The 57,671-nt window shown below is 61.0% G+C and carries 47 protein-coding genes and 1 pseudogene (2 of these 48 running past the window's edge); 17 read left to right on the top strand and 31 right to left on the bottom strand.

Annotated elements, in window-relative coordinates:
* The 9 genes from AC1RME_RS05135 to AC1RME_RS05175 all read right to left on the bottom strand — a co-directional run.
* Positions 1–2,538: the 5' portion of a malto-oligosyltrehalose synthase gene (locus AC1RME_RS05135; protein ID WP_096820273.1), read on the bottom strand. The gene continues 237 nt to the left of window position 1, outside the view; 2,538 of the gene's 2,775 nt are visible here — the first part of the coding sequence; its start codon is at positions 2,536–2,538; its stop codon lies beyond the left edge, outside the window.
* On the bottom strand, positions 2,535–4,613 hold the full coding sequence (malQ, locus tag AC1RME_RS05140) for a 4-alpha-glucanotransferase (RefSeq protein WP_096820274.1): 2,079 nt from the start codon (positions 4,611–4,613) through the stop codon (positions 2,535–2,537). The genes AC1RME_RS05135 and malQ overlap by 4 nt, the downstream gene beginning before the upstream one ends.
* Complete coding sequence (gene treZ, locus AC1RME_RS05145; RefSeq protein ID WP_096820275.1) at positions 4,610–6,412, bottom strand: malto-oligosyltrehalose trehalohydrolase; 1,803 nt, start codon at positions 6,410–6,412, stop codon at positions 4,610–4,612. Before treZ ends, malQ begins: the two co-directional genes overlap by 4 nt.
* An 18-nt stretch (positions 6,413–6,430) precedes the next feature.
* A complete protein-coding gene (glgA, locus tag AC1RME_RS05150; protein WP_096820276.1) occupies positions 6,431–8,017 on the bottom strand; it encodes a glycogen synthase GlgA in 1,587 nt (528 codons plus the stop codon).
* A 528-nt stretch (positions 8,018–8,545) separates the two neighbouring features.
* Positions 8,546–9,499, bottom strand: coding sequence for a D-2-hydroxyacid dehydrogenase family protein (locus tag AC1RME_RS05155; protein ID WP_096820277.1), 954 nt, complete (start codon positions 9,497–9,499; stop codon positions 8,546–8,548).
* Between the two features lie 13 nt (positions 9,500–9,512).
* Positions 9,513–10,538, bottom strand: coding sequence for an alpha/beta fold hydrolase (locus AC1RME_RS05160; protein WP_096820278.1), 1,026 nt, complete (start codon positions 10,536–10,538; stop codon positions 9,513–9,515).
* A gap of 85 nt (positions 10,539–10,623) precedes the next feature.
* The gene (locus tag AC1RME_RS05165; protein ID WP_493090646.1) at positions 10,624–11,058 is read right to left on the bottom strand and encodes a YqaA family protein; all 435 of its coding nucleotides are present in this window, start codon (positions 11,056–11,058) and stop codon (positions 10,624–10,626) included.
* A complete protein-coding gene (locus tag AC1RME_RS05170; protein WP_096820280.1) occupies positions 11,058–11,504 on the bottom strand; it encodes a DUF411 domain-containing protein in 447 nt (148 codons plus the stop codon). The genes AC1RME_RS05165 and AC1RME_RS05170 overlap by 1 nt, the downstream gene beginning before the upstream one ends.
* A 166-nt stretch (positions 11,505–11,670) precedes the next feature.
* Positions 11,671–13,662 (bottom strand): methyl-accepting chemotaxis protein, encoded by a 1,992-nt coding sequence (locus AC1RME_RS05175; protein WP_096820281.1) that lies wholly within the window; start codon positions 13,660–13,662, stop codon positions 11,671–11,673.
* 381 nt (positions 13,663–14,043) lie between these two features.
* On the opposite strand from AC1RME_RS05175, the gene AC1RME_RS05180 reads away from it, so the two are divergent.
* On the top strand, positions 14,044–14,577 hold the full coding sequence (locus AC1RME_RS05180; RefSeq protein WP_096820282.1) for a hypothetical protein: 534 nt from the start codon (positions 14,044–14,046) through the stop codon (positions 14,575–14,577).
* 48 nt (positions 14,578–14,625) lie between these two features.
* On the opposite strand, the gene AC1RME_RS05185 is transcribed toward AC1RME_RS05180, so the two are convergent.
* From AC1RME_RS05185 to AC1RME_RS05210, 6 genes and pseudogenes are all read right to left on the bottom strand, one after another.
* The gene (locus AC1RME_RS05185) at positions 14,626–15,552 is read right to left on the bottom strand and encodes a GNAT family N-acetyltransferase (protein ID WP_096820283.1); all 927 of its coding nucleotides are present in this window, start codon (positions 15,550–15,552) and stop codon (positions 14,626–14,628) included.
* On the bottom strand, positions 15,552–16,841 hold the full coding sequence (locus AC1RME_RS05190; RefSeq protein ID WP_493090648.1) for a phenylacetate--CoA ligase family protein: 1,290 nt from the start codon (positions 16,839–16,841) through the stop codon (positions 15,552–15,554). The genes AC1RME_RS05185 and AC1RME_RS05190 overlap by 1 nt, the downstream gene beginning before the upstream one ends.
* A pseudogene (locus tag AC1RME_RS05195) lies at positions 16,825–19,261 on the bottom strand (acyl-CoA reductase). Before AC1RME_RS05195 ends, AC1RME_RS05190 begins: the two are co-directional and overlap by 17 nt.
* A gap of 1 nt (position 19,262) precedes the next feature.
* Positions 19,263–20,393 (bottom strand): LuxE/PaaK family acyltransferase, encoded by a 1,131-nt coding sequence (locus AC1RME_RS05200; protein ID WP_493090650.1) that lies wholly within the window; start codon positions 20,391–20,393, stop codon positions 19,263–19,265.
* Between the two features lie 9 nt (positions 20,394–20,402).
* Positions 20,403–21,656 carry an MdfA family multidrug efflux MFS transporter gene (locus AC1RME_RS05205; protein ID WP_096820287.1) on the bottom strand — a complete coding sequence of 418 codons (1,254 nt, stop codon included), beginning with the start codon at positions 21,654–21,656 and terminating at the stop codon, positions 20,403–20,405.
* Positions 21,657–21,920: 264 nt separating this feature from the next.
* Positions 21,921–22,061, bottom strand: coding sequence for a hypothetical protein (locus AC1RME_RS05210; protein ID WP_170929569.1), 141 nt, complete (start codon positions 22,059–22,061; stop codon positions 21,921–21,923).
* Between the two features lie 157 nt (positions 22,062–22,218).
* Here AC1RME_RS05210 and AC1RME_RS05215 point away from each other — a divergent pair, with 157 nt between their 5' ends.
* The gene (locus AC1RME_RS05215) at positions 22,219–22,407 is read left to right on the top strand and encodes a hypothetical protein (protein ID WP_096820288.1); all 189 of its coding nucleotides are present in this window, start codon (positions 22,219–22,221) and stop codon (positions 22,405–22,407) included.
* Positions 22,408–22,425: 18 nt separating this feature from the next.
* On the opposite strand, the gene AC1RME_RS05220 is transcribed toward AC1RME_RS05215, so the two are convergent.
* Complete coding sequence (locus AC1RME_RS05220; RefSeq protein WP_085731113.1) at positions 22,426–22,803, bottom strand: fe2+ zn2+ uptake regulation protein; 378 nt, start codon at positions 22,801–22,803, stop codon at positions 22,426–22,428.
* A gap of 298 nt (positions 22,804–23,101) precedes the next feature.
* Between AC1RME_RS05220 and pvdQ the strand changes: the two genes are divergently transcribed.
* Positions 23,102–25,444: a bifunctional acylase PvdQ gene (pvdQ, locus tag AC1RME_RS05225; protein WP_096820289.1), complete on the top strand. Its 2,343-nt coding sequence runs from the start codon at positions 23,102–23,104 to the stop codon at positions 25,442–25,444.
* A 57-nt stretch (positions 25,445–25,501) separates the two neighbouring features.
* Here the strand turns inward: pvdQ and AC1RME_RS05230 are convergent, their stop codons facing one another.
* Together AC1RME_RS05230 and AC1RME_RS05235 are read right to left on the bottom strand one after the other, a co-directional pair.
* Positions 25,502–26,503, bottom strand: a complete 1,002-nt coding sequence (locus tag AC1RME_RS05230; RefSeq protein WP_096820290.1) for a FecR family protein — start codon at positions 26,501–26,503, stop codon at positions 25,502–25,504.
* Between the two features lie 300 nt (positions 26,504–26,803).
* On the bottom strand, positions 26,804–31,618 hold the full coding sequence (locus AC1RME_RS05235; protein ID WP_493090653.1) for a dermonecrotic toxin domain-containing protein: 4,815 nt from the start codon (positions 31,616–31,618) through the stop codon (positions 26,804–26,806).
* Between the two features lie 187 nt (positions 31,619–31,805).
* On the opposite strand from AC1RME_RS05235, the gene AC1RME_RS05240 reads away from it, so the two are divergent.
* Positions 31,806–32,837: an Ldh family oxidoreductase gene (locus tag AC1RME_RS05240; protein ID WP_096820292.1), complete on the top strand. Its 1,032-nt coding sequence runs from the start codon at positions 31,806–31,808 to the stop codon at positions 32,835–32,837.
* A gap of 57 nt (positions 32,838–32,894) precedes the next feature.
* Here the strand turns inward: AC1RME_RS05240 and AC1RME_RS05245 are convergent, their stop codons facing one another.
* A complete protein-coding gene (locus AC1RME_RS05245; protein ID WP_096820293.1) occupies positions 32,895–33,212 on the bottom strand; it encodes an ElaB/YgaM/YqjD family protein in 318 nt (105 codons plus the stop codon).
* A gap of 153 nt (positions 33,213–33,365) precedes the next feature.
* Between AC1RME_RS05245 and AC1RME_RS05250 the strand changes: the two genes are divergently transcribed.
* A complete protein-coding gene (locus AC1RME_RS05250) occupies positions 33,366–33,620 on the top strand; it encodes a hypothetical protein (RefSeq protein WP_007957535.1) in 255 nt (84 codons plus the stop codon).
* Here AC1RME_RS05250 and AC1RME_RS05255 read toward each other — a convergent pair whose 3' ends face one another.
* Positions 33,621–34,535, bottom strand: a complete 915-nt coding sequence (locus tag AC1RME_RS05255; protein ID WP_096820294.1) for a LysR family transcriptional regulator — start codon at positions 34,533–34,535, stop codon at positions 33,621–33,623.
* A gap of 84 nt (positions 34,536–34,619) precedes the next feature.
* Between AC1RME_RS05255 and AC1RME_RS05260 the strand changes: the two genes are divergently transcribed.
* Positions 34,620–35,543 (top strand): carbon-nitrogen hydrolase family protein, encoded by a 924-nt coding sequence (locus AC1RME_RS05260; RefSeq protein ID WP_096820295.1) that lies wholly within the window; start codon positions 34,620–34,622, stop codon positions 35,541–35,543.
* On the opposite strand, the gene AC1RME_RS05265 is transcribed toward AC1RME_RS05260, so the two are convergent.
* The 4 genes from AC1RME_RS05265 to AC1RME_RS05280 form a co-directional block, all read right to left on the bottom strand.
* Positions 35,533–36,090 carry a GNAT family N-acetyltransferase gene (locus AC1RME_RS05265; protein WP_096820296.1) on the bottom strand — a complete coding sequence of 186 codons (558 nt, stop codon included), beginning with the start codon at positions 36,088–36,090 and terminating at the stop codon, positions 35,533–35,535. The two genes, AC1RME_RS05260 and AC1RME_RS05265, sit on opposite strands and share 11 nt — an antisense overlap.
* Before the next feature lie 52 nt (positions 36,091–36,142).
* Complete coding sequence (locus tag AC1RME_RS05270; protein WP_096820297.1) at positions 36,143–36,616, bottom strand: LEA/WHy family protein; 474 nt, start codon at positions 36,614–36,616, stop codon at positions 36,143–36,145.
* Positions 36,617–36,686: 70 nt separating this feature from the next.
* Positions 36,687–38,153, bottom strand: a complete 1,467-nt coding sequence (locus tag AC1RME_RS05275) for a nucleobase:cation symporter-2 family protein (protein WP_096820298.1) — start codon at positions 38,151–38,153, stop codon at positions 36,687–36,689.
* 99 nt (positions 38,154–38,252) lie between these two features.
* Complete coding sequence (locus tag AC1RME_RS05280; protein ID WP_096820299.1) at positions 38,253–39,152, bottom strand: LysR family transcriptional regulator; 900 nt, start codon at positions 39,150–39,152, stop codon at positions 38,253–38,255.
* Positions 39,153–39,252: 100 nt separating this feature from the next.
* On the opposite strand from AC1RME_RS05280, the gene AC1RME_RS05285 reads away from it, so the two are divergent.
* The 7 genes from AC1RME_RS05285 (at position 39,253) to AC1RME_RS05315 (ending at position 44,867) form a co-directional block, all read left to right on the top strand.
* Entirely contained in the window at positions 39,253–40,344 is a 1,092-nt protein-coding gene (locus tag AC1RME_RS05285; RefSeq protein ID WP_493090657.1) for a polyamine ABC transporter substrate-binding protein, read from the top strand.
* A gap of 29 nt (positions 40,345–40,373) precedes the next feature.
* Entirely contained in the window at positions 40,374–41,333 is a 960-nt protein-coding gene (gene speB, locus AC1RME_RS05290; RefSeq protein WP_064381781.1) for an agmatinase, read from the top strand.
* Positions 41,334–41,421: 88 nt separating this feature from the next.
* On the top strand, positions 41,422–42,138 hold the full coding sequence (locus tag AC1RME_RS05295; RefSeq protein ID WP_096820301.1) for a helix-turn-helix transcriptional regulator: 717 nt from the start codon (positions 41,422–41,424) through the stop codon (positions 42,136–42,138).
* Between the two features lie 51 nt (positions 42,139–42,189).
* Positions 42,190–42,531 carry a nuclear transport factor 2 family protein gene (locus tag AC1RME_RS05300; RefSeq protein WP_096820302.1) on the top strand — a complete coding sequence of 114 codons (342 nt, stop codon included), beginning with the start codon at positions 42,190–42,192 and terminating at the stop codon, positions 42,529–42,531.
* 22 nt (positions 42,532–42,553) lie between these two features.
* Entirely contained in the window at positions 42,554–43,672 is a 1,119-nt protein-coding gene (gene zapE / locus AC1RME_RS05305) for a cell division protein ZapE (RefSeq protein ID WP_493090659.1), read from the top strand.
* A 17-nt stretch (positions 43,673–43,689) separates the two neighbouring features.
* Positions 43,690–44,271 (top strand): DinB family protein, encoded by a 582-nt coding sequence (locus AC1RME_RS05310; RefSeq protein WP_493070664.1) that lies wholly within the window; start codon positions 43,690–43,692, stop codon positions 44,269–44,271.
* A gap of 98 nt (positions 44,272–44,369) precedes the next feature.
* Entirely contained in the window at positions 44,370–44,867 is a 498-nt protein-coding gene (locus AC1RME_RS05315) for a GNAT family N-acetyltransferase (RefSeq protein ID WP_096820305.1), read from the top strand.
* Between the two features lie 85 nt (positions 44,868–44,952).
* Here the strand turns inward: AC1RME_RS05315 and AC1RME_RS05320 are convergent, their stop codons facing one another.
* From AC1RME_RS05320 to AC1RME_RS05335, 4 genes are all read right to left on the bottom strand, one after another.
* The gene (locus AC1RME_RS05320) at positions 44,953–45,159 is read right to left on the bottom strand and encodes a DUF2790 domain-containing protein (RefSeq protein WP_096820306.1); all 207 of its coding nucleotides are present in this window, start codon (positions 45,157–45,159) and stop codon (positions 44,953–44,955) included.
* Positions 45,160–45,342: 183 nt separating this feature from the next.
* The gene (locus tag AC1RME_RS05325; RefSeq protein ID WP_096820307.1) at positions 45,343–47,589 is read right to left on the bottom strand and encodes a TonB-dependent siderophore receptor; all 2,247 of its coding nucleotides are present in this window, start codon (positions 47,587–47,589) and stop codon (positions 45,343–45,345) included.
* A gap of 147 nt (positions 47,590–47,736) precedes the next feature.
* On the bottom strand, positions 47,737–49,485 hold the full coding sequence (locus AC1RME_RS05330; protein WP_096820308.1) for a phosphoethanolamine transferase CptA: 1,749 nt from the start codon (positions 49,483–49,485) through the stop codon (positions 47,737–47,739).
* A 213-nt stretch (positions 49,486–49,698) separates the two neighbouring features.
* On the bottom strand, positions 49,699–49,881 hold the full coding sequence (locus tag AC1RME_RS05335) for a DUF6026 family protein (RefSeq protein ID WP_096820309.1): 183 nt from the start codon (positions 49,879–49,881) through the stop codon (positions 49,699–49,701).
* Positions 49,882–50,153: 272 nt separating this feature from the next.
* Between AC1RME_RS05335 and gnd the strand changes: the two genes are divergently transcribed.
* Genes gnd through AC1RME_RS05350 form a run of 3 tightly spaced genes read left to right on the top strand, consistent with a single transcriptional unit; the run spans position 50,154 to position 53,460 of the window.
* Entirely contained in the window at positions 50,154–51,134 is a 981-nt protein-coding gene (gene gnd, locus AC1RME_RS05340) for a phosphogluconate dehydrogenase (NAD(+)-dependent, decarboxylating) (protein ID WP_096820310.1), read from the top strand.
* On the top strand, positions 51,131–52,654 hold the full coding sequence (zwf, locus tag AC1RME_RS05345; protein WP_096820311.1) for a glucose-6-phosphate dehydrogenase: 1,524 nt from the start codon (positions 51,131–51,133) through the stop codon (positions 52,652–52,654). The genes gnd and zwf overlap by 4 nt, the downstream gene beginning before the upstream one ends.
* Positions 52,651–53,460, top strand: coding sequence for an HAD family hydrolase (locus AC1RME_RS05350; protein WP_096820312.1), 810 nt, complete (start codon positions 52,651–52,653; stop codon positions 53,458–53,460). The genes zwf and AC1RME_RS05350 overlap by 4 nt, the downstream gene beginning before the upstream one ends.
* Positions 53,461–53,505: 45 nt before the next feature.
* Here the strand turns inward: AC1RME_RS05350 and nhaB are convergent, their stop codons facing one another.
* The 3 genes from nhaB to AC1RME_RS05365 all read right to left on the bottom strand — a co-directional run bounded on the left by nhaB (position 53,506) and on the right by AC1RME_RS05365 (position 56,937).
* Positions 53,506–55,008, bottom strand: a complete 1,503-nt coding sequence (gene nhaB, locus AC1RME_RS05355; RefSeq protein ID WP_096820313.1) for a sodium/proton antiporter NhaB — start codon at positions 55,006–55,008, stop codon at positions 53,506–53,508.
* A 90-nt stretch (positions 55,009–55,098) separates the two neighbouring features.
* The gene (locus tag AC1RME_RS05360; protein WP_096820314.1) at positions 55,099–56,388 is read right to left on the bottom strand and encodes a hypothetical protein; all 1,290 of its coding nucleotides are present in this window, start codon (positions 56,386–56,388) and stop codon (positions 55,099–55,101) included.
* Between the two features lie 282 nt (positions 56,389–56,670).
* Positions 56,671–56,937 carry a hypothetical protein gene (locus tag AC1RME_RS05365; protein WP_096820315.1) on the bottom strand — a complete coding sequence of 89 codons (267 nt, stop codon included), beginning with the start codon at positions 56,935–56,937 and terminating at the stop codon, positions 56,671–56,673.
* A gap of 344 nt (positions 56,938–57,281) precedes the next feature.
* Between AC1RME_RS05365 and AC1RME_RS05370 the strand changes: the two genes are divergently transcribed.
* A protein-coding gene (locus AC1RME_RS05370; protein WP_096820316.1) for a sigma-54 dependent transcriptional regulator crosses the window boundary here: on the top strand, positions 57,282–57,671 show its 5' end (the start). Its footprint extends 936 nt past the window's final position; the window shows 390 of its 1,326 coding nt (coding positions 1–390); the start codon lies at positions 57,282–57,284; its stop codon lies off the right edge, out of view.

Consider the following 57,671-nt stretch of genomic DNA (forward strand, 5'->3'; position numbering starts at 1 on the left):
CCCATGCTCGCGGGCAAACGCGAGCACGTTGTGCGCCTGGCTGCCCAGCACCTCGAGGGCCTGGTACGAGCCTCGGCGAAACAACTCGGTGTGTTCGGCGCGCAGGTTCAGTACCTGAGCGATCAGTGCTTGCTTGATGCGCCCGTTGCGCCAGTTCGACAGCAGTTCCGAAACGGGCGCAGGCTTCAGTGATTGCTCACGCAGGCTGTAGTCCACCGGTCGGCGGTTGTCCGGATCCACCAGACTGAAATCCCAGCACTCGTTGCCCTGGTACAGATCCGGTACGCCCGGTACGGTCATGTGCAGCAAGGTTTGCGCCAGACTGTTGAGGGCGCCGGCCGCGGCGATGCTGTTGACGCTCTTGGCCAGTGCTCCGCGCAACAGTTCACCTTCGGGAGCCAACAACAGCTGTTCGGTGAAGGATTGCGCGGCGTTTTCGTAGGCTTCGTTCGGCGCACTCCAGCTGCTTTGCAGCTTGGCTTCGCGCAGGGCTTTCTGCTGCCATTGCCAGATGCGTTTGGCGTAGTCGGCGAATCCATCCTGATCGTCGTTGTGCAGTTCCAGCGGCCAACTGCCGAGCAGCGCCTGATAGAGGATCAACTCGTCAGCAGCCGACGGCATCTGATCGTCGCTGCGCAGCGGCCGGGCGAGGGCGCGCCACAGCTCGACCTGTTCGGCATACCAGTGGCTGCGCTCGCTGAGCACAGCCAGGCGCGTGCGGGTGTCTTCGCCGCGTTTGTGGTCGTGGGTGGCGGTGGCCAGCAGGTTGTCGGGGAATGTCGCCAGACGTTGCAGGTTTGTTGCGTGAAAATCACTGACCGGGGCGCTGAACTGTTCGGTGTTGTAGCCCACGTCATTGCGCGACAGCAGCACCGCCGAGCGGTACAGCGCGGTGTCTTCCACGGCTTTGGCGGCGGCGGGTGAGGTCAGTTGCTGAAAGCGTACGCAGGCGTGGCGCAGGATCTTGCGCGACCGCCCACGGGGTTTGCGCCGCCACGGCTGGCCGCCGAGCCAGGCGGACACGGACTCAAGCACCGGCCAGTCGCTTTCGCTCAATGTCTGGCGCGCACCTTCCATGGCCTGCTGGAAAAACACCTCGTCCTGCGCCGAACGGCCCATCGCACTGATGTAGGTGCGATACACCGGGAAATGCACGATCAACGCCTGTAACACCCGGCGGATCGAGCCGAGCGTGAGGTCGCGGGTCATCAGGTCGTCCCGCGCCACTTGCAACAGCGCCTGGGCAACGCTTTCGCAATCACTGGCCAGCGAGCCGTTGAGAATCTGCTGACGTGCCAGCCGTGCTTCTTCGATAAACGCGGCGGGGCGCTCGGTGCGGCGTTGCCACAAGTCACCGAGCACATGTTCACCGGCCGGGTCGTGTTGCAGCAGCGACAGCTGATTCATGAACTCGTAACCGGTGCTGCCATCCACCGCCCAGTCGGCGCGAAGGGTTTCACCGTCGCCGAGAATCTTCTCGACGTAGATCGGCAAGTGTCGCCCCGGTGCCAGAAAGTCGAGGCGTCGGCGCAACTTGCGGCAATAACCCCGAGGATCGGCGAGGCCGTCGATGTGGTCGATGCGCAGACCGTCGATCAAGCCTTCTCCGATCAACTGGAAGATCTTGCCGTGGGTAGCTTCGAACACGGCAGGCCGTTCGACACGCAAACCGCCGAGTTCGTTGATGTCGAAGAAGCGTCGCCAGTTGATGTCGTCCGCCGCCGTGCGCCAACTGGCCAGGCGATAGCTTTGCCGCTCCAGTAGTTGATGCAGACGCTGGAAACCGTCGTCGGTCTTTGAGTCGTAGTGCATCAAGTTGCGCTGGATGGTTTGCAGGATGTGCGGGTCGCTGGCCAGTTGCTGGAGTTCTTCCTTGAGCGGGATGGCCAGCGAGCGGGCATCGGTCTGGTAGCTGAGGCTGCTGAAGCGATCGGCCAGCGACTTGAGTGCTTCGTTTGTCGGCTCGTCGGGTTTGAGCAGTTCGCCGTAATCGCCGGGGCAGATCGGGAAGTGATGCTCGTAATGCTCGACGTGGAAGGTGCCGCACTCGGCGTTGAACACCAGCGGCAGCGTGCCGTCCTGCAACGCGACGCCGTAATCGCTGCCAAGAAAGGGCAGCAGCAACTGGCCTTCCATCAACGGATCGGGCGAGTGCCACTGGATATCGAAGAACTCGCCATAGGGGCTGAGCCGGCCCCATTCCAGCAAATCGAGCCACCACGGATTGTCACCGCCACCGACCGCCATGTGGTTGGAGACGATGTCGAGGATCAGCCCCATGCCGTGTTCACGCAGGGCCGCGACCAACCGGCGCAAGGCTGGTTCGCCGCCGAGTTCAGGGTTGACCCGGGTCGGGTCGACCACATCGTAACCGTGCATGGAACCGGCGCGGGCGGCGAGCAGCGGCGAGGCGTAAACATGGCTGATGCCGAGCCGGGCAAAGTACGCCACCAGCGGCACCGCCTGATCGAGGGTGAAACCTTTATGGAATTGCAGGCGCACCGTGGCGCGCAACGACTGGCCTGGCGGTGCACTCATTGGTCACGCTCGGCCGCCTGAAGGCGGGCGCAGGCGAGCAGTTCCAGACGTCGCGCGGCATCAACCCCATCGAGCAACGTTTCGCTGGTGCCCGGCAGGCGCCGTGACCAGTTGGGGTGGGTGTCGATGGTGCCGGGCAGATTGGCCTGTTCGTCCAGGCCCAACGCGTCTTCCAGCGGTAGAAGCACCAGCGGCGCACGGGTGTGGCCGAGGAAACGGACACTGGCGTCGACCACTTGATCGGCCTCGTGGGATTCCTCGCGAAAGTTCTGCGGGTCCTGGCTCAAGGCGCCCCGGAGGCCTTCGCGCTCGCGTTCGCGATAACGGCGCCAGTCGATTTCACCGTTGGCGTCGATCAGCCCGAGTCGCGCATTCCAGTCGATGTCCCGGCCATGCCACCAGCCATTGAGCGTCGGGAGGTCGTGGGTGCTGGTGGTGGCCAGCGCGTTGTCCGGCCAGTCGAGGATCGGTTTGAAATGGGTGTTGTCCTGCTCGAACAACAGCACGCGCATGCCGAGCATGGCGCGGGCGATCAGTTTTTCCCGCAGGCCATCGGGCACGGTGCCGAGGTCTTCGCCCAGCACGATCGCCTGATGGCGGTGGGATTCGAGGGTCAGCAACCGCAGCAAGTCGTCCACCGGGTAATACAGGTAAGCACCGTCCGCCGGTGCCGCGCCGTTCGGGATCACCCACAGCCGTTGCAGGCCCATGACGTGGTCGATGCGCAAGCCGCCGGCGTGGGCAAAATTGGCGCGCAGCATGTCGATGAAGGCACGAAAACCATTGCGTATCAGGCCTTCCGGGGAGAATGCAGAGATGCCCCAGCCCTGGCCGGAGCGATTGAGGATGTCCGGTGGCGCCCCGACGGTCAGCGACGCCAGCAATTCGTCCTGAAAACTCCAGGCCTGACTGCCGGCGCCGTCGGCACCCACCGCCAGGTCAGCGATCAGACCGATGCCCATGCCGGCGCTGCGCGCAGCGTTCTGTGCACGCTCCAGGCAGCGGTGGATCAACCATTGGCAAAACGCGAAGTAGCCGATGCGCTCGGCGTACTCCTCGGCAAACGCACCGAGGGCGGCACCTCGCGGGTCGTGCCAGTGCTCCGGCCATTCACGCCAGTCGAGATTTTCGCCCCGGGCGGCACGCATTTCCTGAATGGCTTCGAAGCGGCAGTGGTTTTCCAGCGCTTCGCCACCCGCGTCGCGGTAGCTGGAAAAATCCGCCTGCAACGGATGTTCGCCACGGGTGAAACCTTCGTACAGCGCTTGCAACAGTTTTTGCTTGGCGTCGGCGGCGCTGGGCCAGTCGATCAGTTTCAGGTTTTCCAGTTGCTGGAACTGATCGTTGAGGCCAGCGGTGTCGATGGCATCACGCAGGGCGCGCTCGCCGAGAATCGTCCCCGGCGCGGCATACAGCGAATTGAGAAACAGACGGCTGGACGGCGAATACGGGCTGTAGCGCCCGGTGTCGGCGCTGAACATCGCATGCAGCGGGCTGATCGCCAAAGCGTCGGCACCGCGTTCGCCGGCGCTGCGGGCCAGTTCTTCCAGCGCCTGGGTGTCGCCGAAACCACCGTCGCCGGGGCGGCGCAGGCTGTAAAGCTGCACGCTCAGGCCCCAGGCGCGAGGGATCGGGCTGTCCACGGCATCGCCCACGCTGTAGCAGCGCTCGGGGGCCACGGCCAGGGTGAATTGTTGACCGGCGATGTGAACTTGCTGATAACCGACCGGGATCTCACCGGGCAACACCGCATCGGCATCCAGCTTGAGCGACAGCCGCGTGCCGTCCTCCAGATGAATCTCACAGGGACTTTCAGGTTCGAAATAGCGCGCCAGGTCCAGATCCGCGCCGACATCGGCAGTCAGCAAGGGCGGCAGTTGGCGGTCCTGTTGCACTTGTTGCAGTTCCAGCAGGCTGGCGTCGATTTCCTGGGCTGAGCCGGCCGGGTGACCGAGCCCGGTAAGGACATTGCGCAGCACGGCCGGCGCGACTCTCTGCGGGCGGCCATTGGCATCGATCCAGTCGACCGCGAGGCCGGCTCGGCTGGCGAGAATTTCCAGTTGCGCATCGCTCATAGGCGCTCTCCATCCAGGGGTGGCAAAGGGGTTGCGGCCGTGAGGCTGACGAGCGCGCAATACGGGGGCAGTCGGCCCGCGTCCTGCAGGTCGGCGGCGGGCGGTTGCTGCAAGAGCCACACCGCGTCGGCCTGTGGTGGGTTGACCACTGGCGTGTTGCTGAGGTTCAGGTCGATTCGCAGCTCGCTGCCATCGCCCAGACGCCAGCGTGCACTCACGGCGCCAAACCCCAGCACCTGTGCACCGAGTGCCTGGGTGCCGGGCAAATGCGGGGTGATGTGTTGGTGGCGCAGCTGCAACAGATGTCGATACAGCGCAAGCGTTGTCTGCTGTTTCGGCGTGCCGCTGCCGATCAGCCTCGGTTGCGAGGCGTGGAACGTCTGCTCGGCGTTGGGATCGGGAATCTGCTCGCGGCGTTGCGGATCGGCGAAGGCGCTGAACGCGGCGAACTCGTTACGCCGGCCTTCGCGCACAAGCTTCGCGAGCTCGCCGTGATGGCTGGTGAAGAACAGGAACGGTTGCTCGGCAGCGTATTCGTCGCCCATGAACACCAGCGGAATCATCGGTGACAGCAGCAACAACACCGTAGCGGCCTGAAGCGCGCGCGGATCGGCCAGTTGATGCAGGCGCTCGCCGAAGGCGCGGTTACCGATCTGGTCATGGTTCTGCAGGAACAGCACGAACGCGGTGGACGGCAGATGTTCGCTCGGCTCGCCACGGGGCGTGCCGTGGCGGGTCAGATGGCCCTGAAACACAAAACCCTGACTCAGGCAGCGGGCCAATTGCTCGGTGGGGTGTTCGGCGTAGTCGGCGTAATAGGCATCGGTTTCGCCGGTCAGCAGCACGTGCAGGGCATTGTGGCCGTCGTCGTTCCACTGGGCATCGTAGGCGTCTTCCAGCAGGCTGGCCTGGTTGTGCTCGTTCTCCACGGTCAGCCAGACATACCGCGCCGGGTCGATCTGCTGCCGTATGCGCTGCGCCAGTTCAGGCAGGAAGTCGGGGCTTTCTATGGCATGCACAGCATCCAGGCGCAGTCCGTCGAAACGGTATTCGAGCAGCCACATCAACGCATTTTCGACGAAGAAGTCCCGTACTTCGCGGCAGCGGAAATCAATGGCCGCGCCCCACGGGGTGTGTTTGTCTTCGCGAAAGAAACCCTTGGCGTAGCGATGCAGGTAATTGCCGTCGGGGCCGAAGTGGTTGTAGACCACGTCGAGAATCACCGCCAGGCCATAACCGTGGGCGCTGTCGATCAGGTGTTTGAGTTGTTCCGGCGTGCCATAGGAAGCTTGCGGCGCGTAGTGCAGCACGCCGTCGTAGCCCCAGTTGCGCTCGCCGGGAAACTGCGCGATCGGCATCAGTTCGATGGCGGTGATGCCCAACCCGGCGAGGCGCGCCAGATGCTGCTCGACTTCGGCAAAACCGCCGAGGGCGCCGACATGCAGCTCGTAAATCACTGCTTCGTTCCAGGGCCGACCCTGCCACGTTGTATTCCGCCAGGCATAGGCGTGCGGATCGACGACCACGCTTTGGCGGTCGAGGTCGCCGTCCTGCGCCCTGGAGGCCGGGTCGGGCACCTCCAGTTCGCCGTCGATGTTGTAGCGGTAGCGACTGCCGGCGGGGCAGCGGCTCTTGATCACGAACCAGCCGTCAGCCTGCGGCAGCATGGGCAGAGACCGACCGTTGCCCAGCTCGACGCTGACGTAAAACGCATCCGGCGCCCACAACGCGAATTGCGTGTGGTCGGCATCCAGCATGATCGCGCCGTGGGGCCAGGTTTCAAGGGACCGTAACGGCATCGTTGAAAACCTCCCTGGTTATTTGTGGTGCGTTTTACCCAAGGCCTTGGCCACCAGTTGTTCGTAGAGTTCGGCGTAGGGTTCGACGGCTTTGCACCAGTTGAACGGGGCAGCCATCGCCCGGCAGCGCATGGCGTGCAGCAGATCCGGGAAGGCAAACACCTTGAACGCGCGGCTCAGGGCTTCGCGGTAGCTGTCAGCCGTGGACTCGTTGAACAGGAACCCGGTGACGCCGTTTTCAATGGTGTCGGCCAGCCCGCCGGTGTTGCGCGCCACCGGCAGCGAGCCGAAACGCTGGGCGTACATCTGGCTCAAGCCGCAAGGTTCGTAACGCGACGGCATCAGCAGGAAATCGCTGCCGGCGAACATCCGCCGGGCGTCGGTTTCATTGAAGCCGATACGCACGCCGATCTGGCCGGGAAAACGCAGGGCCAGTTCGCGCATGGCCTGTTCCTCTTCCGGCTCGCCGCGTCCGATGATGGCGATCTGGCCGCCGTTCTGCACGATGTACTCCGACACCGCTTCGGTCAGGTCCAGGCCTTTTTGATAAACCAGCCGCGACACCACGGCAAACAGGGGGCCTTCGGAGTCTTTCAGACCGAACAGTTCGCGTACATGGGCGGCGTTGACGGCTTTTCCTTCCCAGTCGCCGATGGCAAACGGCGCGAACAGGTGCGGGTCGGTGGCGGCGTCCCAGCTCTCGTCGATACCGTTGGGGATGCCGCTGAGCAAACCTTGCTGGGTCTTGGCGGCGAGAAAGCCGTCGAGGCCGCAGCCGAAATCAGGGGTGGTGATTTCCTGCGCGTAGGTGGCGCTGACCGTGGTGATGTGGCTCGAATAGGCCATGCCGGCCTTGAGGAACGACATCTTGCCGTAGAACTCCATGCCTTCCTGTTGCAGGGCATGGGCGGGAATCCCGAGTTCCGGGCACGAGCCGAGGCTGGTCACGCCTTGATAGGCGAGGTTGTGAATGGTGAACAGGGTCGGCGTGCGTTGCCCACGCCAGTGCATGTAAGCAGGCGCCAGACCGGCCGGCCAGTCATGGGCGTGCACCAGATCCGGGCACCAGTGGATTTGCGCGAGGTTGGCGGCGATATCGGCGGCGGCCAGACCCAGGCGGGCGAAGCGGATGTGGTTGTCCGGCCAGTCACGGCCGTTGTTGGCGCCATAAGGGCCGCCGTCGCGAGCGTAGAGCTCAGGGCAAATCAACACATAAATGACCAGGCCGTCAGGCATGTCCATGCGCCCGATCTTGCACGGTGGCAGCGCGGCGTGGCCGCCCAGTTCGCCGATGATGTGGATCGGATTTTCACTGTTCATCACTTGCGGGTAACCGGGGATCAGCACCCGGACATCATGCAGATGCGCCATCGCGCGGGGCAGGGCGGCAGAAACGTCACCAAGACCGCCGGTCTTCACCAGATCGGCGATTTCCGAGGTCACGAACAACACTTTCTTCTTGTTGGGATTCTGACTGGCTACCGGTGTCAGCGTCTTGGTGCCCGGGACGTTGATCGACCGGCTGCCGGGAACGCTCACGGTGCTCGATTCGCCGACCGGCTGATGAGCACGCTCTCCCTGAATATCCAATGCCGCACTGATCATATGAATCTCCCGTTTTGTTGATCTGATTCTTGTCTTGAACAAGCGATGTCCATGGCCAAATCCTGTGGCCGGGCGCAAACGCGCCACGCATCGGTGAGCAAACGCTACCCAACACGCGCAAGCAGAATGGGTGAAGAGGCCATTGCAAGGAATGAACCAGTCGCCTTGGCCTTGTCTTTCAGATGACCCGTCGCGATCAGCAAAAGTTTCGACAAAATTTCCACATTGTGACCGACCGGTTTCGCCCCGCGAAAACCAGTCTAGGCCAGATCCTAGAGCGGGCCAGGGCAATCGGACGAATTGTTCGACAATCTGTTGCAGGCTCACGGAAACCGTGGCTTTGAGCGGGGGATCGCACCGACGAAGTGCATGTTTGAAGGGGCGGACGGTGCAAAACAGTGACCGGCTGGTCACGTTTTCGGGCGCGAGGAAAGTGCGTGTGCACTGTTGCGGTGCGGACAATTGTGTTGGCGTGCGGTCAGTGGATGCTGATTCGCGGGCAGGGGTTGCCCGCGAATTGGAGGAAGGTCAGTTCAGCAGACGAATCGGTTCTCCCGCTGACCAGGCCTGAATGTCCTCGATCATCTGCGAAAAGAACTGCTGATAGTTCTGTCGGCTGACGTATCCGACATGAGGCGTGGCCAGCACATTGTCCAGCGTGCGAAACGGATGCAGCGCCGGCAACGGTTCTTCATCGAACACATCCAGCGCTGCGCCACCGATGCGCTGTTTCTGCAAGGCCTTGATCAGCGCCGCTTCGTCGACAATAGGCCCGCGCGCCGTGTTGACCAGCAGGGCGGTTGGCTTCATCCAGTCCAGCGCCTGAGCATCGACCAGACCACGACTGCGGTCGCTGAGCACCAGGTGCACCGACAAAACGTCGGCCTGTTCGAACAATTGCTGCTTGCTGACATAGGTGACACCGGCCTGTTCGGCGCGCTCGGCGGTCAGGTTTTCGCTCCAGGCGATCACCCGCATGCCGAACACCTGACCGAACTGCGCCACCCGTTGGCCGATGCTGCCGAGCCCGAGAATGCCCAGGGTCTTGCCGTGCAGATCGCCGCCCAGCCCCTGTTGCCATTGGCCGGCGCGCAGGGCGTTGGCCTCGTTCACCAGGTTGCGGGTGGCGGCCATGATCAGCGCCCAGGTCAGTTCCGGCGCTGCATGCTTATAGCTGTCGGTGCCGCAGACCTTGATCCCGAGTCGGGCAGCGGCCGGTATGTCCAGGGCCGCGTTGCGCATGCCGCCGGTGACCAGCAGCTTGAGGTTCGGCAAACGCTTGAGCAGGTCTTCATCGAAGCGCGTGCGTTCGCGCATCACACAAATCACCTCGAACCGGCCCAGGCGCTCGGCCAGCGTGGCGTTGTCCGCCGGGTAGTCATGGACGAAAGTCACTTCGCCGAGACTGTCGAGCACCGACCAGTCGACTACACCCCGCGCGACGTCCTGCCAGTCATCGATCACTGCAATCTGCACCGCCATCAGCCTTGACTCCTCAACGAACGGGATTGGTTTTGTTCAGCCAGCCGAGCAGTGCCTGATGGAACTGCGCCGGCTCTTCCATCTGCGGGGCGTGGCCCAGTCCGGGGAATTCCACCAGCGTGGACTGCGGAATCAGTTTGGCGACCTGTTTGCCCAGCACCTCGTAATGGCCGATTTTCGCTTTCACCTCGGGCGGCGCAATGTCCTTGCCGATGGCCGTGGTGTCGGAGGTGCCGATCAGCAACAGGGTCGGCATCTTCAGGTCCTTGAACTCGTAGTAGACCGGCTGGGTGAAGATCATGTCGTAGATCAGCGCGGAGTTCCATGCGACCTGAGTCTTGCCCGGCCCATTGCTCAGGCCCGCGAGCATGTCTACCCAACGGTCGAATTCGGGTTTCCAGCGACCGCCGTAATAGGTGCTGCGCTCGTAGTCGCGAATGCCTTGGGCGGTGACTTTCAGTTCGCGCTGATACCACTGGTCAACGCTGCGATACGGTACGCCAAGGGCTTTCCAGTCTTCGAGACCGATCGGGTTGACCAGCGCCAATTGCTCGACCTGATCCGGGTATTGCAGGGCGTAGCGGGTGGCCAGCATGCCGCCGGTGGAGTGGCCGAGCAGGGTGGCTTTCTGAATGCCCAGCGCCTTGAGCAATTGCTGGGTGTTGGCCGCCAGTTGCTGGAAGGTGTACTGGTAGTGATCGGGTTTGCTGGAGGTGCAGAAGCCGATCTGATCTGGCGCAACCACCCGGTAACCGGCCTCGCTCAGGGCCTGGATCGAACTGTCCCAGGTGGCGCCGCAAAAATTCTTGCCGTGCATCAGCACCACGGTGCGCCCGTTGGCCTTGCCGTGGGCGGCGACGTCCATGTAACCCATCTGCAATGATTTGCCCTGGGACTGAAAGGCAAAATGCTTGAGGGTGTAGGGATAGTCGAAACCTTGCAGTTCCGGGCCGTATTGCGGGCCTTCGGCGTGAGCCAGCAGGGGCAGGGCAGCGGTCAGCAACAGGCCGGGCAGCCAGCGGGTCAGCGACACAGACATGGGACAACTCCACAGGAAATCGGCCGATGCTGGAACGGCCGGATTAGGGCGACGTTAAACACAGGCAATGCCCGCGCCTGATCGTTCAACCGAGCCAATCCAGGGTGAGCATCGCCAGCACCGCATAACGGGCGCCTTTGGCCAGGGTGACGATCAACAGGAATCGCCCGAGCGGTTCACGCATGACCCCGGCGATCAGCGTCAGGGGATCACCGATGACCGGCAGCCAACTGAGCAGCAGCGACCAGTGACCATAACGCTGATAGTGAACGCGGGCGCGGTCCATGTGCTTCGGGCTGACCGGAAACCAGCGCCGACCCTGAAACCGCTCCAGTCCTCGCCCCAGCCACCAGTTGACCAGCGAACCGAGGACATTGCCCAGCGTCGCCACCGCCAGCAGCCCCCACAGCCAATAGCGATCGCTGACCAGCAGCCCGACCAGCACCGCTTCCGATTGCAGCGGCAGCAGTGTGGCCGCGCCAAACGCGGCGAAGAACAGCCCGATGTAACCCGCCGTCATCAATGGGCCGGGTAATCCGCCACCACCACATCAGCCCCATCCTTTTTCAGGCCGATGACTTGATAGGCATCGCTCATGCCGTCCATTTCCATGCCCGGCGAGCCCATCGGCATCCCCGGTGCCGCCACGCCAAGCAGATCGTCACGCTTGCTCAGCGCCAGCACTTGTTCGGCGGGGACGTGACCTTCGACGAATTTGCCGTTGATGATTGCGGTGTGGCAGGACGCCAGACGCGGTGGTACGCCGTGTTGTTGCTTGAAGCTGCTCATGTCGGCTTCAACGTGATCCTCGACCTTGAAACCGTTGGCTTCCAGATGGCTGATCCACTTTTTGCAGCAGCCGCAGTTGGCGTCGCGGTGGACTTCGATCGGGATGAGGTCGGCGGCTTGCGCCAGGGAGGAGATGAATAGCGCGCTCAGGGCGGCCAGACGCAGGTGGTTTCGCATGGAGGGCTCTCGGCTCGGGGTAAAAAAACGCATTTTGACCGGGATTTTCCGCCCGGCATCAACGGAGTGTTTCCAAGTAATACAAGGCGGGTTGCCAGCATGATCGTAGATCAAGGCTGACAGCCCGCTGAGCGAGAGATGACAGATCTGTCAGGAAGCCAAAGGATCAGCGCACCTTGAACCGGCCCATGATCGCGCCGACCCGGCTGTTGGCTTCCAGCAACTGTCGGGTGTTGAGCTCGCTGGCCTGACCGCTTTGCACCAGTTCATCGACCATGTGACGGATCTGCACCATGCTGCGGTTGATCTCTTCGGTGACGGCGCTTTGCTGTTCGGCGGCGGTGGCGATCTGCGTGCTGAGGCTGTTGATGTGGCTGACCGAGCCGGCCATCTCGTCAAGGCCGCTGTTGACTCGCGCCGTGGCGTCGGCGGCCGACTGGCAACTGGCCTGGGTGTTTTCCATGGCGCTGACCGACGAACTCACGCCCTGGGTCAGGCGGGTCAACATTTCGTTGATTTCCGAAGTGCTGGCCTGGGTGCGAGCGGCGAGGGCGCGCACTTCGTCGGCCACCACCGCGAAGCCGCGTCCCTGCTCACCGGCGCGGGCGGCTTCGATGGCGGCGTTCAGCGCCAGCAGGTTGGTCTGGCCGGCAATGGCGCCAATCACCCCGAGAATCTCGGTGATGCGCTGCGCGTCCTGTTGCATGCTTTCGACCTTGTGCGTGGCGCTGGCCACTTCGTCGATCAGCGCGACCACGCTGCTCGACGCTTCGCCGACCACCACCCGCGAACGGTCGGCGTTTTCGTTGGCGCGCTGGGTGAAGGCGGCGGTTTCGGCGGCATTCTGCGCGACGCTTTCAGCGGTCGAACTCATCTCGTTGATCGCGGTGACGGTCTGGTCGGTTTCCGAAGCGTGGCGCAGCAGAATCTGACTGGTGTGCGCCGACGTACGTTGCAGGTTGTCGAGGCTCGAAGCCATGGCGCCGGTGGCCTGGGTGACTTCGCCGATCATGTTCTGCAGGTAGGCAATGAAGGTGTTGACCGAGTGACCGATCGCGCCGAGTTCGTCTTCGGCGCGGATGGTGATGCGGCGTGTCAGGTCGGCATCGCCGCTGGACAGCAGATCGATGTTGGCTTTCAGGGCCTTCATGCGCTGGATCAATTGGCGGATCGCATAGACCTGCCACAGCACCAGCAGGATCACCAGCGGGATCTGCAACAGGCTCAGGGTGCTGAGCACGTCATCGCGCTGGGCGGTGATCAATTTGGTCGGCAGGGCGGTGGCGAGGAACCAAGGCGTGCCTTCGATCGGGCGCATGAAGAAAGTGCTGGCTTCACCGTTGTTGTCGAACTCGACGCGCTGGGCCTGATCACGCTGTTGCAGGCCTGCTTTTACCTGGCTGGCAAACGGTGAACTGCCGGCCAGCTCGCTGATGTTTTTCAGCACGATCGGGCCATTGATGCGCGAACTGTTGCTGATGATCTTGCCGTCGGCCTCGACGATCAGCATTTCGGCGCTGAGGTCTTTTTCCTTGCGCGCCACCAGGTCGTTGAAGAAGCCCAGCGTCACGTCGATGGTCGATACACCCCAGGTCGTGCCGTTCTTCTGGATGGCCATGGCGCAGTTGGTGCGTGGTTCGGCGCTGGCATCGTCTTTATAGGCGGCGGCCCAGGCGCATTGGCCGCGCGGGGTCTGCAGGCCGCCCTTGTACCAGCTCTGGTCGTAATAGTTGGGCGCTGCGTCGCTGTTCCAGAAGGTGTTCACGGCGAGTTTGCCGGAGCTGTCGCGATGCCAGAAGGTGCTGAACTTGTTGCGTCCCGCCTCACGCTGACCGGGTAGTGGCCAGATACCACCGCCAAATACTTTCAATTCACCGTACTGGTCCACCAGCCCCGGCAGCACCGTATCGATGGCGGCACTGTCGAGCAGCGGGATGGTCTGGGTGATGCTGCGTTGCTGCGATTGAACCTTGTTCAGTTCGCCCTGGATCTGCTCGGCGACCTCGGCAATGCGGTTGAGCACGACCTGTTCTTCGGTATGACGCAGTTTCGGCGCGACCAACTGGCTGATGCCCACCACGGTCAGGACCGACAGCAACAGGATAAATAGAACCAGAAACAGCGTGTAGCGAGCCTGAATGGTACGGAATGCGGGCATGGAGACCGGTCCTTGAGCAGCGTTTCTTATTAGGGGCGAGGAGTAAAACAGTAGGGGTATCCCTTACGTATCGTCGCGGCGCGAGGAAGCTTTAGGTACTCACGTGCTAAAAAGTTTTGAAACGCTGACCGGCAAGTAACAGATCCGACACATGCAAACTAACCAGCCCGTTCGTTAGAGTAAAAAGCCGATTTTCGCCGGACTGGCCAAGCGGCTCTGGCTCAATATCTGCGGGGCTTGCAGTGCTTTGTATCGAGAATGTACAAAATTTGTAAAAAAGTGAAAAACAGATTGGTGACATCAGTTTGCCGGCCGATACTCCGGGCAACTCAAGACGTTCCACAAGGATATTTTCATGTTCTTTTCGCAAGGAGCACGCTCATGACCGTTGGTTATACCGGCGCGTGGCAGCCCAAGGCAGGTTTGCTGGTTCGAGATGCAGGGAGCTCGGGCAAACCGGTTTCTCAAAGCGTGAAGGTCAAGCAGATGCTGGCCCTGGTCGGCAACGACCCCACCGTTCTCAACACGGCGGAAATGGACAAGCAGCGTTTGCACAAGAACATCAAGGGGTTCGATCCGGAAAACGTCACTCCCAAGCAATTGGGCAAACTGACTGACTTCCTGCGCAGCCGGGGCCTTATTTCCGAAGTGACCTCGATGACGCTGCTCAATGCCGGTGACAAGTTCGATCGGTTCGGCATTCAGAAAGACCCGGATGCCAAGTTCAATGCGCTGGAATATTTCGCCACGCAACTGGACACCATCAACAACAACAGCCTCAAGGGCAACAAGTACGCCAATACGTTGATCCCGGAGTACAAGAAAGCCATTTATGTGCTGCAGAGCCTGAAAACCTACGGACAGGGCGGTGAACGTCCGCCTCCGACCGACAAAGGCGTCAGCGCCAAGGCTTGATCGCGTAAAACCAGGCCCTCCGATGCGCAGGGCCTGGGCATTCTTGCGTTACACGGAGGATGATGGCTTGGCAATGAGCGATTGCAGGTCGTCATGCAGCCGCTGCATCTGCGGGCAAATCAGCGTCAACGCCGGTGGCCTGGCGCCACGATGAAACAACGCCAGCCAGCCAGCTCCTCTCTCATCCGGCACCAGCCCGGTGAACACGAATCCCGCCGTCGTCAGCAAGTGAAAAGCGCTTGCGAATTCCTTTGCCAGCCTGAGCCTGACTGAAATAAGCCAATGCGCCGGCAGATCCTGCAACTGCTTGAGCAAGCCGCCATCGAGCTCTTTGAAAATGCCTTCATACCGGTTCAATTGTTGTTCCAGCTGCACCGGTTCGCCCACCCAGGGCGCGGCCTTGTCCTGTGTTCCGAACACGCTGCACATCTGCCTCATGAAATCCCGGCAGCTTTCGGGCCACGCCTGGGTCGGGAGCGGACGTCGGTTATCGTCGACAGGCGTGTAACCGATGACCAGCGATTCCCGCGCCGAGGCATTAAATGGAGACGGGACATGGTCGGGCAGCCATCCGACACTCTGAAAGCCGAGACTGGCTGCCATGCGCTGTGTGTAGGGATGGCCGGTGACCTGTTTGATCGTCACGCCCCGGTATCCCAGGGCTTGCGCATGAATCAACAGCTGCCGTCCCAGGCGGGTGGCAATGTTCTGACCTCGGGTTTCGGGGGCAACCACGCTCAATGCCAGCTCGGCGATGTGCGATCCCTTGGCACGAATCAAGGTCGCGTGTCCCAGCATTTGATCTTCGGCGACGGCGACCAGAGAGTGCCAGCGACCCAGCGTATGGTTGCGATCGATCATGCAGGGCAGATAGACGTGAGGCTGGGCGTAAAGATCGCCGTAGGTTTTTCGGAACAGGTTGCTCACGGCCACAGCGTCGCTGTTGCGGTAACTGCGCAGGGTGACTGTTTCCATCAGCGCTGTTCCATGGGCAGGCTGTCGTAGACGCGCAGATCCAGTACGCGCTGGCGTTTGCCGGAGCGCGGATGGCGTGACAGGTCTTGAACCGTGCAGCAGTGAATCTCCACGTCCAGCAAGTGATCGGCATTGAGTTGTTCGATCAACGGGTAGTGTTCAATCAACGCGTGGTGCAGCCTCCGGTCGGTGTCTGCCGAAGCGGATTGCACAGCGTCCGGAGCCCATTTCAGGCGCAGGATATCTTTCGTTCCGGTCTGTTCGATCACCAGTTGCCAATCGTCACTGCCGGTGAGGCGTTGCACCGTATCGCCGATTTCATCGGGCAGCAGCGTCAGGATTCCCACCCTGACTCGCTGGCTGTCGGCGCTGCGGCCCATCAGCGCGAATTTGCGCGTGGGCGTTCGGTTGAGCTCTCGCCAACACGCACGATCGCCGACCGGGTAACGAATCAGCGGCATCAACCGCCGGGTGAGATTGGTCATCACCAGGCGGCCTGTGCGATTGCATTCTTCGATTACCTCACCGGTCTGTTCGTCGAGGATTTCCAGCACGCTGTGGCCCTGCGCCATCCGGTGTTCACCCAGGGCGCAGTCGCGATGACTGGCGCCGATAAAGCCGGCATCGACGCTGGCGTACCCCATGGAGGCGACGCGTACATTGGGGAACACCCGGCCGAGCAGTTGCAACTGCACCGGGAACAGGCTTTCACCGCCGTAGAGCAGGCATTCGATGCACTCCAGCCGGCGTCCCTGATGTTCCAGCCACGCGGCGAAGGTCAACAAATGGGCCGGTAAACCGGCCAGTACATTGATCCGATGCCGGGAAATCGAATCGGCCAGCACGGTCGACTCTACATGGCCGGTGAAAGGGAACTCCACGACGCCCGGCTGAACGTGGGCCAGGGCATCGTGAGTGAAGATGAAACTGGCATACAGGTCGCCGACAAAAAACAGGTTGGCGACCCGGTCGCCCTTGTTCAGTTGCCCGGTGAGGCTGCGACCGAAATCCTCCACCAGCGTTTGCCATTCCCGCCGCTCGAAGACCGACAGTTTGCCATCGCTGGTGGTCCCTCCGGTTTTGAACACCAGTGCGTTGCCCAGGCTTGCGGTCAATACCGGCCAGCGGTCAAGGTCCTGGCTGCCTTTCCAGTAGTGCGTGGGGTCAATCACGGGTAAATCGGTCAGTGCCGTTACCTGCTCGGGGACGCCGGCAAAGTGGCTGGCGTAAAAGCTTGAATGCTTGCGCGCAAAAGCGACCAGCTCCTGCAATTCAATCCTTGGGATCATGGTGTGCTCCTTGCAGAACGGAGGAGGCGCGGGCTCCTCGGTTATCGATCAGCAGCGGCGTCTTGCCGCTGTGCTTGTTTCGGGTGAACCGGTCGATGGCGCAGACCTGCGCGTCCACTGTCAGCAGCCCGGTCTGCACAAGGGTTGCCAGCGTCGGGTAACCCAGCAGTCGGCGATGCACGTCCTGGGGTTCGAGCGCACTTAGAAATTTCATGCATTCCAGTCCGTCGGGGGCATGTTCGAGGATCACCTGAAACTCGGTCTGCAGGTGCTGCGCCAGTTCCGAGAGGCAGATGAAATCGGTGCCGATGCGCACCAGCCTGCCGTGGCGCTGAAGCAGTTCGAAGCGCGGCGTCTGCAGACCACAGCCACACCGTCCGGGCACCCAGCGGCCGCTGTCGCCGATGTCATAACGCTGAACGTCCTGACCTTCTCGAGCGAGGGAGGTGAACATCAGGCGACCGGTCTCGTTGTCACGCACTGGCTGGTCGGTTTCGAACGCGACAATTTCCAGGTGCTGGATATCGCTCAAAAGATGAAACACACCGTCGCCGGTGGCTGAGCAGGCGTGACCGAGCGGGCCGGCGTCGACGCTGCCGTAGATCGCCGAGCGGATCAGGCTGACGCCGCAGTCTTGCAGCAACTGGCGACTCTGCTCGCCGAGGTGTTCGCCGCCGAGAAATACTTTTTCAACCCCGCCATAGGCGCGCAGACGCGTTTGTTCGTTGAGGAACAAACGGTGCAGGGTGCTCGGCATGCCGATCAGCGTGTTCACCCGCTGATCGACGATCAACTGCGCAATCTCCCGATAGTCATCATCGGCCGGGGCACCCATCGGCAGGTGAGTGACGTCCAGTTGCTCCAGTACTTTGGAGAAACTGAAAAAACCGCCATACAGACCACCACTGAAAAACAGGTTCATCACCCGGTCCCGACGTGGATCGAGACCCGCTGCAAACAGACCATCGGCTGTAGCGAGCATCTGTTGGCGAAAGTCCCGATAACTGAAACCAGACAAGGCCGGCACGCCGCTGCTGCCGCCGGAACGGAAATACAGTTGGGCCGAAGCGTTGATCGGGCGGGCGATGAACGCTTCCTTGCTCATGATCGGCAGGTTCATCACACAGGGCGCAATGCCTGAGCCATTGAGCGTGGCGTGGGAGGGCAGTTTTGTCGGCGACAGACTGACCGAGACTCGCCGGCTCAGGCGTTGCAGGGCATAGACGCCGTCGTGAGGTTCGCCGTTGTAGCCATCGTGAATCGCTTCCGTCGGAGCAACGCGGGTGACGCCGGCGGTGATCAGCAGCTGTGAAAGCTCTGCAATCTGCTGCTCCGGGCAGATCAGGGCGCAGCTTTGCAGCACGTTTCGCCATGGCAACAGGGTCTCGATCACCCGTGTGCGCGGCAGTGGCTTGAGCAGCAGGCTGCGAAACAGTGGCGAAGGCTTCAATGGTCGGTCATGGGTCCAGATCACCCGCCAGCCCGGTGCTGTCCAGACCTCGCCAGCCACTTCGGCGAAACTGTGTGCGAGCCTGGCCATGGCGGTGTCGGTGGTGATTTGCGAGGCTTCCTGAATCGTTGGCAGCAATGCCGGCCATTGTCCGGCGCGGCGTTCGAATGCTTTGGCCAGACCCTCACCGACACCTCGCAGTACGGTCTCATCGTCGCTGTCCACCAACAACCATTGCGGGCTCGAGCACGCGGCAGACTTCGTCCACCACGGCGTCGAGCGCCTGAGGCGAGGCGGCGTCCGGTGTCAGATAAACGAAGCTGATGCGATGTCCCCAATCGATCCAGCGGCATCCGGCGGGGATTTGCTGGCGAATCGCTTGGAGCGCCGATTCGCCGCCCCAGGCCGAGACACCGTTGGCCCATTGGCACAGCTGGCCGATTTGCGCGGTGGTGGCCGGAACGACAGCGACATGCCCTGCGAGTTGGCCGCTGGGGTCGCATTGCGTCAGCGCGTGGAGCAATTGCGCGGTCAGCCCCTGATCGCTGCTGCTGGGACGCAGCCAGTTGACGTTGCCGGCCAGCAGACTTTCGATCACTGCGCAGAACGCCAGAAGTGCCGCGTTGCCGGGGGTGATGTGGACCACCAGGCCCAGCGGGCTCCAGCGTTCGAAACGTGGTTGGCGATAGTCGAAGCGCCGCAGTGTAGCGGGTTGAACGCCAAGCTCCCGTTCGAGTTTGCGCCGCAGACCTTGAGGCTGGCAGAACTCGATCAGTGACTCGCGTTGTTCGGCGTCGAGCGGCAGGGTCAGGCTGATGTCGCCCAACCGAAGGGCGAGCGTGGCCGCCGCATGGATGACCGTCTCGCTGTGCAGAGGCGAGTTCAGGCGTTGGGGCAGGGCCTGACGCAACTGATCCAGGGCGGTATCGAATCCGATGTCCGCGTGAAGTTGTCCATTGATCAGGTACATATCAGTGCCTCCCCAAGAGTTCGGACGCCGCCATCGCGCAGCTTCTGCCAGCGGTGGTGGCGGCGCGGCCATGCAGTTCGAACCAGTCGCTGTCCAGACCGCAGCCGCAGCTTGCGCCGGGGTGCAGGGTGGCGAGGTCGCTCATGACCACCGCATGGGCGGGGCTCGAAGAAATGTAGGGCGAGACCGCACTCAGTAACCCCGGCTGACCATAGGGCAGGACCGTGAAGTCGGATGGGCTACGCACAAATACCTTCGAATAGACCGGAACATGGAAGTGATGGTGAGCGCATTCGAGGTAAGGCACCGGATGCTCGACCGCACCGTAACCGTCGCGACAGCGGGCGATGTCGATTCCCAATTGCTGGTGGATACGCTCGTAAAGCTTCCGGCGGGGGATTTCCTGCGCGGCGCTGGTTTTCCAGCCGCCGCCAAACAGCGTCAGTGAATCCGCTGCCAGTTGCAGATCGGCCACGCCAGTGGTCTGCATGCGTTGCAGGGTCTGCCAGAGAAATGCAGGAAACCCGAAGATCCGCACCGGCAGGCCTTCTTCGGCAAAGGACTGCAACGCCGAGATGACGCCAAAGCCATCGAACTCGTGACCGCCACCGGTCCGACGCAAGGCATACGCCACGCGGTTGACCGGAGCGAACCGGCACAGGAACTGGTCGGTGAACGACGTTCCCAGGGTAATGCTGGCTTCAGGCTCGTAGCTCAGGAGCAAGTAGTTGCACGGCGTTTGCGGACTGTCCCAGCCATAGTGGTGGAAGATCCGTTCGACCATGTATTGGGCGGCGGCCAGACTGCGTTCGTCATAGCGCATGCGGCTTTTCTGGCCGCTGGTGCCTGACGATGTCAGTTCCAGTGCGTCTGCACCGGTCGGGCTGAGCAGTTGTTGCTGTTTGAAGAAACTGACGAAGATCGGTGGCAGTCGCGACCAGTCGTCGAGGCTGTCCAGATCCGTCACGGTCAGTCCATTGGCGTTCAACCAGTGTTCATACCCGGGGGTGTGTTCACTGTGAAAGCGGCTGATTTCGGCCATGGCCTGATCGAAAAGCCCCGCCGGCAAGGAATCCGGGCAATAGGGTTGTGTCAACGCACAGAGCGCGTCGCTGTGGGGGAAATGGAACATCAGGCGTCCTTATTGATGTGTCGAGGAAGCGGTTTCTGCCGGAGGTTCACGCAGAAACCGGTACAAGAGAGGCAGGCTCAGCAGCCCGCCCAGTGCAGCCCAAAGGGCGAAGGACTCGAGGCGGGCACCGCCGACGATTACCGCGATGAGCGAACCGCCGGTGCCCATCACTGCAATCGAGATCATGCCCACCGCGGCAGAGACCAGGCCTTTGCTGTCATCGCTGGAAAACAGCGCCAGTCGATACAGTGCGGCATTGCTCATGCCCAGCCCCACGGCGTACAGCGCGAGGCCTGAAATCAACAAACCAAGGGGCAGGTCTGTCAGAGCACCCGCCAGCAGGGTCAAGAGCCCGAGGCAAAACGGCCAGAGCGCCAGGCGAATCAACTGCACCAATTCGCGCGAGGTCAGCAAACGGTCGAGAATCAGATTGCCGACGATGACCGCCGAAAAGATCGGTATCTGCCAAAAGGCGTATTCACGCGTAGACAAGCCAAGCCGCTGGATCAACAGCAGGGGCGAGAGCCCGATCCACGCTATCAACGGCAGGCTCATCAGCCCGAGCGCGAGGCTCGCGCCGAGAAAACTCGGGTTGCGCAGCAGGGCCAGGTATCGACGAAATGTCTGTCGCCAGGACAACGGAATCGGCGCCTGCTGGCCGCCGTCTCGGCGAACGACCCCGATGGTTTCCGGCATGCAGACGTAGACCCCGGCCCACGCGATGGCAGCGACCAGGCCCAGGGCCAGGAACAGTTCGCGCCAGCTCAGCCATTCCAGCAACAGGCTGCCCAACAACGGGCCAAGAAGCGGCGACAGCAGCGCAACGTTGCCCAGCAGCGCCATGAGCCGCACGGCATCCGCCTCACAGAACACTTCCTGGAGCGCGGGATAGCTGACAGCCACCACGAATCCCAGTCCCATGCCTTGCAGAAGCCGTAATGCATTGAAGGCTTCAATGCCGGGCGTGGCGATTGCAGCCAGACAGGTCATCGCAAAGAGCGCACAACCGATGAGCAACAAGGGGCGTCGGCCAAACCGGTCGGACAATGGCCCGATCAGCCATTGCAGGCAGACGCCTCCGATCAGGTACAGATTAAACGCAGTGGGGATATGGCGTGGATCGGCGCCGAGGTCTTCGGTGACGGTGAGCATGGCCGGCATGATCATGTCGCTGGCCATGTAGGTCAGCCATTCGAACAGCGTGATGGACAGGCAGAAGCCAAGCGTTTTGAGCGGCGGAATATCGATGAGTGTTCGTTGCATGCGCTTCCATGGCCTTCAAAGGGGAGAGCGCAAAGGGTAGGGGCGGGAGGTGGCGTATTCCTACGTTGTTGCTGCGACGTGGTATGTCGCAGGTTTGCAGGGTATTGCCGAAGGCTGATTACTGACTGCTGTGGGCGAAACGTCCGACATTTTGAGGAGGGATATATACGGAAAATGCCCACATCCTCGTGGGCATTTTTTACGGGCGTTCAATCAATTGTTGCATTTGAAAAGGTGGCTATCAGTGTCGTTCAAATGTCAGCCTTAACGATGTTGGTAGTAGCCTGGTCCGGGCGCGCCATAATAGCGATGGTCGCCATGCCAGCCGCCGTGGGGGAAAATGATACAGCCGCTCAGCGTGAGCAGCGCCAATACAGGAATCAGCCAGGTGATTCGACGCAGCATTTCAAAAGTCCTCATGGTTAACGCCGCATGGAGCCAAAGCTCTTCATCGGCTGTAACATGAGACCCCGTTTGCAGCGGCGCATCCCCGTGACACGGTATGCCCATGGCATGAAAGCCGATACAAACCCGATACATTTCAAAGTTTCAGGAATTCGCAATGACTCAGTCGCAACGTTTGAAATACTCGATTCTGATCGCCCTCACCGTACTGGCGATCATGTTCGGCCTGTCCTGGATGCAGAACGCCGGGATGATCAGCGAAAAAGTGTTCCAGTACATCGCCATTGGCGTGGCGGTGGTCGTGGTGGTGATCAACGGGGTGATGCGCCGCAAGGTCAAACCCTGACGGCGCTCCAGAAGGGGCTCAATCGCTATTGAGGACGGCGGCAGCCTGTGGATGCAGGCTGTAGCTCTTGTCGGCGTTGAAGGTGATCACACCTTCGGCGCACAGGCGCTTCAACACTTCGCGCACGCTGAGAAAAGACAGCGGAATACCCAGTTCCAGCAATTGGCTGTGGACACCGCGCACACCCAGACTGCGCTCGCTCTGAGCGGCGACCAGCAAGGCATCGATGACTTTCAGGCGAATCAGGCTGGTGCGCAGGCCGAAGCTCTTGAGCAGCAGTCGAATACGTTCATTGCCGTGGCGCTCGGCTCGTTGTCCGAATACGCTGGCGTGCGAACCCATGGAAGCTCCTTGTGGTGCCTGGCTACCGTCCGATGGTAGTTGCGGGTTGTACATGCGATTACTCCTTTTCAGAGCCTGATCAGGAAAGGTGTCTGGTGCTCTCTCTAAACAAGACGTTTCAGCCCGACAAATCATGAAGCGAAAAATGTAGAAAATTTGTCGTTGATTCGTCCTTTCTCCGTGATCCGGGCTCGAAACGGGCTTGTGACTGACTAAATTTTTTCCCCCGGCTTCGTTTTCTGGAAAGGCTCATTGCGCGTGGACGCGTGGGTGATTTCAGGGCGTAGCCGCTGCGCACGTATTCGAACAGGGTGCGCGGCTGCGCTCTTGGGTATTTCGATCAGGAGCGAGCGTGATTATTTCCAGGCAGTTAACCGGACTGACCCTAGCCGGCATGTTTCTCGGGCTGAGTCTGTCGGCGCATGCGTTCAGTCCTTCCACCCAGGCCGGGGCCGACATCCGTCGTACGGGTTTTGGTGTGCCGCATATCCGCGCGGAAAACGAACGCGGCCTCGGATTCGGCATCGGTTATGCCTATGCGCAGGACAATCTGTGCCTGCTGGCCAACGAAATCGTGACCGTCAACGGTGAACGCTCGCGGTACTTCGGGCCGGATCAGTTCACCGTCGAAGAGCGCGAAAACCGTGTCAGCGATGTGTTCTTCCAGTGGCTCAATACTCCGCAAGCGGTGAATGCCTTCTGGCAGGCGCAGCCGGTCGAAGTCCGAGATCTGGTGCAAGGTTATGCCGCCGGCTACAACCGGTATCTGGCCGAGCGCCGCCAGCAAGGGCAGCCGCAACAGTGCCAAGGCGAATGGGTGCGCGATATCGCAGCCGAAGACCTGGTGAAGCTGACGCGTCGGTTGCTCGTCGAGGGCGGCGTCGGTCAGTTCGCCGAAGCACTGGCCGGTGCCACACCGCCGCAAGCCACTGCGCAAAACGTAAACCACGCCCGCGCTTATGACCTCGCCGCCGCACGCCTGCAACGCTTCGCCCTGGACCGCGGCAGCAACGCGGTGGCGGTGGGCAGCGAGCGTTCCTTCAACGGCCGTGGAATGTTGCTGGCGAACCCGCATTTTCCGTGGGTCGGCGGCATGCGTTTCTATCAGATGCACCTGACCATTCCCGGCAAACTGGATGTGATGGGCGCGGCGCTGCCGGGGCTGCCGATGATCAACATCGGTTTCAACCAGCACCTGGCCTGGACCCACACGGTCGACTCGTCCAAGCACTTCACTTTGTATCGCCTGCAACTCGATCCGAACGATCCGACCCGCTATGTGCTCGATGGCCAATCGTTGCCGTTGACCAAGCAAACGGTGACGGTGCAGGTCAAGCAGGCGGACGGGCAGGTGACGCCGGTATCGCGTGATATCTACAGCTCGCAATTCGGCCCGATCGTGCAGTGGCCGGGCAAGCTCGACTGGGACCATCAGTACGCCTACAGCCTGCGCGATGCCAACCTCGACAACGACCGGGTGTTGACGCAGTGGTACGCGATGAACCGTGCAGGCAACCTCAAGGATCTGCAGGATTCGGTGCACAAGATTCAGGGTATCCCGTGGGTCAACACCCTGGCCGTGGATGACAAGGGTCAGACGCTGTACATGAACCTGTCGGTGGTGCCGAACGTCAGTGCCGACAAACTGGCCAAGTGCAGCGATCCCCGTATCGGCCTGAAAATGATCGTGCTCGACGGCGCCAACAGCGCCTGCGCCTGGGACATCGATCCGCAAGCCGCGCAAAAAGGCATCTACGCGTCCAGTCAATTGCCGCAATTGTTGCGCAAGGATTTCGTCCAGCACTCCAACGATTCGGCGTGGCTGGCCAACCCGGCGCAACCGCTGACCGGTTTCTCGCCGCTGATCAGCCAGGAGGGCCAGCCACTGGGGCTGCGCTCGCGTTTTGCACTGGATCGTCTGGCGACCCTGAGCAAAAAAGGTTCGGTGTCGGTGCAGGACCTGCAACACATGGTGATGGACGATCAAGTGTTTCTGGCCGGCCAGGTGCTGCCTGATCTGCTGAAGTTCTGCGCATCACAAACGGGTGCCGATGCCGCGTTGAAATCGGTGTGCAGCGGTCTCAAAGCATGGGACGGTCGCGCGAACCTGGATTCGGGAATGGGCCTGGTGCATTTCCAGACCATCATGCAGGCCTTGCAGGAATCGCCGGATGTCTGGCGTGTGGCGTTCGATCCGAAGGATGCGCAGCACACGCCGCGCGGACTGGCGACTGAAAAGCCCGAAGTGGCCAAGGCATTGCGCGAAGCGATGCTGGCGTCAGCCGAATCGGCCAGCAAAATGGGCCTGACCGCACAAACCCGCTGGGGCGATGTCCAGGTGGTCAGCAGTGGTGGTCAGCAGACGCCGATCCATGGCGGGCCGGGTACGCTGGGTATCTACAACGCGATCCAGAGCGTGCCGCGCGAAGACGGCAAACTTGAGGTCGTCAGCGGCACCAGTTACCTGCAAGTGGTGACGTTCGACGACAAGGGGCCGCACGCTCAGGGCCTGCTCGCGTTCTCACTGTCCAGCGATCCTGCGTCGAAATACTCGCGGGATCAGACAGAAGCGTTCTCGAAGAAACAGTGGAGTGTACTGCCTTTCACCGAACAGCAGATCAAGGCTGACCCGCAGTATCAGGTGCAAAGCGTGCGTGAAGAACTGGATAAAACCGGGAAAGTGGCGGCGCAGTAATCAGTCGTCAGGATGTTGCAATAACCATTGAAGGCCGCCCCCGAAAAGGGGCGGCCTTCAGCTTTTTGGGGGTTGTTGCGGCATCGGGTTGATCACTGGATTGCCGTCCCTGTTGCGGGTGATGAACACCGGCAGGACTTTGGGCATCGAACCGGCGAAGCTGTTGAGCTCCTTGATGTTGTAGATACCACCGACCCGGATCGACCCCGTGGCGCTGTCGGCCAGCATCAGCGGTTTGTCCAGGTAACGGTTGATCAGCGGCAGGGCTTCGTTCAGCGCCAGGTTGTCGAGAATCAACTTGCCGCTGCGCCAGGCCAGCGAAGTATCGTTGGCGTAGGTCTGGCTGATTTGTGGCATGTAATCGCCGTGTTTGTAGCGAGCCTGCATCGAAGGGCCGAGGCGCAGGCCATCGCCGGATAACTGAGTGTTGCTGGTGACCAGCACCGAACCTTCAACCAGGTTCACTTTCACCTGGTCTTCATACATCCAGACATTGAAGCGGGTGCCGGTGACGCGAATCTTGCCTTCGCCGGCCCTGACGATAAACGGATGGCTCAGGTCATGGCTGACTTCGAAAAAGGCTTCACCCTTTTTCAGGGTGACACGGCGCTCGTCCTTGTAGTTGCTGAAGGTCAGATCGGTATTGAGGTTCAGCTCGACCTGACTGCCATCGCCCAAGGTGACGTGGCGGACATTGTCGGTGGCCGCGAAATGCTGATAACTGTTGGGCAGCAGGCCAAGGTTCCATCCGGTCCAGGCTGCCAGTGGCAACGCCAGCGCGCAAACGGACGCGGCTACCGCATACTGCCGCCAGGTCCGGGCCGGTGGGCGGATCGGTACGACCACCGCAGGCTCCGGGCGCGGCAGGTGTTCGGCAACATCCCAGATTTCCAGCATGGCCTCGTATTCGAACGCGTGCAGCGGATGCGCATCGCGCCATTGCTCGAACGCCAGCCGTTCCTCGGCGGTGCAGTCGACGGCGTGCAGGCGCATGCACCAGTGCGCAGCGGCATCGGTGATCGCATCGTATTCGGCTTCGGAGAGGGTGTTCTGGGTCATTGACTCGTCCTGATTTCCAGCATTCTAACCTTGCGGGCAAGGTGCCGAGAACATCCGTCATGGCAATTGCCCATCAAAGTGGAGCTTATTTTTCACTCACACGCCCTTAAACCAGGACGCTCGATGAGCACTATCCATAAATCGAGTGAAAAAATGATCAAATGCACCTTGGCCGCTTTCGTCGCTACAGCCAGTCTTCCAAGTACCGGCGTGATGTATTGCGTGTCCGGCAGGACTGAGCTCGCCACGGTAGTCGGGACGCGGAATGCGCAGGTGTGGAGGCTGCGCATTTTTTAAAGATCACGGTGCCGGAGCAGGATCCAGCTGCCTGCCGACTTCGCAGATCAGCAGGGCGATCGAGTCGGCATTGTGCAAGATGACATCGACTCGCGCATCCGATGATTGTTGATCGAGGAAGGCATTGCGCGCTTCGTTCATGGTGGCGCTGTTGGTCAGCCTGAGGATTTCCGCACTGGTCGTGCCTTTTTCCGAGATTCTGTCGAAGTCGATCCAGGTCGCCCGTGCCGGGTCCCACTCCGCAAACAATTGCGCCCGTGGGGTGGCCAGCGACAGCCCCATTCTTCGTTCGTCCTGCAGGTCTTGCAGGAGCCTCGAGCCTGTGGGGGAGACGGGTGATATGACGTCGCTGAAGGGTTCTCGTCCCCGTAACGTTGCAATGTCCCAGGCGTTGCAGATTTGATGGGCCAGTTCGTGAAGCAAGGTCTCGGCCTGTGCGTGGCCATCAATATCAAAACCCTGCGCAACGACGGGGGCATATTCCTCCAGGCCCTGGTCGAAAAAGTGCTGGGTGAAATGCACTTTTCTCTGTTGATCGCCGTCGAGCACAAAAGCGATCACATCGTGGAACCATTTGGTCGAGCCGACGATGAAACGGTTGGTGTTGAGCAAATCATCATTCGGGTCCACCAGTGCGTTGCACAGCGGTACGATCGCCGTTGAGATCTTCTTCAGAATATGGGGTGTCACTCGCGGAACATCAAAGAACTCCATGAGAAACCGGTTGACCCGTCCACCGGGAACAGTGTTGATGTCCAGAATCGCCAGGTTATGCAGGCAGTTGAATGCATAGTCCCGGGCAAGCGCCACCGCACGCCCCAGCGTCCGTGCCTTTTCAGGGTTGCGTCGACTGATTTCTTCCATACCCTGCGCTTCGATGTTGAGCATCGTGCGGCGCATGTGCGTGTATTTGCTGCGCTCAACCATTTTGGAGAAGGCTTTACCGTAATGAACGGTCTGGCCGTGCGTGACCTGCACCATCCGTGAGCCGCTTTTGAACAGCATCGGGCCGCGCTCTTCATCTTTTGCCAGTTGCCAGGCCGAACCGTTTTTGACGACCCGGTACACCTTGCCATCAACCGCCGCATAGCTACGGTTGTTCGATGCCTTTTGGTAGACGCCTTGAGTCGCACTGTAGGTGAGGTCCTTGAGCGCGATGTCCGTTGCTTCGAACGGCTGCAGGATCGTGCGCTGTGGTGACGTCGTTTCGATCTCGGCCAGGCTGGGGGCAACAATCTTTTCAACACCTGTTTGGGCCGCCTGTTCGCCGGCGTCGCTGGCAAGCGCGCTTTCGGCTGACATTTCCGGCAGAAGACCAACAAGCACCATTTGCTCCGCACCCTCGATAAACGACTTCAGCGCCTTTTTCCAATGATGATTCTGCAGGGCCTCGGCCGAGTCCTTGAGGTTGTCGTAGGCTTGCCAGAGAAAACGCCCACAGGCGAGTTTGCCTTGCAGCATGTCCGTGACCTGTTTGATCTCATCACTGAACAGGACTTTGGCATTTTCCCAGTCGGATTGCCCATCGCTGTCTTTCTGCGAGCCGAGCATCTGTTTCAACAAATCGAGGTTGTCGCGAAACAGGCACTCCAGCAGGTTGCCGCCAATCGGGCTGTAGTCGAGGGAGATTTCGCTGATCTGCCCGAGTGTGGTGGCGAACAGGTTGCGGAACGTCGCTTGCTGCGTAGGTGGCAAACGACGGAGCAGCAGGTTTTGCAGGAATCCCGGAATATTGAAGGCAGCGATCAGGCCCTTTTCGTCGGTGAACTCGTGGAACGCCTGCTCGGCATAAGGCGCATAGAGCACCAGCGGTCCCTTGTGCCCGGTGCCCGGTGCCAAGACGTACAGTCCGCACGCTTCGACTGCGCTGGCCTTGGCCGTCTTGACCAGTGACAGCGGACTCACTATGGCATGTGTACCGGCGACGGCGGCGCGTGCGATGGCATCGGGCATGTCGAGGGCCTGGCGGATGTAACTGAAAGCGGCCTCGGACAAATGTTGTTGCAGCTTCAGTGCGTGGGCATGTTGCAGCAATTGCCAGGGCACCTGACGGAAGAACATCTGTTGACGGGCAAGGCCGGCAACTGTTGTGGTCGACAGTGCATCGCTGATCTTGTCGCTGTAGGTGGTCGGTATTGCCAGCGACAGCAGCAATTGTCTGACAGCGCTCTGGTCCAGACCGTCCGGCAAGGCCTTGGTGGTTTTCGAGGTGACCTTGAAACCGGTGCCTTGGGCGATATTGATGTGATTGAGGGCAAACTCGATCAGGTTTCGGGGAGGGCCGGCCAGTGTCAGATTGGGCGTTATCTGGATGTGATACGGATTGAGCTGGCTCGTGGGGAAACGACTGTCGAGCAGTGATTTCAAGGTCTGCTCGACATGGCTGACCAGTGTCGGAATACCTGTCAGGTAATCCTTGTCGTCGACGACACTCTGGCGCCACTGCTCCATCAGTTCGACGTGCAGTTTCTGTTCCGCGACCGGCGCCATACCCAGCCAGGCAGGATAGGTCTGTTGCCTGGCGATCGCCTGGGCATGGGCGGTTGCCAGTTTGAGGTTGGTGTGAACAGTCGACTCCCGCAGTTTCGTCAGGGCGTTGTTGCGCCTTGCAGGATCCTTGACGCGCGTGCGCACCTGTTCGCAGCGCCCGAGGAAATGCTCGATGGTCGATTGCATGCGGTTGTGCAGCACGTTGTGTTCGATGAATTGAAACGCTCCCAGGGTGTAGCGCCGATGAGGCTGGTATTGCGCAGGCAGGATGTTTTCCAGCAACGACAAGCGCCGCACGTTATGCAACAAGCGCTGGTCGAGCATGCGCCGGGCAACGGCGACGCTGTCGAATACCTCCAGCCCGAGCGCGGGAGTCCACAAGACCGCGCGCCCGGAGTGCTGGACGTCGAGCCCGCCGCGCTCGGTCATCAGCAGACAATGGGCGAGCGGCAGCAGATTCTGCGAACCGACGGATTCAAGGGTGAGCGCATAGGCGTCCGGGCGGAAGCCCTCGAGTGCCTGCCTTAACGCGCGCGTGGGCAGGTCAGGATTGATCACGGCGTTGACGATCGCCTGCACCGAGGCCGGCAGGCTGCCGTCCAGCGCCCGCAGCCGGGCTTCGCCGGTCACCCCGACAAACCAGGCATGGGCAAGGCTTGATTTCAGGCTTTCGAGAAACGGCCGCTGAGCGTCCTGAGTGGCCATGGGTTGGGTCTTGAGTTTTTCTGCGAGCGGCCCCTCAATGCTGCTGAACGTCTTGATGGCCGCAAGCGCCTTGTCCGCCAATACCAAAGATGGCTGTTGATCACCCGACAGCACCGGGTGCGTGCTCCAGCGTCCGGCACTGTCCAGCTCGCGCAACCGCTCGGAAATCATCGAGCGAATGTCCAGGCTCTTGTCGAACAGCGCGTGCAGATTCACCGCGCCATCGCTGTGGCGAAACACCTGCAAGGCATACTCGATGTTTTGCCGCTGTTTGGTGATGATCAATTCAAAGAGGACCCTGAACAGCTCGCCGCTGATCCGGTCACCCGACACCTGCGGATGATCGAAGCTCAGAAAACGATTGCGTTCGTCCAGGCTGAGCAGACCGTAGAGCTCGTCTTCGTGCCCCTTGGCCATGAACTTGCTCTGCAACGTCTGTTTCAGATCGTTGTAATCGGTCAGCACTTGCAGGCCCTGAGCGGGCGTGTAGAGGAACGCTTGGGTGCCGCTGATCATCAGCGAACCCGCCAGCTCGACGTAGTTGGCTTCGCGCTCCCAGAGGCGCACGGTTTCCGTCAGCGGGCGAATGGAGCCGTCCGTTCCAGGCCGTATCAACTGATGCAATGTGTTGAACTGCTGCGCATCAAGAACGCCGCTTTCGCGCTTGACCATCCATTCCGTACGCGCCTGATCCTCCAGCACGTCGGCGAAGAACGTACGGCGCGAAGAACCGTCGGCGGAGGGCGCATTCCAATATTGTTCAAGCTGCCGAAACAGCAGCGCCGGCAGCTTGCCAGACACCATTTTGACGGCGTCTTCCCATTGCGCCTGATCGCCTTCGGAAGCTGTTCTATCGGGATTGGCGAAGTCACGCAGCGCGGCGGTCGGCCATTGCTGATGCCGGTAATGCAGCAAGACCGCGTCGCTCAGGCTCATGGAGTCAAGCCAATGCTTTGCCGGTGCCGCGACAGCGGCGGTGACGTGGTCATCCACCGTATAGAAACTGACGCGTGTACGGCTTTGCTGCAGGGTGCCGAAATGGGGCTTGAGCAACTCGTCGAGAATGCTGTCCAGAAAGTGTGTGAGTGCCGGCAGTTTCTCCAGCTCTGCACGCCTGGCCTGCGCATTCAACAGGTGGCTCTGTTTGAGGGTCGCGATGTGTTCTTCGAAAACATCCCCTTCGATGTGGCTGGTTGTCAGTGAGATTTTTTCAGCATCGAGCAACCGTTTGCGCAGTGGCAACGACAGAAACGCCAGCAGATTGTCCTGGTCGTCAGGGTTGTTCAGCCGCCGCTCAAGCTGCTGCTTCAGGGTGGCTCGGTCATGGTACTTCTTGATGCCGTCATACACGGTGTAAAGGATCTGGCTTTTATCGTCAGGCGTCTCGCTGAGGATAAAGGCGCCCGGCAGCGGCAGGGGCGTCTCACTGCCGACGTTGAGCAGGATGCGCTCGGCGCGCATGGGAGGGGTTTGCTGGCTGCGCAGGCTGTCGGAAGACAGTTTCGCATGGGCAAGCCATCGGAAATCATGCTCGGACAGGCCATGGGTTTTGCCCAGCTCGGACCAGAGTCCGGGGGAGTCGAAAACTTCGGGGAACAACAACGGTTTGATGGGGGTGAGCATTGTCGAGTCTCTCGGAGGCGCGTTGATACGCACGGGTAGGTCGAGGCTCGAGGTTAGGGCGGGTGCCGGCGGCACAGGTGGTAGATAACTATTGCGGGGTTGACAGGCAACCGGCCAGCCATGATTAATCCCTTCGCGGGTTGTTCGTTCGCTGTTGTTCCCTCCAATAATTATTCTGGAGCTTCAGATGTCTGCGCCACACGATCATGCGGTTTCGTCCACGGTGTCCCTGGACGAGCTGACTCACTTGCTGGAAACGATCTTCATCCGTCACGGCACCTCGACCGAAGTCGCCAGAACACTGGCCGCCAATTGCGCCAATGCCGAGCGGGACGGTGCTCACAGCCATGGCGTATTCCGGATTCCCGGTTATGTCTCGACTCTCAACAGCGGCTGGGTCAACGGCAAGGCCGTGCCGAAAGTCGAGGACGTGGCCTCAGGGTTTGTCAGTGTCGATGCCGGCAACGGTTTTGCCCAACCTGCGCTGGCGGCGGCGCGTTCACTGTTGGTGGAGAAGGCCCGCCGCGCCGGGATCGCGATATTGGCGATCCGCAATTCCCATCACTTCGCCGCACTATGGCCGGACGTCGAGCCTTTCGCCGACGAAGGCCTGGTGGCGTTGAGCGTGGTCAACAGCATGACCTGCGTGGTGCCGCACGGCGCCGATCGGCCGTTGTTCGGCACCAACCCGATCGCATTTGCCGCTCCGAGGGCCGACGGTGCGCCGATCGTATTTGACCTGGCCACCAGCGCCATTGCCCATGGCGACGTGCAGATCGCGGCGCGCAAGGGCGAGAAACTGCCGGCGGGCATGGGCGTGGACAGCCTCGGTCAGCCGACCTGTGATCCGAAGGCGATTCTTGAAGGCGGCGCGTTGCTGCCGTTTGGCGGACACAAGGGTTCGGCGCTGTCGATGATGGTGGAGCTGCTCGCCGCCGCGCTGACCGGTGGCAATTTCTCGTTTGAATTCGACTGGAAGAACCATCCCGGGGCCAAGACCCCATGGACCGGCCAGTTACTGATCGTGATCGACCCGAGCAAGACCGCCGGGCAGAGCTTCGCCGAACGCAGCCAGGAACTGGTCAGGCAGATGCATGGGGTAGGGCTCAAGCGTTTGCCGGGTGATCGGCGGCATTTGCAGCGGGCCAGGTCACTGGCCGAAGGCATCGTGCTGGATGGGCAGACCCTGGCGCAGTTGCGTGAGCTGGCAGGCGAGTGACGTTTTACCAAACATGAAAAAGGCGAGCCGCAGGGCTCGCCTTTTTTTTCGCTGCGCTCAGCGGCGGCCGAGCAACAGACCGACCACCAGACCGAAACCGGCGGAAATCGCCACGGTCTGCCACGGGTGGCCACCGATGTAGTTTTCGGTGGCGTCCACCGCCGGTTTGGTGCGGTCACGCACGCTGGACACAGAATCCAGCGCCTGCTGCAATTTCAGGGCGATTTGTCCGCGCAGGGTCTCCGCTTCTTCGCCGACCAGTGAGGCACTGCTTTTGAGCAGTTTGTCCGACTCTTCGATCAGAGCCTGGAGTTCGCTGAACGCTTGATCCTTGATTTGGTCTTCAGCGGCTTGAACGGCGCTTTTGCGGGCCATTGGGTGACTCCTTGCAGGTGAATGGACAGTGAACAATGGAGTGTGGCGCGGCTTGAAAAGTTGCAGCGAATTTCTCTCAGGAAGAAAAACCAGCGCCGGAGATTTCCGTCCAGCGTGTAAGATGTCGCCATTTCATGCAGCAGGTAATTCCCCATGAGTTTCAATCTGGCCGACAAATCCCTCGCAGAGCGCGCTGCGCTGGAAGACGAGAAATCCCGACTGTTCGAACTCTGGCAGAACAATCTGGGCAAAGCCAAGGGCGAAGCCGCGCGATTGTTCGGCGAGCGCTCCAAGCGCAAGGGCAAATGGGCCGAGTTCGTGCGCGCCGAGCTGGACGGCATGTCGCCGCCGGAGTTCGCCAACATGGTGCGCAGTGAAGTCAACCGGCTGATGGCGGCCAACAAGTAATCATTCGGTCTTGAAACTGGCGACAATCGCTTCGCGGACTTTCAATACCACCGGGTCGATCTGGGTGTTGGTGCGCCAGCCCAGTTCGATCGGATAGCGTGGCAGCGCCAGCGGGCAGGGCAGCAGTGCCAGCCCGCTCATTGAAGCAATCGCCTGTGCCGCATGGGTCGGGATGGTCGCCACACTGGCGCTGCCCTTGAGCAGGTGCGGCAACGCCGCAAAATGCGTGGTCGAGGCGCAGACCCGGCGAGTCAGCCCCAACGCGGCCAGCCCTTCATCGGTGATTCCGATAAAACCACCCGAGGACACCAGAATGTGCTCCCGGGCGACAAACGCTTCCAGACTGATCTGCTGCTGACCGGGCGCAAGGCTCGTCGGGTCCACCAGACACGCGTAACCCCCTTCACCCAACACCTGACGGCTGAGCAACCGTTCGGCAAACCCGCCGGCGGTGATCGCCAGGTCGATGCTGCGCTCCATCAAGGCCCGGGCAACGATCTGGCTGTGGGTCTGGCGGAAGATCAGACGCAGCTTCGGCGCTCGGCGGGCGATCTCTTCGATCAGGCGTCGGCCGTAAGCAATCTCGAAATCATCCGACAGCCCCACGGTGACCGAGCGGCCGTCGTAATGATCGGCGGTCGGGTCGACCATCGCCAGGCTCTGCCGACACTTGTTCAGCGCATCACTGACCACCGGTTTCAACTGATTCGCCTTGAGCGTGGGCGCCAACCCTCGACCAGTGCGCACGAACAATTGATCGCCATAGACCTCGCGCAACCGACGCAAAGCCGCGCTGACGGCCGATTGCGTCACGCCCAGACGCAACGCTGCGCGGCTGGCGCTGGACTCTTCATGCAGCGCTTCGAAGACTTTCAGCAGGTTGAGATCGACAGTGGCGATATTCATTGTGTTCATATCATTCAGCAGTGAGTCGGGCTTTATTCATGATCCCGTGGCGCCGGAGAATGAGCAACACCTGAACTTCACGGAGTGACCACCATGCCCAAATCAATCGTTGCCGCCCTGCAGATCGGCGCCTTGCCCGGCGGCAAGGCTGACACCCTGGAACAGATCCTGAGCTGGGAAGCCGCGATCATCGAGTCCGGCGCAGCGCTGGTGGTGATGCCCGAAGCGTTGCTCGGCGGTTATCCGAAAGGCGAGGGCTTCGGCACGCAGTTGGGTTATCGCTTGCCGGAAGGCCGCGAGGCGTACGCCCGTTACTTCGCCAACGCCATCGACGTGCCAGGCGCGGAAACCGAAGCGCTGGCCGGGTTGTCGGCGCGCACTGGCGCCAACCTGGTGATCGGCGTGATCGAGCGGGCCGGCAGCACTTTGCACTGCACCGCGCTGTACTTCGACCCACAGGCCGGTCTGGTGGCCAAGCACCGCAAACTGATGCCCACCGGCACCGAGCGGTTGATCTGGGGCAAGGGCGACGGTTCGACGCTGCCGGTGCTCGACACCCAGGTCGGTAAACTCGGCGCAGTGATCTGCTGGGAAAACATGATGCCGCTGCTGCGCACGGCGATGTACGCCAAGGGCATTGAGGTCTGGTGTGCGCCGACCGTGGATGAACGCGAGATGTGGCAGGTCAGCATGCGCCATATCGCCCATGAAGGGCGCTGCTTTGTGGTCAGCGCCTGTCAGGTCCAGGCTTCACCAAACGAACTGGGCGTTCAGATCGCCAACTGGCCGGCGGACCGGCCGCTGATTGCCGGCGGCAGCGTGATCGTCGGGCCGATGGGTGATGTGCTCGCCGGGCCTCTGCGCGGCGAAGCCGGATTGCTCACCGCCGAGATCGACACCGAAGAGCTGGTGCGGGCCCGTTATGACTACGACGTGGTCGGCCACTATGCACGGCCCGATGTGTTCGAGTTGAGCGTCGACGAGCGGGCGAAACCGGGCGTGCGCTTCACGGTTTGACGGACTGTCGGCGCCGCCATTCTTCACGGGTGATTTCCCAGATTTCCCGTGGGAAACGTCCGCCGACGAAGTTGTCCTCATCGGAGCGGACCAAGCGCATGCCGGTGCGCTCCGAGAGCTTTCGCGAGCCAAGGTTCGGTGCGGCTTTCGGCGCGCGCAGCACCGGTTGATCGAGGGTTTCGAACCAGTACCGGGTGACGACTTCGCTGGCTTCGGTCATCAAGCCCTGGCCCTGCCAGGCCGGGGCAAGCCAGAAGCCACGGTTGTCGTCCGGCCCGATCATCAGGCTGATGTTGCCGATCAATTGCGCCGGTGCCGACTTGAGACGGATCGTCCAGTGCCACTCTTTGCCCGCCGCAATCGCCGGCAGCGCAATGTCACGCAGGTAGGTGAGGGCGCCGTCGTCCGGATACGGCCAGGGCACGAAGGCGTTCAGATAACGCACCACTTCCCAGTGGGGAAATTGCTGCTGGATGGCCTCGGCGTCCGCCAGTTCAAGCGGACGCAAGATCAGCCGTTCGGTGTGCAGCGTGGGGGTGTCTTCCATAAACCTGCGGCTTCCCTGTTTCTGTCAGTGAGCCGTGCAGGCTACCGCATCTTTACCAGGTTGCGGCACTGGCCTTGGGCAGACTGAGCTTGCCGGAATCGACGAAGCGCATGGTGCCAAACACACCGCCCGCCAGTTTGCCGCGCAATACGTAAGGCAGATTGTCGAGGGTTTGGGTCTGGCTCAGACCCAAAGTCTGGCGCAGCACCGAGAACGCCGAAATGCTCACCGGGACGCTGACGATGGCTTCGGAGAACCGTGGAATGGAACCGCTTTGATCGCTGACACCGGAAGCGAACGAATGACCGTTGACGTCAAGGTCCAGCGCAATGCCGTTGTAGTCGATGGCGGTTTCGTTGGGGTTCTGCACCCGCAGCTTGATGGCGAAGCGCACTTCCAGATCCTGGCTCGGCAGCGGTTCGACGCCGACCACGTTGATGTTCACTGGGTCGCGGTTGGGAAACAGCGCACAGGCGCTGAGGGAGAGCAGAAGCAGGGACAGGATGACGGCTTGGATGCGGCGCATTGATGCTCTCTCATTGAAAAAGGGCTGAGCCGTTGCCGGTATCAGCCCTTTTTTCATCGAGCGGACAGGATCAACGGTTCAACTGTGCGACAGCGGCCTTTGATGCGGGTTCAGCTTTGGCCGGTACGTCCGGGTTTTCCATGACCTGAAGGATAGAGGCTTCCGGGTCGAAGTCATCTTCTTCCAGTTCGATGAATTCTTCCGGCAGGAAGATATTCAGCACGATCGCACACAGCGCGCCAACGGTGATCGGCGACTCGAAAATATTGCGCAGCGCCTGCGGCAACTCACGCAGCACTTCCGGCACGGCGGCAATGCCCAGGCCCATACCGAGGGAAATGGCCACGATCAGCATGTTGCGACGATGCAGGCCGGCCTCGGCGAGGATCTTGATCCCGGCCACGGCCACGGTGCCGAACATCACCAGCTCTGCGCCGCCGAGCACCGGTTTCGGCATCAGTTGCAGCACCGCGCCAATCATCGGGAACAGGCCCAGCAACACCAGCAAACCGGCAATGAAGAACGCGACGTAACGGCTGGCCACTCCGGTGAGCTGAATCACCCCGTTGTTCTGGGCGAAGGTCACCATCGGCATGCTGTTGAACACCGCCGCCATGGCCGAGTTGAGGCCATCGGCCAGCAGGCCGGACTTGATTCGGCGGATGTACAGCGGGCCTTTGACTGGCTGCCGGGAAATCATCGAGTTGGCGGTCAGGTCACCGGCAGCTTCGAGCGGCGACACCAGGAAAATCACCGCCACCGGCACAAACGCCACCCAGTCGAAGTTGAAGCCGTACTTGAACGGCACCGGCACGCTCACCACTGGCACTTCCGGCAGATTGGCGAAATCCACGGTGCCCATCAGCCACGCCACCACGTAGCCGAGGGTCAGGCCGATGACGATCGCGCCCAGACGCAGGAACGGCACGTCGACCCGGTTCAGCACCACGATGGTGCCGAGCACCAGCGCCGCCAGGAACACATGGCTGGCCGCGCCCAGATCCGCTGCGCCGAAGCCGCCGGCAATGTCGGTCATCGCCACCTTGATCAGCGACAGGCCCATCAGCGTGATGATGGTGCCGGTCACCACCGGGGTGATCAGCATGCGCAATTTGCCGATGAACTGGCTCAGTACCACTTCGATGAAGGCGGCAAAGAAGCACACGCCGAAGATCGTCGACAGGATCTCATCGGTGCCGCCGCCCCGGGCCTTGACCATGAAGCCGGCGCTGAGAATCACGCTGATAAAGGAAAAACTAGTGCCTTGCAGGCACAGCAGCCCTGAGCCGACCGGGCCGAAACGCTTGGCCTGAACGAACGTGCCAAGGCCGGAAACGAACAGCGCCATGCTGATCAGGTACGGGATTTCGCTTTGCAGACCGAGGGCGCCGCCCATGATCAGGGTCGGGGTGATGATGCCGACGAAGCTGGCCAGCACGTGTTGCAGCGCGGCAAACACCGTGGCGGTGAAGTGCGGACGGTCGTTGAGGCCGTAGATCAAATCGTTGTTGCGCGGGGCTTTTTCAGAGACGGTCATGGTGGTTTGCGTGCCGCAATGCGGGGCCGGGTCGGAAAATGGGTGCGCAGGATGCCGCAAGCGGGGAGCGAGGGCAACGCATTAAAACTGCCCAAAAGGTCAGGTTCGACCAAAGGCTGACAGTAGATCTTCCTCAAACGCCTTCTGCGCATCGCCGGGCACCTGCGCTCGATGGCGGGCCAGATGGAACGCCACTTCAAAGCTCAACTCACCTTCGCGCACCGCTCGCAACAGACCTTTGTCCTGCCATTGGCGCGCGTAATGGTTCGGCAGATAACCGACGTGTTTGCCGGACAGAATGAAGGCGAGGGTGCCTTCGACCTGCTCAGAGCGCGCCGAACACAGCTTGCCCTGAAACGGCTCGTCACTGCGCAGGAACCGATAGGGGTGATCGACCCGGTCGCAGGCCAGCAGCGCTGCGTCATCGGGTGCATCGTCGGTGAACAGCGGATGGCCGGGCGCGCAGTACAAATGCTGGGTTTCGCTGAACAGCTCGCGGTAATCAAAGGCGCTCTGCACCTGGGAGAAATAACCGATGGCCAGGTCCAGCCGCTGTTGCAGCAGCAGGCGCTCCATTTCACCGGGCATGGCGCTGATCAGCTCGATGCGCACGGACTCGTCCCGTTCGCGAAAACGCCGGATCGCCTCAGCCACCCGTTGCAGCACCGATTGATCGACCGCTTCCGACAGGCCCAGGCGCACTTCGCCGATCAAACGCCCGGCGACGCCGTTGGATTGATGACGGAAGGTTTCGATCGAATCAAACAGGCTGCGCGCGGCAATCAGCAGTTGTTCGCCCTTGGGCGTCAGGCTGAAACCACCCTTGCCACGGTTGCACACCCGATAGCCGAGACGGGTCTCAAGCTTGGCCATTTGCTGGCTGATGCTTGACTGGCTCAGCCCCAGTTCGCCTTGGGCAGCGCTGAAACCATTGGACTCGACCACCCCGAGAAACAGGCGCAGCAGCTGCAAATCGACATCGTGGAGTTGACCGAGCATCACATTAGCCTTGGATAAAGTCAGGTTAACAAACTTGATATTTCTGGAATGTATCTGACGGCGCATCCTGAGACCACTTCCTCCGGTCAGGTGTTTCGTCATGGCTCCCTTGTTCAAGCTGTGTTTACCCGCGCTGTTGCTCTCTGTCTCCATCGCCGCCCAGGCCGAGGACAAGACGCTCAACCTCTACAGCTGGGCCGATTACGTGGCGCCGGAAACCCTGCAGCGCTTCGAAAAGGAAACCGGCATTCACGTGCGCTACGACACCTTCGATACCTCCGAAGTACTGGAAACCAAACTGCTTACCGGCGGCAGCGGCTACGACGTGGTGGTGCCGTCATCCAGCGTGCTGGCACGGGGGCTCGCTGCCGGCGCGTTGAAGGAAATCCCTCACGACGGGCTTAAGGGTTACGCCAATCTCGATCCGGACCTGCTGGAAAAACTCGCGGCCGTCGACCCGGGCAATCGCTACGGCGTGTCTTACACCTGGGGCACGCTCGGTCTGGGCATGAACGTCGAAGCGCTTAAGCAACGGCTGCCGGATGTGCCGCTCAACAGTCTCGATCTGCTGTTCAAGCCCGAATACGCCAGCAAGCTCAAGGATTGCGGGATCGCCATTCTCGATTCGCCGCAGGAAGTGATCGGCCTCGCGCTGCACTACCTCGGCAAGGATCCCTACAGCACCGACAAGAACGATCTGGCCGCCGCCGAAGCCTTGTTGCAGAAGTTGCAGCCCTCGGTGCTCTACGTCGCCACCGGCCGGCAGATCAGTGATCTGGCCAACGGCAGCGTGTGCCTGGCGCTGACCTACAACGGTGACGCAAGCATGGCCGCCGATCAGGCGCGCAAGGCCAACAAGCCGTTTGAAGTCGCTTACCGGATTCCGAAAGAAGGCACGCTGGTGTGGCAGGACAACCTGGCCATCCCCAAAGACGCGCCGCACCCGGAGGCCGCTCGGGCCTTCATCGAGTTCATGTTGCGCCCCGAATCCGTGGCGGCGCTGACCAATACGCTGTTTTTCGCCACCGCTAACCAGGCCGCCACGCCGCTGGTGGACGAAGCGGTGCGCAATGATCCGGACATCTACCCCAAACCTGAAGTGCGCGAGCGGCTGTACGCCGACCGCAGCATGAGCCTCAAGGACATGCGTCAGCGCACGCGCTTGTGGACCACTTTCCGTAGCCATCAATAACGCTGGATAAAAACCAAAGGAGCACACCGATGGACGTGCCAATGCAGAACGATCAGGCCCTGACCCGTGACAGCCTCTACGGCACCGCTGCCGAAAGCACCTACGCCGGGATCACCAGTTTCATGCGCCGGCGCTACAGCCGCGACTTGCGCGGCGTGGACGTGGCCGTCAGCGGCGTGCCGTTCGACACCGCCACCAGCAACCGTCCGGGCGCACGTTTCGGGCCTCGGGGGATTCGCGCGGCGTCCACCGGGATTGCCTGGGAACGGCACTGGCCGTGGGCGTTCGACCCGTTCGATCATCTGGCGGTCATCGATTACGGCGATTGCGACTTCGATTACGGCTCGCCGCACACCATTCCGGAAAGCATCGAGGCCCACGCCGAGCACATCCTGAGTTCCGGCAGCGCCATGCTCACCTTTGGTGGCGATCACTTCATCAGCTACCCGCTGCTCAAGGCTCATGCGCGCAAGCACGGCACGTTGTCGCTGATCCACTTCGACGCCCACAGTGACACGTGGCCGGACGAGGGCGGCAAACGGGTCGATCACGGCACCATGTTCTGGCACGCGGCGCGGGAAGGGCTGGTGGATCCGGCGCGCTCGGTGCAGATCGGTTTGCGCACCACCAATGACGATCATCAGGGCTTCCAGGTGCTGGACGCGCGGCAGGTGCATCGCCGTGGCTGCGAGGCGATTGTCGAGGCGATTCGTGCGCGGGTCGGGGACAACCCGGTGTACCTGACGTTCGACATCGACTGCCTGGATCCGGCCTTCGCACCGGGCACCGGGACACCGGTCTGCGGCGGGTTGAGCACGGTGCAGGCACTTGAAATCCTTGGTGGTCTGCGTGGGATCAATCTGGTGGGCATGGACGTGGTGGAAGTGGCCCCGGCCTACGACCACGCAGACGTGACGTCGCTGGCGGCGGCGACGCTGGCCATGGAGATGCTGTGTCTGTACGCAGCGAGGCACAAAGTCGACGCGTGATCGGCTCTGAGCCTGGTGAAAGCTCCTGACAATTTCTGACACCAGGCTCTGCTAAGCTCCGGCAAAATTCCGCACAGAGCCTCACGCCGTGTCACGAACCACTCGTCTACTGACTTTGCTGCAAGTGCTTCGCGGCAAGAAACGCCCGGTCACTGCGGCGACGCTGGCGTCCGAGCTGGAAATCTCCGAGCGCACCCTCTATCGCGACATCGCCGAATTGACGGCGCTCGGCGCGCCGATCCACGGCGAGGCGGGCATTGGTTATGTCTTGCGCAGCGGCCTGTTTCTGCCGCCGCTGATGCTCAACGCCGACGAGACCGAAGCCATCGTCCTGGGCCTGCGCTATGTCGATCAGCGTGGCGACGAGGTCCTGAGCAAAGCCGCAGCGGATGCGCTGGCAAAAATTGCGGCGGTGCTGGATCCCCAGGCCCAGGAGGCGATGCGCAATCCGACGGTCATGCCCGGGCCGCCCGGTTACGGGTTCCCTCAGAACGCGGTGCCGTTGAATGTGTTTCGTCAGGCGATCCGCGATCAGGCCAAGCTGCACATCGATTACGCCGACGCACAACAGGTGCCGAGCCAGCGCTTGATCTGGCCGTTGGCGCTGGGGTTTCTCAACGAGGTGCGGATCATTGTCGCGTGGTGCGAGTTGCGCAGCGCGTATCGCACGTTCCGAACCGACCGGATCTCAGCGGCCAGCCTGCAGGGCGAGCGTTATCCAGGACGTCGCAGCGACCTGCTGCGCACTTGGCAGCGGCAGATGCAACTGGACGAAAACGGACGTTTCACTCCTGACAAAAACTGACGCAGGGCTGTTCTAGGATGGCGTCAGAACCCGAAAACAGGAGCTGCAACCATGTTCCATCCCACCTCTATACTCGCCCCGGCCATCGTTGAGTACATCAACGCCGCCAACGCTCGCGATACGACCCGGGTCGGCAGTTTTTTTGCCGAGGATGCCCACGTGTTCGATGAAGGCAATCATCAGGTCGGCCCGCAGGCCATCGCCCACTGGATGCAAGACACCGCCCGACGCTATCAGCCACGAGTTGAAGTGCTGGGCGTCCAGCAGCGCACCGGCAAAGTGCTGGTGCAAGGGCTGATATCCGGGACGTTTCCCGGCAGCCCGCTGGAATTGCGTTACACCTTTCGCCTCAACGAGCAGGGCAAAATCGCACGGCTGGATATTTCCGTGTAGCCATCGTGGCATACTGCCGCGCATGACTTTCGACTCCCCCCTAAGCGCCTGGCAACATGCCGTCGAGCACAAGGGCTTCATCCAGGATGAAGCCCAGGAGCACGCGGTCTGGGCGTTGCAAAAATGCCATGAAGCCCTGCACGCCGGTGCCCGTTCGGTCACCGGCGTTTACTTGTGGGGGCCAGTCGGGCGCGGCAAGACCTGGCTGATGGACCAGTTCCATCAAAGCCTGCGGGTGCCGGCCCGGCGTCAGCACTTTCATCACTTCATGGGCTGGGTCCATCAGCGCTCGTTTCAACTGACCGGCATCGCCGATCCGCTGCGGGCATTGGCCCGGGAACTGGCGGCCGAAGTGCGGGTGCTGTGCTTCGATGAGTTGTTCGTCAATGACATTGGCGATGCGATCATCCTCGGCCGGTTGTTCCAGGTGATGTTCGACGAAGGCGTGGTGGTGGTCTGCACCTCCAACCTGCCGCCGGATCAGTTGTATGCCGACGGATTCAACCGCGACCGCTTCCTGCCAGCGATCACGGCGATCAAGCAGCATATGCAGGTGGTCGCGGTGAACGGCGCCGAGGACCATCGGTTGCATCCGGGGGCCCTCGAGCAACGCTACTGGGTGGCGGCGCCGGAGCAGGATTGCGCGCTGGCCGGGGTGTTCGACGCGTTGGCGGCCGGGCAGGGCGCGAGCTCCGAGGCGGTGCCGGTCGGCTACCGCGCCTTGAATGTCGTGAAGGCCAGCGAGTCGGTGTTGTGGTGCCGTTACGCCGATCTGTGCGAACAACCGTTCGCGGCCATGGACTTCATCGCGCTGTGCGACAGCTATCGGGCTATTCTGTTGAGCGAGGTGCCGAACCTGAGCGCACAAAAGCGTGAAGGGCGGATCGCCCGTGGCACCGAAGACGGTGCGGAGCGGGTGGTGGCCGGCGATCGCGAGTTGCCGCAACTGTCGGTGCACGATGACGGTGTACGGCGCTTCATCGCGCTGGTCGACGAGTGCTACGACCGCAAGGTGCCGCTGTACATCGAGGCCGATGTGCCGATGGACGCGCTGTACACCGAGGGTTATCTGGAATTCCCGTTCCGCCGGACCCTCAGCCGCTTGCAGGAGATGCAGCTGCAACGCTTTGCCGACACTTGATGCACGGAGGGTGCGACATGACTCAGCCACTGTCCCATCACTTGTTGACCCAGGCTTATCAGAACGCCTGGGCCAACCATCGACTGGCCAAGGCCTGGCGGCAACTCGACGATGCACAACTGGCGGCGCCCAGGGTGAGTTTCTTCCCGAGCCTTCGCCTGACCCTCAATCACATCCTCACCTGCGACTGGTTCTATGTCGATGCGCTGGAGCGCGAGTTGCGTGGTGATGAGCCGCATCCCGATTGCTATGTGTTTTTCAACGTGGATGAACCCTTCACCGAGGCGCAGGCCTTGCGCCGTGAGCAGGCCCATGTCGATCGCCGCTTGATCGCTTATTGCGAGCAGCTGCGCGATGCCGATCTGGGGCGCATCGTCACCATCGCCCGCGACACGCCGCAGCACGACAGCCGTCTGCGGATGATTTCGCACCTGTTTGAACACCAGATCCACCATCGTGGTCAGGTCCACGCCATGCTCAGCGGCACACCGGTGAAACCGCCGCAACTGGATGAGTTCTTCTGTGTCGGCGAGTCCGGCTTGCGGGCCGAGGATTTCGCCGAACTGGGCTGGACGGAAGAACTGATCTGGGGCCACTGAAACGGCCGGGTTGTGGCCGGGGGCTGCCTCGCGCTAAGGTCGGACAGCCTATCAGTGCGTATCAAACGTGCCGGGGCCCCGTGCGATCGAGGAAGGAAATGGATTCCGCAGAGATTCTTGTGCTTCAAGCCAGCTATACCAATCCGGTGCATGCCGAGGCCATCGGTGTGGTGCTCAATCATTACGCCGAAGACCCGATGGGCGGCGGCCATCCGATTGCCCCTGAACTGTTGCAGCAACTGCCCGCAGAACTGGCCAAGCGGCCACACGCGTTCAGTGTCCTGGCCTTTGTCGGCGGCGAACCGGCAGGGCTGGTGAACTGCTTTGAAGGGTTTTCGACCTTTGCCTGCAAGCCGCTGGTCAACGTCCATGACGTGTCGGTGGTGACGAAGTTTCGAGGCCTGGGGCTGAGCCAGAAAATGCTGCGCAAGGTCGAGGACATCGCCCGTCAGCGCGGGTGCTGCAAGATCACCCTGGAAGTGCTCGAAGGTAACGCCGTGGCCCAGGGTTCCTACGCCAAATTCGGTTTTGCTCCGGGCATGTTCGACCCGAGTCACGGGCGCATGCTGTTCTGGATCAAGGAATTGCAGGCATAAAAAAAGGCGCCCGAAAAGGGCGCCCAACTGTCATCTGCGAAGCCAGAGCGGAGCCATCGCAGGTCCATCGGTAAACCTGTCTACATCAAGGACGGTAGTGCTCGGTGACCTGTGCGGTCTGGTCGTCCGGGACGCGAAGCTCGTTGGCTTTCGTGTCTGTCTGCTGGCTTTGTTCGGTGTGGACCGGGAAGTTTTCCCAGTGATATCGCATCCGCTCGGCACCGCCCTCGGCGAAAGCGCCGGCGGATGCAATAGCGAGTAGACCGGCAAGGATTGCAGTCGTGGTTTTCATGGTGCCTCCTACGAAAAAAGTCGGAGCCGTTCATCCATGAATCAGAACCTCGGGGCGCAGTGTCCGTCGAGGGCATTAACCAAGGGTTAACGCGCGTTCCGTGCAGGTTTTACCGAATGTTTCCAAGGGTGGCGGACGAAGGCTGCACGCGCCGCTGACGCGTGCAGCTCGCGGGGAAGGGCGTCAGAGTTTCCAGTCGAGGCTCAGCGTCACCGTGCGCGGATCGCCCCAGAACACGCCGTTGTAGAAGCCGACGTTGTCGTAATACTTCTTGTCAAACAGGTTGTCGACGTTCAGCGATGCCGACAGGTGTTTGTCGAACTCGTAACGCGACATCAGCTTGACCACCGAATAGGCGCCCTGACTGATTCGTGTCCGTTCGGTGATGACCCGGCCATTGGCACCGCGTCCGACCGGGCGGTTGGAATTGCCGTAGACGTCACTCTGCCAGTTCACCGCGCCACCCACGGTCAGGGCGCTCCAGTCGCCGGGCAAGCGATACGCGGTGGAGAGGCGGAGCATGTTCAGCGGCTGGTTGGTGTTGGTGCGGTTTTTCTCGCCGTTGAGCGCGTGGGTGTAGGTGTACCCGGCGGTCATGTTCCAGCCGTCATGGATTTCGCCCGAGAGCTCGGCCTCAAAACCGTTGACCTTGTTGCCTTTGCCGCCGCTCTTGTAGAACTCCTCACCGGTGACCGGATCCGGTGGTACCGAGTCGTCGAGTTCGGCGACGTTGTCCTGCTTGCTCCAGAACACGGCCGTGGCCAGGTTCAGGCGCTCGTCCAGCAGGCTGCCCTTGAGGCCTATTTCATAGTTGCTGCCAACCACCGGCTCAAGGAATTTGCGATTGGCGTCGCGGTATTCCTGAGGGTTGAAGATGTCGGTGTAGCTGGCATACACGGTGTATTCGGGCGTCAAGTCGTAGAGCAGCCCCGCGTATGGCGTCCACATATCGTTGTGTTGCTGGCGGCTGGCGTCGACCGCGCTCACTTGCCGATTGTCGTCATACGTATTGTCGGCTTTTGACGCCTTCCAGCTGCCATAACGACTGCCGAGTACCGCATGCAAGTCATCGGTGAAACTCAGGCGAGTGGCCAGATATCCGGCTTTCTGGCGGGTGCTGGAGGTGGAGCCGGTCAAACCTGTGACGGTGTCGGGGAATTTGGCGATATCGCCCATGTATTTCCAGTCGCGAATCCGCCCGTAACCCGGTGGAAACGTGCCGTCGATCGTATAAGGGGAGCGCTCGCTGCGCTCGGCCTCGCCATAACCGAACATCATTTCGTGTTCGCGGCCGAACAGCGCATAGGGGCCCGACACGTTGAAGTCATAGGTCTTCATTTTTTGCGTGCCGATCATGTGTGATATGTAGGCCGCCATCCCGCTGCGGTCGTCTGCGGGAAAACCGGTGCCGCCGTAGTAGACCTTGCCGTCGGTATCGCTCTGGCGATGGGTGTACGCCGCTTTCAAGTGCCAGCCGCCCGCCAGTGCCTGATCGAGGGTAGCGAAAGCGGTCTTGTCCTTGATCGGCCAGGAACTCCATGACGTTGCCATGTTGGTCGAGCGGCCCAGACCGGCCTTGCCGCCGTCGGCATTCCAGTAGGGCACCGTGCCCCATGAGCTGCCTTGTACATGCTTGTTCTGATAGTCATAGCCGACCGCGAGCACGGTCGATTCCGTCAGGTCGCCTTCGAGAATGCCGTAGCCGACTTCCCGTTGCAGCGCGTAATGGTCGCGAATTGACTGGCTGTCGCGATACGCCAGCACGCTGCGTCCGCGCAAACGGCCGTCGAAAGCAAGCGGGCCGCCCACGTCCACGTAGCTGTAGTAATCGTCATAACTGCCGCCGCTGACCCCGGCCAGCGCCTGCAATTGCGCGGTAGGGCGCTTGCGCACCATGTTGATGGTGGCCGAAGGATCACCTGCGCCGGTGGTCAGGCCGGTGGCACCCCGTACCACTTCGATGCGGTCGTAAATGATCGTGTCGGAATCTGACTTCATCCGGCTGAAGGTGTTGAGCATCCCGTCGATCTGGAAGTTGTTGATCGAGTAGCCGCGAGACGAATAGTTGACCCGGTCTGAATCGTAATGCTGAACCACAACGCCCGTGGTCTGGCTCATGGCTTCGGACAATGTACCGAGCTTGAAATCATCCATCTGCTGGCGGGTCACCACGGACACCGATTGCGGGGTTTCCTTGATCGACAGGTTCAACCGCGTGGCCGTGCTCATGGCGCCGGTGGTGTAGGAAGCGGTGTCTTCAGTCGTACTGCCCAAGCCTTGGGCGGTGACGTTGGTGGAGGCCAGCTCGAGTGCCGGAGCGGCGGCCTCGGGCTGTTTTTTGGCGTCGGTTTCAGCCAGCAGATCCGGGCTCAATGCAGCACTGCACAGGCCCAGGGTGAGGGTCATGGAACGGGTGATGGGCGCGAACATCGCAGCCGACTCCTTGTCTTCGAGAGAAAATTTCCTTTGGTTCAAAGACGAAGAGGGGGAGTGCGATTTAGTAACAAACGAGAAATATTGTCATTTCGAGGTATTGCGACAGCATGAAAAAAAGGGCCGTTTCCGGCCCTTTTCAGGTTATTGCTTGACGACTTCCTTCGGCGCTTCGTCGGGCTTTTTCGGCTTCATCAGGCTGAAGTCGATCAAGGCTCGCTGTTCACGTTCGTAAGGGTTGCCGATCAGCAACGGACGCTGTTTGAAGCTGTCGCTGACCACGCTTTTGCTGCGGTCCAGTTCATCGAAGCTCAAACCCGCCAGGTCTGCCCAGGTGTGGATCAGGTGCGCGCTGCTGTAAGGCCGGCTCAAGTCAGCGGCGAAACTCCAGTCGTGGTTTTCACGCCACTTCGGCGATGCCCACGCCATGAACGGAATGGTGTACATCGGCGCGGTCGGTTTGTTTTCGTTACGGCCCAGGGTGTTGTGGCCCGCCGAGTCGAACACGTCTTCACCGTGGTCGGAGAGGTACAGCAGGAAGCCGTTCGGATCGGACTTGGCGTAGTCCTTGATCAGGCTCGAGACCACGAAGTCGTTGTACAGCACTGCGTTGTCATAGCTGTTGTAGGTCGGCACCTGATCGTCACGCACACCGGCCGGCACGCCGTTGCGGTCCTGGAACTTGTCGAAGGTCGGTGGATAACGGTACTGGTAGCTCATGTGCGTGCCGAGCAAGTGCACAACGATCAGCTTGCGCGGTGCCGGATCGGTCAGAGCCTTGTTGAACGGCTCGATCACATCACCGTCGTATTGCGCGGCGTTCTGGTTGCGGTTGTTGTTCAGGTACACCTGCTCGTCGGCCTGTTCGGAGAAGGTCGTGAGCATGGTGTTGCGCTTGGTCATGGTCTGCTGGTTGGTGATCCAGAACGTCTTGTAGCCGGCCTGTTTCATCATGCTGACCAGCGAAGGCGTGGACAGGTACAGATCCGGGTTCTCTTCGTCGGCGAAGGTCAACACCTGCTGCAACGCCTCGATGGTGTACGGGCGCGGGGTGACGACGTTATCGAAGACCGAGAGTTGATCCTTGAGCTTGTCCAGTTCCGGCGTGGTCTTGCGCTGATAGCCATAGAGGCTCATGCGCTGACGGTTGGTCGACTCGCCGATCACCAGCACCAGGGTCGCAGGCTGATTGGCGCCAGCGTCCTTGAGGTTGTGCAGCGGCGGGATCTTGCTCGCGCTGTCGAGCATGCCCTGCATTTCGCCCAGGGTCTCGAGGTAACGGTGATAGGCCACGGCCATCTGCCAAGGCACGGCCGGTTCGATGCGGGTTTCGAATTTCTCGAAACCGCCGGCGAAACTGCCGGTGCGCTGGGTCTGCTTGATCAGCGGATAACCGACCACCGCGATCAGAATCGCCATGGCTGCCACGAAGGCCCGGCCGCGCGGCATGTAGACCGGACGCAGGCGGGTCCACAGGAAGTAGGCGAACGCCGTGTGAGCGAGGAACGCAGGGATCATCCACCAGGCAAAGTACTGGGTCATGTACTCGCCAGCTTCCGACACGTTCGACTCGAACATGATGAAGATGACGCTCTGGGAGAATTCCTGCTGATAAATGAAGAAGTAACCCAGACTGGCCATCGAGCAGGCCCACAACACCACGCCGATCAGGGCGGCGAGCAGACGGGTGCGTTTGGGGAACAGCAGCATCGGTGCCAGCCACACCGCGCTCATCACGAACGCCTGGCGGAAGCCGGAGAATCCGGAGGTGCCGGTCAGCTGGATCAGCAGTTGAGTGATACCGGAGAAGTACCAGAAGAAAACAAACAGCCAGAGGAACCCGGCCCAGTCAAAACCTGCCGCAGCAGTTTTGCTGCGTTTGAACAATGCCATTCAGCACTCCAACTCGATCACCATTACCACCGCCGGGACGTTTCATGAACCAGAGCATGAAAACCGACGAACGGAAGCCGCGCGCAGACACGCACGACAGAATGGGCCGGAGTATCAACAAGCGAATGTGAAAACTTCGTTAGTTGCCGCAAATGGCAGAGAGCGGATCATGTCGGGAACAGCAGGGCAGCGGTTCCCGGATCAGGCGGGCGGTCAGGCGTGGGGTAAGCGCTGTACGCGGGGCAGAGGCTGCGGCTCAAGGCCCTGGGTCATCAGGCGCAATTGTGCCAACTCTTGTTTAAGCTGGTCGCGTTCGTCTTTCAACTGACGCAGTTCATCGCGACGGATCGTGACATACAGGGTTTGTGGCGGCATTGCTGTGTGTACTGTGCCCATTGCTCACCTCGCAAATGGCGTGTCTCAACTGCAGGTCAGCCCCGGTTTCGAGCCTTGACCTGCTATCGGCGCCGATTTTGGTTTCTTTTGCCCGCGAATGGAACTTTTTTATTTTTCATGGTCGTTGTGTCTTCGGCACGTTTCCCGACGTTATCAGTCTGGATCGGGCACAATGCCCGGAAACTTCACACCGACGCTCTGGACTAACCTCCATGAGAGCGTTGGGCTATAACCTTTGACACACTTTTATTTGTAGTAAGGAGCATCAGCACATGCAACTCGGGATTATTGGACTGGGCCGCATGGGCGGCAATATTGCACGGCGTCTGATGCTCAACGGTCACACCACCGTTGTTTACGACCGCAATACCGCCTTTGTCGACACCCTGGCCGCCGAGGGCTCTACCGGAGTCGCCGATCTTCCTGCACTGGTCGCAGGCCTGGCCAAGCCGCGTGCCGTGTGGGTCATGCTGCCGGCCGGCGCGCCGACCGAAGACACCATCGAAACCCTGAGCACTCTGCTCGAGGCGGGCGACACCATCATCGATGGTGGCAACACCAACTATAAGGACGACATCCGCCGGGCCAAGACCCTGGCCGAGAAAGGCCTGCACTACATCGACGTCGGCACCTCCGGCGGCGTCTGGGGCCTGGAGCGTGGCTACTGCATGATGATCGGTGGCGATGCCGAGACCGTTAAGCGTCTGGACCCGCTGTTCGCCGCTCTCGCGCCGGGCATGGGCGACATCCCGCGCACCAAGGACCGCAAGTCCGATGACTCGCGTGCCGAGCACGGCTACATCCATGCCGGTCCTGCCGGCGCCGGTCACTTCGTGAAGATGATCCACAACGGTATCGAGTACGGCATGATGGCGGCCTTCGCCGAAGGCTTCGACATCCTCAAGACCAAGTCCAGCGAGCGCCTGCCGGAAGATCAGCGTTTCGACCTGAACGTGGCCGACATCGCCGAAGTCTGGCGTCGTGGCAGCGTGGTGTCGTCCTGGTTGCTCGACCTGACCGCCGACGCCCTGGCCAGCGATCCGAAACTGGACGGTTTCTCGGGCTCCGTGGCTGACAGCGGCGAAGGCCAATGGACCATCGAAGCTGCAATGGAACAAGCGGTGCCGGTCCCGGTGCTGTCCAACTCGCTGTTCTCGCGCTACCGCTCCCGCGGCCAGGGCACCTTCGGCGACAAGATCCTCTCGGCCCAGCGTTTCGGTTTCGGTGGCCACGTGGAGACGCCTAAGAAATGACCCATACGATCCGCAGGAAATCCAAGGCAGACCCCGCGCCACCGACCACGCTGTTTCTGTTCGGTGCCCACGGTGATCTGGTCAAGCGCCTGCTCATGCCGGCGCTGTACAACCTGAGTCGCGACGGCCTGTTGGATGATGGCCTGCGGATCGTCGGCGTTGATCACAACGCCATCACGGATGAAGCCTTCGCCAAAAAGCTTGAAGACTTCATCCGCACCGAAGTGGCGGCGAAGGTCGGCAAGGGCGATCAGATACTTGATCCGGCCTTGTGGGCCAAGCTCGCCAAAGGTATCAGCTACGTCCAGGGCGACTTCCTGGACGACAGCACTTATTCCGCGCTGGCGGCGAAAATCGCTGACAGCGGCACTGGCAATGCGGTGTTCTATCTGGCCACCGCGCCGCGTTTCTTCAGCGAAGTGGTGCGCCGTCTTGGCGCTGCGCGTTTGCTGGAGGAAACCCCCGAAGCTTTCAGAAGGGTAGTGATCGAAAAACCGTTCGGCTCCGACCTGCAGACCGCCGAGGCGTTGAACGCCTGCCTGCTCAAGGTCATGTCGGAAAAGCAGATCTACCGGATCGATCACTATCTGGGCAAGGAAACCGTGCAGAACATTCTGGTCAGCCGGTTCTCCAACAGCCTGTTCGAAGCGTTCTGGAACAATCACTACATCGACCACGTGCAGATCACCGCCGCTGAAACCGTTGGCGTCGAGACCCGTGGCAGTTTTTACGAACACACCGGCGCCCTGCGGGACATGGTGCCCAATCACCTGTTCCAGTTGCTGGCGATGGTGGCGATGGAGCCACCGGCCGCATTCGGCGCCGATGCGGTACGGGGCGAGAAGGCCAAGGTGGTCGGGGCGATCCGCCCGTGGACCACTGAAGAGGCGCGGGCCAACTCGGTACGCGGTCAGTACAGCGCTGGCGAAATCGACGGCAAACCACTGGCCGGTTATCGCGAAGAAGCCAACGTGTCACCCGAAAGCACCACCGAAACCTACGTGGCACTCAAGGTGATGATCGACAACTGGCGCTGGGTTGGCGTGCCGTTCTACCTGCGCACCGGCAAGCGTATGAGCGTGCGCGACACCGAGATCGTCATCTGCTTCAAACCGGCGCCGTATGCGCAGTTCCGTGACACCGAGGTCGATGAGTTGCAGCCGACCTACCTGCGCATCCAGATCCAGCCCAACGAAGGCATGTGGTTCGACCTGCTGGCGAAACGGCCGGGGCCGGCGCTGAACATGGCCAACATCGAACTGGGCTTCGCCTACAAGGATTTCTTCGAAATGCAGCCGTCCACCGGCTACGAAACGCTGATCTACGACTGCCTGACCGGTGACCAGACGCTGTTCCAGCGCGCCGACAACATCGAGAACGGCTGGCGTGCGGTGCAACCGTTCCTCGATGCCTGGCAACAGGACGCGAGCGTGCAGAGTTATGCCGCGGGCGAAGACGGGCCTCAGGCTGCCGATGATCTGCTGACTCGCGATGGTCGCGTCTGGCATGGTCTCGGATGAGTGAGCCGATCCGTTTTCTGTTGAGCGACATGGACGGCACGCTGTTGCTGCCCGATCACAGTCTCAGTCAGCGCACCATTGATGCCGTTCGTGAGCTGCGTGAGGCGGGCGTGTTGTTCAGCCTCGCCACCGGGCGCCCCCCCAAAGCCATGTTGCAGCAGATCGAAGCCTTGGGCGTCGATCTGCCGACCGCCGCCTTCAACGGCGGCACGATCGTCAACCCGGACGGCAGCATTCTGGTCGCACATTACCTGCCAGCCACGGTAGCGTTGACGGCACTGGCGCTGTTCGCCGATCAGCCGGATGTCGAAATCTGGGTGTTCAGCGGTGGTGACTGGCTGCTCAAGGATCCCCATGGGCCGATGGTCCCGCGTGAGCAGCATGGCCTCGGTTATCCGCCGGTGGTGGTCGACAGTTTCGAGCCGTACCTGGAGCGTATCGACAAGATCGTGGCGACCAGCAACAACACCGAACTGTTGATCGAACTGGAGGCACGTTTGCTGGCGAAGGTCGAGGGCATGGCGCAGGTGTCGCGTTCGCAACCGGTGTATCTGGACGTGACGGCACTCGACGCCAACAAGGGCGCGGCTCTGGCAACTATTGCTGCCCATCTGGGCGTTCCGCTGGCGCAGACTGCAGCGATTGGCGATGGCGGCAACGATCCGGCGATGTTCCATGTCGCCGGCCTGTCGATCGCCATGGGGCAGGCAGAAGACGCCGTGAAGCGTCAGGCGGACGTGGTGACCGGGCCGAACACCGAGGACGGTGTGGCACAGGCCATCGAGAAATACATGTTGTCGCGCTGATCGACGCATAAAACAACGGGAGCCCAAGGGCTCCCGTTGTTGTTTCTACAGCCAGTAACTCACGGCATACCAGCCCAGCAAACCCATCACCACGGTGTAGGGCAACGCCATCCACACCATTCGCCCGTACGACAACCGCACCAGCGGCGCAATCGCGGACGTCAGCAGAAACAGAAACGCAGCCTGACCATTAGGCGTCGCCACGCTCGGCAGATTGGTGCCGGTGTTGATCGCGATGGCCAGCGTCTCGAAGTGTTCACGGCTCATATGGCCGGACAGGAAGGCCTGTTTGACCTCGGTGATGTAGATCGTCGCCACAAACACGTTGTCACTGATCGCCGACAACAGACCGTTGGCGATGAACAGCATCCCCGGTTGCTGCTCGGCGGGCAATGCCAGGACCCACTGAATCAGCGGCACGAACAGTTGCTGATCATGGATCACCGCCACCACGGCAAAAAACACCACCAGCAAGGCTGTAAACGGCATGGCGTCCTTGAACGCGCTGCCCAGTCGATGCTCGTCGGTGATGCCGGTGAAAGCGGTGATCAGCACAATGACCATCAGGCCGATCAGGCCCACTTCGGCGATGTGGAACGCTAGCCCGGCAATCAGGATCAATGCGGCTGCGCCCTGTACCAGCAGCGCGGCACGTTGACGCGGGGTGCGTTCGGCATCGTCTTCGCTGGCGTAATTGGCGAGAACCGCGCGGACGTTGTCCGGCAGCAAGGTGCCGTAGCCGAACCAGCGCAGCTTCTCCAGCAACATACAGGTCAACAGACCGGCCACCAGCACTGGCAGGGAAACCGGCGCGACCTTGAGGAAAAACTCGGCGAAGTGCCAACCCATCTCATGGCCGATCAGCAGGTTCTGCGGCTCGCCAACCAGCGTGCAGACGCCGCCCAGCGCAGTGCCGACGGCGCCATGCATCAGCAGACTGCGCAGGAAAGCGCGAAATTGCTCCAGATCTTCGTGATGCAGCTTGGGCAGGTGTTGGTCGTCGCTGAATTCGCTGTCCTGACGCGGATCGTTACCGGAGGCGACCCGGTGGTAGACCGAATAGAAACCGACGGCGGCGCTGATGATCACGGCGGTCACGGTCAGTGCGTCGAGAAAGGCCGAAAGAAACGCCGACAAGAAGCAGAACATCAGCGCCAGCAGCATCTTCGAACGCACGCCGAGCAGCAGGCGCGAGAACAGAAACAGCAGCAGATCCTTCATGAAGTAGATGCCGGCGACCATGAACATCAGCAGCAGAATCACCGGAAAATTGTGCTGCAACTCTTCGTACAGCGCCTGGGGCGTGGTCATCTTCAACAGCAGGGCTTCGATCAGCAGCAAGCCGCCAGGCATCAGCGGATAGCACTTGAGCGCCATGGCCAGGGTGAAAATGAATTCGATCACCAACAGCCAGCCAGCAGCGACAGGACCTGCCGACCACAGCACCACGGCGTTGAGAATCAGGAACCCGACGATGCACGCCTTGTACCAGCGGGGCGAATGCCCGAGAAAGTTGTGCGCGAACGCCTGGGCCATCGAACCGGACATCGGTTGCTCCTTGCTTTAAGAAGCGCGCAAGTTGCCGTAAGCGTTGAGCAAGATCAAGCGCAGGAGGTTTCGATTTCCGGATTTGCCGTTTTATGGGTTCAGATAACGCACCACCACGGCGCGGTAGTTGCCATCCAGTGAATAACCGCCGACCAGAATTCCACCTTGCGGTTGCAGTGCCAGCGATGTGGCGGTGTCGAGACTGCGGCCCAGTCGCGTACGCAGCCAGCCGTGACCGGCACCGAAACTTTGGTCGAGATGACCGTCGGCCAGATAGCGGGCGACGATGAAATCAGCCTCGACCCCGCCAATCGTCGCGCCTGCCGCGATGAGTCGACCGTCCGGCATGTGTTGCGCAGCACTCCACTGGCAACCGCTGGGACCGATGTCCAGCAGGTTGGGCTGACCGTTGTTGCAGTGCAGGTCTGGGCGACCATTGCTGTGGATTGACAGCGCCATGCACCGGATCGGGTCGCGGCTGCTGCCAAAGCAATGCAAACGGTCCATGGACTGGATGACCTGATTGACCAGCGCACTGTGCCCCTGGGCCTTGAAGGCCAGGAATCCGTCCAGCGCAAAGCGTTCGTCGAGCTGCCCGTCCGGCAGGTAACGTGCAAGCAGGCCTTCCTGGGGGAAGTCGATCGCACCGGCCACCACGATTCGCCCATCCTCTTGCAGCAACAAGCCACCCAGCCAGGTGTTCAGCAGCAAGTGCCGGACCATCACAAAACCTCGACCATTGAAGGTTTCGTCAAGATTACCGGTGGGCGTGACGCGGATCAGCATGCCGACATGGTCGGCCAAAGAGCAGTGGTGGTTGGCAATCAACAGAATATGTCCATCATTCTGGACGGCGAAGTCGCAGGCTTCTGCCCCTGGAACGCCCGGCGGCAGCCAGGTGTCGCGGGTGCCCATGGACAGATCGCCGGGCAGGCGAATGATTTTCCGGCCGTTGTCACCGAAGTCCAGGGCGGGTCGGCCGTGCGCATCGAACAGCGCCAGGGCGGGCAGCGTGCGATGTTCGGATTCGTAATGCAGACCTGCCAGCAGGATTCGCCCGTCAGGCAAGACCTGGAGCTTGCTGCCCGTGGCTTCGAAGCCGGAAGTGAACTGGCCGATCACGCTGCCCTGAAAGCCGAAGCCAAGATCCGCAGAACCATCATCCAGTAGACGCGCCAGGCCGAAACGGCTGCCTTGAGGGGTGACGACCTTGGCGGCGACCAGGATGCGACCTTGCGGGTCGAGCGCTACGTGTTGAGTCAGGCTGGACGTGCTGCCGGCAAAATAAACCTGAGCCACGCCGTTATTGGCAAATGTCTTGTCGAGTTGTCCGGCGTTATTCGCTAGCGCCGGGAGCGCAATAGCGGTCTGGGTTGACATGCATGCTTCTCCTTGCGAGTTGACCGATACCCGGGAGCCGGGTTGGCAACTGCATGAGCGAAACATTCAATCCCTGTAGACGCACAAGTACAACTGACAGAACTAACAGGTGGAGGGTCGTACTGTGCCAGAACAGTGTCTTTTGGAACCAGTCGCAAGCCTGCCAAGCATTCAGGTGCGAAAGTATTTGGGGAAGTTGTACGCGCAGGCTGAAGTTTAAAAAGATTCAGCAACTAACAGAAAAGGGCGGATGGCTCGAAAACCATCCGCATCGCCCTCGAATCAGTGCGGCATCGACCAGGATTGCAGTGCGTAACCCTCGTCGCTCAGTTCAGCGCGAGCCTGTTGCAACAGGTATTCAAGTTGAGCTGGATCGGAATAGGCACTGCTTGGAATGCGGGTGCGACCAATCTGCGAGTTGGTGCGGTCGATAACGGTCAGGCTCAGTTCGCCATTGCCGTCTTGTGGGGCCCAGGCCACGCATTGGAAAGGTTTAAATGCGTGGTTGGCAATCAAAAGAGCTTCGTTGATACGGAGCGGGGCGGTCATGGGATCTTCTCTCTATAGTGCCCAATCAAGTGATGTGCCGTCGGTTGGGCTTACCGTTCGGCGAGTTACTTGTACTGATGCACGCAACCCGCTGGCGGGTCACACCGAATTTGAAGAAATTTCGACTTTCTTACATACAATCAGTCAATCGACAGATTTTGAAAGCCAGGTGAAAGATTCAAGTCGATAGCTAACTAATAAAGCAGCTTCTTATAACTGCTTCCCTTGTACATCTATAAGCAATCGATACAAGGCGCCGTCAAATTCTTGCTAATGTTACAGCCAGGTCTGCCAAATGACTGTTTTTACAATCATTTCCTATAATTTGGCGCCAAGGAACAGTCATGAGCGAAGCGCCTGCATTACGACGTTTATTGGTCGTCGACCCTTGTGACGACTGTCACCGATTACTGCCCGGTTTACGCGCTGTCGGCTGGGACGTAGACAGTTGCAGCCTGGAGAATGCCGCCGACCGCAGTTGCGATGTCGGCCTGTTGCGCTTGCAACCTTTTCACCTGGAACGTCCCGAGGCGGTCAAGGAACTGATCAGCCGCAGCGGCACCGAATGGATCGCCGTACTGAATCAGGAAGTGCTGCGCTTGCAGAATGTCGGGGATTTTGTCTGCGAATGGTTTTTCGATTTTCATACCTTGCCGTTCGACGTGTCGCGGGTGCAGGTCACCCTCGGCCGGGCGTTCGGCATGGCGCGCCTGCGTGGCCAGGGCACGATTCAC

Source organism: Pseudomonas sp. GW822-FHT03F08, from assembly GCF_058801265.1.

Coding starts and splice junctions, on each gene's coding strand:
- AC1RME_RS05175 (WP_096820281.1), bottom strand. CDS start 13,662: ATGCCCGCATTCCGTACCATTCAGGCTCGCTACACGCTGTTTCTGGTT.
- AC1RME_RS05210 (WP_170929569.1), bottom strand. CDS start 22,061: ATGCTGCGTCGAATCACCTGGCTGATTCCTGTATTGGCGCTGCTCACG.
- AC1RME_RS05180 (WP_096820282.1), top strand. CDS start 14,044: ATGACCGTTGGTTATACCGGCGCGTGGCAGCCCAAGGCAGGTTTGCTG.
- AC1RME_RS05260 (WP_096820295.1), top strand. CDS start 34,620: ATGCCCAAATCAATCGTTGCCGCCCTGCAGATCGGCGCCTTGCCCGGC.
- AC1RME_RS05220 (WP_085731113.1), bottom strand. CDS start 22,803: ATGTACAACCCGCAACTACCATCGGACGGTAGCCAGGCACCACAAGGA.
- AC1RME_RS05315 (WP_096820305.1), top strand. CDS start 44,370: ATGGATTCCGCAGAGATTCTTGTGCTTCAAGCCAGCTATACCAATCCG.
- speB (WP_064381781.1), top strand. CDS start 40,374: ATGGACGTGCCAATGCAGAACGATCAGGCCCTGACCCGTGACAGCCTC.
- nhaB (WP_096820313.1), bottom strand. CDS start 55,008: ATGTCCGGTTCGATGGCCCAGGCGTTCGCGCACAACTTTCTCGGGCAT.
- gnd (WP_096820310.1), top strand. CDS start 50,154: ATGCAACTCGGGATTATTGGACTGGGCCGCATGGGCGGCAATATTGCA.
- AC1RME_RS05155 (WP_096820277.1), bottom strand. CDS start 9,499: ATGGCGGTGCAGATTGCAGTGATCGATGACTGGCAGGACGTCGCGCGG.
- AC1RME_RS05240 (WP_096820292.1), top strand. CDS start 31,806: ATGTCTGCGCCACACGATCATGCGGTTTCGTCCACGGTGTCCCTGGAC.
- AC1RME_RS05235 (WP_493090653.1), bottom strand. CDS start 31,618: ATGCTCACCCCCATCAAACCGTTGTTGTTCCCCGAAGTTTTCGACTCC.
- malQ (WP_096820274.1), bottom strand. CDS start 4,613: ATGAGCGATGCGCAACTGGAAATTCTCGCCAGCCGAGCCGGCCTCGCG.
- zapE (WP_493090659.1), top strand. CDS start 42,554: ATGACTTTCGACTCCCCCCTAAGCGCCTGGCAACATGCCGTCGAGCAC.
- AC1RME_RS05270 (WP_096820297.1), bottom strand. CDS start 36,616: ATGCGCCGCATCCAAGCCGTCATCCTGTCCCTGCTTCTGCTCTCCCTC.
- AC1RME_RS05205 (WP_096820287.1), bottom strand. CDS start 21,656: ATGCAACGAACACTCATCGATATTCCGCCGCTCAAAACGCTTGGCTTC.
- AC1RME_RS05285 (WP_493090657.1), top strand. CDS start 39,253: ATGGCTCCCTTGTTCAAGCTGTGTTTACCCGCGCTGTTGCTCTCTGTC.
- AC1RME_RS05185 (WP_096820283.1), bottom strand. CDS start 15,552: ATGGAAACAGTCACCCTGCGCAGTTACCGCAACAGCGACGCTGTGGCC.
- AC1RME_RS05245 (WP_096820293.1), bottom strand. CDS start 33,212: ATGGCCCGCAAAAGCGCCGTTCAAGCCGCTGAAGACCAAATCAAGGAT.
- AC1RME_RS05160 (WP_096820278.1), bottom strand. CDS start 10,538: ATGTCTGTGTCGCTGACCCGCTGGCTGCCCGGCCTGTTGCTGACCGCT.
- AC1RME_RS05330 (WP_096820308.1), bottom strand. CDS start 49,485: ATGGCATTGTTCAAACGCAGCAAAACTGCTGCGGCAGGTTTTGACTGG.
- AC1RME_RS05360 (WP_096820314.1), bottom strand. CDS start 56,388: ATGTCAACCCAGACCGCTATTGCGCTCCCGGCGCTAGCGAATAACGCC.
- AC1RME_RS05275 (WP_096820298.1), bottom strand. CDS start 38,153: ATGACCGTCTCTGAAAAAGCCCCGCGCAACAACGATTTGATCTACGGC.
- AC1RME_RS05280 (WP_096820299.1), bottom strand. CDS start 39,152: ATGCTCGGTCAACTCCACGATGTCGATTTGCAGCTGCTGCGCCTGTTT.
- AC1RME_RS05215 (WP_096820288.1), top strand. CDS start 22,219: ATGACTCAGTCGCAACGTTTGAAATACTCGATTCTGATCGCCCTCACC.
- AC1RME_RS05320 (WP_096820306.1), bottom strand. CDS start 45,159: ATGAAAACCACGACTGCAATCCTTGCCGGTCTACTCGCTATTGCATCC.
- AC1RME_RS05165 (WP_493090646.1), bottom strand. CDS start 11,058: ATGACGGCGGGTTACATCGGGCTGTTCTTCGCCGCGTTTGGCGCGGCC.
- AC1RME_RS05265 (WP_096820296.1), bottom strand. CDS start 36,090: ATGGAAGACACCCCCACGCTGCACACCGAACGGCTGATCTTGCGTCCG.
- glgA (WP_096820276.1), bottom strand. CDS start 8,017: ATGATCAGTGCGGCATTGGATATTCAGGGAGAGCGTGCTCATCAGCCG.
- AC1RME_RS05190 (WP_493090648.1), bottom strand. CDS start 16,841: ATGATCCCAAGGATTGAATTGCAGGAGCTGGTCGCTTTTGCGCGCAAG.
- AC1RME_RS05230 (WP_096820290.1), bottom strand. CDS start 26,503: ATGACCCAGAACACCCTCTCCGAAGCCGAATACGATGCGATCACCGAT.
- AC1RME_RS05310 (WP_493070664.1), top strand. CDS start 43,690: ATGACTCAGCCACTGTCCCATCACTTGTTGACCCAGGCTTATCAGAAC.
- AC1RME_RS05350 (WP_096820312.1), top strand. CDS start 52,651: ATGAGTGAGCCGATCCGTTTTCTGTTGAGCGACATGGACGGCACGCTG.
- AC1RME_RS05170 (WP_096820280.1), bottom strand. CDS start 11,504: ATGCGAAACCACCTGCGTCTGGCCGCCCTGAGCGCGCTATTCATCTCC.
- zwf (WP_096820311.1), top strand. CDS start 51,131: ATGACCCATACGATCCGCAGGAAATCCAAGGCAGACCCCGCGCCACCG.
- AC1RME_RS05200 (WP_493090650.1), bottom strand. CDS start 20,393: ATGTTCCATTTCCCCCACAGCGACGCGCTCTGTGCGTTGACACAACCC.
- AC1RME_RS05250 (WP_007957535.1), top strand. CDS start 33,366: ATGAGTTTCAATCTGGCCGACAAATCCCTCGCAGAGCGCGCTGCGCTG.
- treZ (WP_096820275.1), bottom strand. CDS start 6,412: ATGCCGTTACGGTCCCTTGAAACCTGGCCCCACGGCGCGATCATGCTG.
- AC1RME_RS05325 (WP_096820307.1), bottom strand. CDS start 47,589: ATGTTCGCGCCCATCACCCGTTCCATGACCCTCACCCTGGGCCTGTGC.
- AC1RME_RS05335 (WP_096820309.1), bottom strand. CDS start 49,881: ATGGGCACAGTACACACAGCAATGCCGCCACAAACCCTGTATGTCACG.
- AC1RME_RS05255 (WP_096820294.1), bottom strand. CDS start 34,535: ATGAACACAATGAATATCGCCACTGTCGATCTCAACCTGCTGAAAGTC.
- AC1RME_RS05300 (WP_096820302.1), top strand. CDS start 42,190: ATGTTCCATCCCACCTCTATACTCGCCCCGGCCATCGTTGAGTACATC.
- AC1RME_RS05365 (WP_096820315.1), bottom strand. CDS start 56,937: ATGACCGCCCCGCTCCGTATCAACGAAGCTCTTTTGATTGCCAACCAC.